Origin of the sequence: Corynebacterium sp. HMSC066C02, assembly GCF_001814945.1 — a bacterium.
In the GTDB taxonomy this organism is placed as follows: domain Bacteria; phylum Actinomycetota; class Actinomycetes; order Mycobacteriales; family Mycobacteriaceae; genus Corynebacterium; species Corynebacterium aurimucosum.
Map to the genome: position 1 here is coordinate 56143 of NZ_KV818445.1, position 56325 is coordinate 112467.

At 63.1% G+C, this 56325-nt stretch carries 52 protein-coding genes (2 of these 52 cut by a window edge); 22 read left to right on the forward strand and 30 right to left on the reverse strand.

The features are described 5' to 3' along the window. The 13 genes in view from HMPREF2996_RS03615 to dacB are tightly spaced (at most 48 nt apart) and all read right to left on the reverse strand, a layout consistent with a single transcriptional unit that may run on beyond the window. A protein-coding gene (locus HMPREF2996_RS03615; RefSeq protein WP_070730142.1) for a 2-dehydropantoate 2-reductase crosses the window boundary here: on the reverse strand, positions 1-315 show its start. The gene continues 633 nt to the left of window position 1, outside the view; only the first 315 of its 948 coding nucleotides appear in the window; the start codon lies at positions 313-315; the stop codon falls past the left edge of the window. Between the two features lie 39 nt (positions 316-354). Further along, the gene (locus HMPREF2996_RS03620) at positions 355-1086 is read right to left on the reverse strand and encodes a pantoate--beta-alanine ligase (RefSeq protein ID WP_070730186.1); all 732 of its coding nucleotides are present in this window, start codon (positions 1084-1086) and stop codon (positions 355-357) included. Between the two features lie 23 nt (positions 1087-1109). Then, positions 1110-1787, reverse strand: coding sequence for a Rossmann-fold NAD(P)-binding domain-containing protein (locus HMPREF2996_RS03625; RefSeq protein WP_083313776.1), 678 nt, complete (start codon positions 1785-1787; stop codon positions 1110-1112). Then, positions 1788-3002 carry a DUF6779 domain-containing protein gene (locus tag HMPREF2996_RS03630; protein ID WP_070730190.1) on the reverse strand — a complete coding sequence of 405 codons (1215 nt, stop codon included), beginning with the start codon at positions 3000-3002 and terminating at the stop codon, positions 1788-1790. Between the two features lie 5 nt (positions 3003-3007). After that, a complete protein-coding gene (locus tag HMPREF2996_RS03635; protein WP_070445901.1) occupies positions 3008-3481 on the reverse strand; it encodes a DUF3180 domain-containing protein in 474 nt (157 codons plus the stop codon). After that, on the reverse strand, positions 3481-3954 hold the full coding sequence (gene folK / locus HMPREF2996_RS03640; protein ID WP_070730144.1) for a 2-amino-4-hydroxy-6-hydroxymethyldihydropteridine diphosphokinase: 474 nt from the start codon (positions 3952-3954) through the stop codon (positions 3481-3483). The genes HMPREF2996_RS03635 and folK overlap by 1 nt, the downstream gene beginning before the upstream one ends. Then, on the reverse strand, positions 3954-4325 hold the full coding sequence (gene folB / locus HMPREF2996_RS03645; RefSeq protein ID WP_070445894.1) for a dihydroneopterin aldolase: 372 nt from the start codon (positions 4323-4325) through the stop codon (positions 3954-3956). Before folB ends, folK begins: the two co-directional genes overlap by 1 nt. Positions 4326-4328: 3 nt before the next feature. Continuing rightward, positions 4329-5258: a dihydropteroate synthase gene (folP, locus tag HMPREF2996_RS03650; RefSeq protein ID WP_070445890.1), complete on the reverse strand. Its 930-nt coding sequence runs from the start codon at positions 5256-5258 to the stop codon at positions 4329-4331. Positions 5259-5263: 5 nt separating this feature from the next. Then, positions 5264-5854 (reverse strand): GTP cyclohydrolase I FolE, encoded by a 591-nt coding sequence (folE, locus tag HMPREF2996_RS03655; RefSeq protein ID WP_070445888.1) that lies wholly within the window; start codon positions 5852-5854, stop codon positions 5264-5266. Further along, on the reverse strand, positions 5844-8291 hold the full coding sequence (gene ftsH, locus HMPREF2996_RS03660) for an ATP-dependent zinc metalloprotease FtsH (protein WP_070730146.1): 2448 nt from the start codon (positions 8289-8291) through the stop codon (positions 5844-5846). Before ftsH ends, folE begins: the two co-directional genes overlap by 11 nt. Before the next feature lie 48 nt (positions 8292-8339). Beyond that, positions 8340-8927, reverse strand: coding sequence for a hypoxanthine phosphoribosyltransferase (hpt, locus tag HMPREF2996_RS03665; protein ID WP_070645541.1), 588 nt, complete (start codon positions 8925-8927; stop codon positions 8340-8342). Further along, positions 8911-9870 carry a tRNA lysidine(34) synthetase TilS gene (tilS, locus tag HMPREF2996_RS03670; RefSeq protein ID WP_083313777.1) on the reverse strand — a complete coding sequence of 320 codons (960 nt, stop codon included), beginning with the start codon at positions 9868-9870 and terminating at the stop codon, positions 8911-8913. Before tilS ends, hpt begins: the two co-directional genes overlap by 17 nt. Then, a complete protein-coding gene (gene dacB / locus HMPREF2996_RS03675; protein WP_070730149.1) occupies positions 9860-11146 on the reverse strand; it encodes a D-alanyl-D-alanine carboxypeptidase/D-alanyl-D-alanine endopeptidase in 1287 nt (428 codons plus the stop codon). The genes tilS and dacB overlap by 11 nt, the downstream gene beginning before the upstream one ends. Before the next feature lie 69 nt (positions 11147-11215). On the opposite strand from dacB, the gene HMPREF2996_RS03680 reads away from it, so the two are divergent. Then, entirely contained in the window at positions 11216-11689 is a 474-nt protein-coding gene (locus HMPREF2996_RS03680; protein WP_070445872.1) for an inorganic diphosphatase, read from the forward strand. A 404-nt stretch (positions 11690-12093) separates the two neighbouring features. Next, entirely contained in the window at positions 12094-12651 is a 558-nt protein-coding gene (locus tag HMPREF2996_RS03685) for an endonuclease domain-containing protein (protein ID WP_246822983.1), read from the forward strand. Between the two features lie 78 nt (positions 12652-12729). Here HMPREF2996_RS03685 and HMPREF2996_RS03690 read toward each other — a convergent pair whose 3' ends face one another. From HMPREF2996_RS03690 to HMPREF2996_RS03700, 3 genes are read right to left on the reverse strand one after another with little or no spacing between them, the layout of a single operon-like run. Next, on the reverse strand, positions 12730-13659 hold the full coding sequence (locus HMPREF2996_RS03690; RefSeq protein ID WP_070730151.1) for a S41 family peptidase: 930 nt from the start codon (positions 13657-13659) through the stop codon (positions 12730-12732). After that, a complete protein-coding gene (locus HMPREF2996_RS03695; protein WP_070445866.1) occupies positions 13656-15056 on the reverse strand; it encodes an FtsX-like permease family protein in 1401 nt (466 codons plus the stop codon). Before HMPREF2996_RS03695 ends, HMPREF2996_RS03690 begins: the two co-directional genes overlap by 4 nt. Next, positions 15053-15739, reverse strand: coding sequence for an ABC transporter ATP-binding protein (locus tag HMPREF2996_RS03700; protein ID WP_070730153.1), 687 nt, complete (start codon positions 15737-15739; stop codon positions 15053-15055). The genes HMPREF2996_RS03695 and HMPREF2996_RS03700 overlap by 4 nt, the downstream gene beginning before the upstream one ends. 98 nt (positions 15740-15837) lie before the next feature. Between HMPREF2996_RS03700 and HMPREF2996_RS03705 the strand changes: the two genes are divergently transcribed. Together HMPREF2996_RS03705 and HMPREF2996_RS03710 are read left to right on the forward strand one after the other, a co-directional pair. Then, positions 15838-16542: a sensor histidine kinase gene (locus tag HMPREF2996_RS03705; protein WP_070730155.1), complete on the forward strand. Its 705-nt coding sequence runs from the start codon at positions 15838-15840 to the stop codon at positions 16540-16542. Positions 16543-16545: 3 nt separating this feature from the next. Then, complete coding sequence (locus tag HMPREF2996_RS03710; RefSeq protein WP_070645531.1) at positions 16546-17202, forward strand: LuxR C-terminal-related transcriptional regulator; 657 nt, start codon at positions 16546-16548, stop codon at positions 17200-17202. Between the two features lie 163 nt (positions 17203-17365). Here the strand turns inward: HMPREF2996_RS03710 and HMPREF2996_RS03715 are convergent, their stop codons facing one another. Next, positions 17366-18178, reverse strand: coding sequence for an endonuclease domain-containing protein (locus HMPREF2996_RS03715; protein WP_070730156.1), 813 nt, complete (start codon positions 18176-18178; stop codon positions 17366-17368). A 91-nt stretch (positions 18179-18269) separates the two neighbouring features. On the opposite strand from HMPREF2996_RS03715, the gene HMPREF2996_RS03720 reads away from it, so the two are divergent. From HMPREF2996_RS03720 to HMPREF2996_RS03730, 3 genes are all read left to right on the forward strand, one after another. Further along, a complete protein-coding gene (locus tag HMPREF2996_RS03720; protein WP_070711733.1) occupies positions 18270-18569 on the forward strand; it encodes a rhodanese-like domain-containing protein in 300 nt (99 codons plus the stop codon). A gap of 54 nt (positions 18570-18623) precedes the next feature. Next, a complete protein-coding gene (locus HMPREF2996_RS03725; protein WP_070546251.1) occupies positions 18624-19100 on the forward strand; it encodes a MarR family winged helix-turn-helix transcriptional regulator in 477 nt (158 codons plus the stop codon). Between the two features lie 75 nt (positions 19101-19175). After that, positions 19176-23087 carry a Pls/PosA family non-ribosomal peptide synthetase gene (locus HMPREF2996_RS03730; protein WP_210398895.1) on the forward strand — a complete coding sequence of 1304 codons (3912 nt, stop codon included), beginning with the start codon at positions 19176-19178 and terminating at the stop codon, positions 23085-23087. Between the two features lie 83 nt (positions 23088-23170). Here HMPREF2996_RS03730 and ppk2 read toward each other — a convergent pair whose 3' ends face one another. From ppk2 to HMPREF2996_RS03750, 4 genes are all read right to left on the reverse strand, one after another. Continuing rightward, a complete protein-coding gene (ppk2, locus tag HMPREF2996_RS03735) occupies positions 23171-24070 on the reverse strand; it encodes a polyphosphate kinase 2 (protein WP_010188788.1) in 900 nt (299 codons plus the stop codon). Between the two features lie 559 nt (positions 24071-24629). Further along, positions 24630-24812 (reverse strand): PorH family porin, encoded by a 183-nt coding sequence (locus tag HMPREF2996_RS03740; protein WP_070564148.1) that lies wholly within the window; start codon positions 24810-24812, stop codon positions 24630-24632. Positions 24813-25307: 495 nt separating this feature from the next. After that, a complete protein-coding gene (gene groL, locus HMPREF2996_RS03745; protein WP_070445838.1) occupies positions 25308-26954 on the reverse strand; it encodes a chaperonin GroEL in 1647 nt (548 codons plus the stop codon). A 277-nt stretch (positions 26955-27231) separates the two neighbouring features. Further along, positions 27232-29205, reverse strand: coding sequence for an OPT family oligopeptide transporter (locus tag HMPREF2996_RS03750; protein WP_070730160.1), 1974 nt, complete (start codon positions 29203-29205; stop codon positions 27232-27234). 96 nt (positions 29206-29301) lie between these two features. On the opposite strand from HMPREF2996_RS03750, the gene HMPREF2996_RS03755 reads away from it, so the two are divergent. From HMPREF2996_RS03755 to HMPREF2996_RS03790, 8 genes are all read left to right on the forward strand, one after another. Continuing rightward, positions 29302-30669 carry a dipeptidase gene (locus HMPREF2996_RS03755; protein ID WP_070645523.1) on the forward strand — a complete coding sequence of 456 codons (1368 nt, stop codon included), beginning with the start codon at positions 29302-29304 and terminating at the stop codon, positions 30667-30669. 229 nt (positions 30670-30898) lie between these two features. Beyond that, positions 30899-33814, forward strand: coding sequence for a Na+/H+ antiporter subunit A (locus HMPREF2996_RS03760; protein WP_070445826.1), 2916 nt, complete (start codon positions 30899-30901; stop codon positions 33812-33814). After that, positions 33814-34314: a Na(+)/H(+) antiporter subunit C gene (locus HMPREF2996_RS03765; protein WP_070445823.1), complete on the forward strand. Its 501-nt coding sequence runs from the start codon at positions 33814-33816 to the stop codon at positions 34312-34314. The genes HMPREF2996_RS03760 and HMPREF2996_RS03765 overlap by 1 nt, the downstream gene beginning before the upstream one ends. Then, positions 34307-36103, forward strand: coding sequence for a Na+/H+ antiporter subunit D (locus HMPREF2996_RS03770; RefSeq protein WP_070730162.1), 1797 nt, complete (start codon positions 34307-34309; stop codon positions 36101-36103). The genes HMPREF2996_RS03765 and HMPREF2996_RS03770 overlap by 8 nt, the downstream gene beginning before the upstream one ends. Beyond that, entirely contained in the window at positions 36100-36618 is a 519-nt protein-coding gene (locus tag HMPREF2996_RS03775; RefSeq protein WP_070730165.1) for a Na+/H+ antiporter subunit E, read from the forward strand. The genes HMPREF2996_RS03770 and HMPREF2996_RS03775 overlap by 4 nt, the downstream gene beginning before the upstream one ends. After that, positions 36618-36890: a monovalent cation/H+ antiporter complex subunit F gene (locus HMPREF2996_RS03780; RefSeq protein ID WP_010188770.1), complete on the forward strand. Its 273-nt coding sequence runs from the start codon at positions 36618-36620 to the stop codon at positions 36888-36890. Before HMPREF2996_RS03775 ends, HMPREF2996_RS03780 begins: the two co-directional genes overlap by 1 nt. Beyond that, positions 36887-37267 carry a monovalent cation/H(+) antiporter subunit G gene (locus tag HMPREF2996_RS03785; protein WP_070730167.1) on the forward strand — a complete coding sequence of 127 codons (381 nt, stop codon included), beginning with the start codon at positions 36887-36889 and terminating at the stop codon, positions 37265-37267. The genes HMPREF2996_RS03780 and HMPREF2996_RS03785 overlap by 4 nt, the downstream gene beginning before the upstream one ends. An 88-nt stretch (positions 37268-37355) precedes the next feature. Beyond that, positions 37356-38579, forward strand: coding sequence for a glycosyltransferase 87 family protein (locus tag HMPREF2996_RS03790; RefSeq protein WP_070730169.1), 1224 nt, complete (start codon positions 37356-37358; stop codon positions 38577-38579). A gap of 106 nt (positions 38580-38685) precedes the next feature. Here the strand turns inward: HMPREF2996_RS03790 and HMPREF2996_RS03795 are convergent, their stop codons facing one another. The 3 genes from HMPREF2996_RS03795 to HMPREF2996_RS03805 are packed head-to-tail and all read right to left on the reverse strand — an operon-like array spanning position 38686 to position 40925. After that, on the reverse strand, positions 38686-39831 hold the full coding sequence (locus tag HMPREF2996_RS03795; RefSeq protein WP_070730171.1) for a glutamate--cysteine ligase: 1146 nt from the start codon (positions 39829-39831) through the stop codon (positions 38686-38688). A gap of 48 nt (positions 39832-39879) precedes the next feature. Then, a complete protein-coding gene (locus HMPREF2996_RS03800; RefSeq protein ID WP_083311451.1) occupies positions 39880-40644 on the reverse strand; it encodes a LytR C-terminal domain-containing protein in 765 nt (254 codons plus the stop codon). Positions 40645-40670: 26 nt separating this feature from the next. After that, on the reverse strand, positions 40671-40925 hold the full coding sequence (locus HMPREF2996_RS03805; protein WP_070445801.1) for a DUF3263 domain-containing protein: 255 nt from the start codon (positions 40923-40925) through the stop codon (positions 40671-40673). A 16-nt stretch (positions 40926-40941) separates the two neighbouring features. On the opposite strand from HMPREF2996_RS03805, the gene HMPREF2996_RS03810 reads away from it, so the two are divergent. The 4 genes from HMPREF2996_RS03810 to cls are packed head-to-tail and all read left to right on the forward strand — an operon-like array spanning position 40942 to position 44839. Beyond that, a complete protein-coding gene (locus HMPREF2996_RS03810; RefSeq protein WP_070730173.1) occupies positions 40942-41556 on the forward strand; it encodes a peptide deformylase in 615 nt (204 codons plus the stop codon). Continuing rightward, positions 41556-42554 carry an N-acetylglutamate synthase, CG3035 family gene (locus HMPREF2996_RS03815; RefSeq protein WP_070645512.1) on the forward strand — a complete coding sequence of 333 codons (999 nt, stop codon included), beginning with the start codon at positions 41556-41558 and terminating at the stop codon, positions 42552-42554. The genes HMPREF2996_RS03810 and HMPREF2996_RS03815 overlap by 1 nt, the downstream gene beginning before the upstream one ends. A 5-nt stretch (positions 42555-42559) precedes the next feature. Continuing rightward, complete coding sequence (locus HMPREF2996_RS03820) at positions 42560-43369, forward strand: exodeoxyribonuclease III (RefSeq protein WP_070645510.1); 810 nt, start codon at positions 42560-42562, stop codon at positions 43367-43369. Between the two features lie 6 nt (positions 43370-43375). Next, the gene (gene cls, locus HMPREF2996_RS03825; RefSeq protein ID WP_070645508.1) at positions 43376-44839 is read left to right on the forward strand and encodes a cardiolipin synthase; all 1464 of its coding nucleotides are present in this window, start codon (positions 43376-43378) and stop codon (positions 44837-44839) included. Between the two features lie 356 nt (positions 44840-45195). Here cls and HMPREF2996_RS03830 read toward each other — a convergent pair whose 3' ends face one another. Genes HMPREF2996_RS03830 through HMPREF2996_RS03845 form a run of 4 tightly spaced genes read right to left on the reverse strand, consistent with a single transcriptional unit; the run spans position 45196 to position 48598 of the window. Then, a complete protein-coding gene (locus HMPREF2996_RS03830; protein WP_070730175.1) occupies positions 45196-46371 on the reverse strand; it encodes a multidrug effflux MFS transporter in 1176 nt (391 codons plus the stop codon). Further along, the gene (locus HMPREF2996_RS03835) at positions 46368-47132 is read right to left on the reverse strand and encodes an ABC transporter permease (protein WP_070730177.1); all 765 of its coding nucleotides are present in this window, start codon (positions 47130-47132) and stop codon (positions 46368-46370) included. The genes HMPREF2996_RS03830 and HMPREF2996_RS03835 overlap by 4 nt, the downstream gene beginning before the upstream one ends. Next, positions 47132-48070, reverse strand: coding sequence for an ABC transporter ATP-binding protein (locus HMPREF2996_RS03840; RefSeq protein ID WP_070445782.1), 939 nt, complete (start codon positions 48068-48070; stop codon positions 47132-47134). The genes HMPREF2996_RS03835 and HMPREF2996_RS03840 overlap by 1 nt, the downstream gene beginning before the upstream one ends. Positions 48071-48109: 39 nt before the next feature. Further along, positions 48110-48598: an NUDIX domain-containing protein gene (locus tag HMPREF2996_RS03845; protein WP_070645503.1), complete on the reverse strand. Its 489-nt coding sequence runs from the start codon at positions 48596-48598 to the stop codon at positions 48110-48112. A gap of 84 nt (positions 48599-48682) precedes the next feature. Here HMPREF2996_RS03845 and HMPREF2996_RS03850 point away from each other — a divergent pair, with 84 nt between their 5' ends. From HMPREF2996_RS03850 to HMPREF2996_RS03860, 3 genes are read left to right on the forward strand one after another with little or no spacing between them, the layout of a single operon-like run. Further along, on the forward strand, positions 48683-50119 hold the full coding sequence (locus tag HMPREF2996_RS03850) for a hypothetical protein (protein ID WP_070730179.1): 1437 nt from the start codon (positions 48683-48685) through the stop codon (positions 50117-50119). Next, a complete protein-coding gene (locus tag HMPREF2996_RS03855) occupies positions 50119-51210 on the forward strand; it encodes a glutamate ABC transporter substrate-binding protein (protein ID WP_070730181.1) in 1092 nt (363 codons plus the stop codon). The genes HMPREF2996_RS03850 and HMPREF2996_RS03855 overlap by 1 nt, the downstream gene beginning before the upstream one ends. Beyond that, positions 51210-53798 carry a tetratricopeptide repeat protein gene (locus HMPREF2996_RS03860; protein WP_070730183.1) on the forward strand — a complete coding sequence of 863 codons (2589 nt, stop codon included), beginning with the start codon at positions 51210-51212 and terminating at the stop codon, positions 53796-53798. The genes HMPREF2996_RS03855 and HMPREF2996_RS03860 overlap by 1 nt, the downstream gene beginning before the upstream one ends. Here HMPREF2996_RS03860 and HMPREF2996_RS03865 read toward each other — a convergent pair. Then, positions 53795-55015 carry an acetate kinase gene (locus HMPREF2996_RS03865; protein WP_010188744.1) on the reverse strand — a complete coding sequence of 407 codons (1221 nt, stop codon included), beginning with the start codon at positions 55013-55015 and terminating at the stop codon, positions 53795-53797. The genes HMPREF2996_RS03860 and HMPREF2996_RS03865 overlap by 4 nt on opposite strands. Next, positions 55016-56325, reverse strand: partial view of a phosphate acetyltransferase gene (gene pta / locus HMPREF2996_RS03870; protein ID WP_070645493.1) — the 3' portion only. It continues 55 nt past the right edge of the window; the window shows 1310 of its 1365 coding nt (coding positions 56-1365); its start codon lies beyond the right edge, outside the window; it ends in the stop codon at positions 55016-55018.

The window sequence follows — 56325 nt, forward strand, 5'->3', positions numbered from 1 at the left end:
CGGGATACCCTGCAGGACCTCGCGGTCCTCCGCGCTGCCAAAGGTCTCATTGCCCGGCAGCGCCTTCGACGCGATAATCGCCACGTCCAGCCCACCCAAGACCTCCTTGACCTCAGTAAAGGATTGCGCAGCCGGGACCTTAATAACCTCGGTCGTGGTGGGTTCTGCGTGGGCGTCGATCAGCGTCACGCCCGTCTCCCCCAGCACCCGCAAGGTCTCGCCACGGGCGACGAAGGCGACGTCGTGGCCCGCTGCTTTCAGTTTTCCGCCAAAGTATCCGCCGATGGCGCCGGCTCCCAGAATTCCAATCTTCATGTCTCCAACCTAACCGGTGGAGACCTGCGCCACAGACTTTTATCCGCGCTGTTCTAAATTTCGGAAGCCAATTCCCAACGGCACGCCCGCGTTATCGATGAGCCGCACGCCGCCGATGGTGGCGGCGAGAAAGAGGCGGGCATCGCCCTCTGCGGGTGGCTCCCCAAGGTCGCGCCCGCGCAGCTCCACGTATTCCGGCTCGACGCCCGCGGCAGTGAGCACCTCACGTGCCACACGGACGACTTCCTCGGCCCCGGACTCCGCCGCGTACGCGCCGGCGGTAAGTGCCGCTGACAAGGCGCTGGCTTGCTCGCGTGCTTCAGGTGCCACGTCGGCATTGCGCAGGCTCATCACCACACCATCGGGCATGCGCACCGAGGGCACACCCTGCACACGCGCCCCGATGTGAAGGTCCGTAAAAGCTTGTTGGGTAGCCACGAGCAGCTCGTAGTCTTTCTCCCCCATGAACACATCACTGGGGCCAAGCGCACAGGTCAGCGCCACTATGCGGGTCAACTCCGCACAGACGTCTTCCATGCCGTGATCGGGTGCAAGGACCCGCGTGCGCTGGCTCTGCGTGCCATAGCGCCACACCACATCAACGCTGTCGAGGGCGGTGATGTCAGTGTCGTCGTCAACGGCGACGACAACCACGCTTCCGCGCACGCCCTGTGCTGCCTGCACTAAGGCAAGGTGCCCGGCGTGAATATCGCGGCCCAGCGGTACGAGCACCACGCGCTTGCCCGTCTTGCGGTAGGCGCTGCCCACCATGCGGATGCGCTCGATGTCCTCCACTAGGAGTTGTTCGGCCACGGCGCTTCCTTTCTTACTGCCCACAGTTCCAATTCTTCAATCTTTTCCTGCTCACCCACCATGCGGGCGACGTCGCGGTAGTTGCGCGCCATTCCCAGCTCCACGGCGGCGGGGTAAGCATCGATGATGTCATCGGCGTCGAGGTCGAAGGAACTGCCCATAAAATCTTCGATAATCCCCGCCTTAAGCGCCGCCCACGCGCTGAGTTCACCGAGCATCTCCGCGTAGTACAACCGCGCGGCTCGCTCGGCACGTTGTGCCTCAGGCACCGTTTCTGCGGTCTGGTGAATCTCTGAGAGCAACAATCTAATGACGGTATCCGCCACCTCATCGAGAGCGCCCACCGCGTAGGAGTCGCCCAGGGGAGCTGCGGCAATCGTCAGACACCCGCGCGTTTCCAGCTCATCAAGGGCTTCCACCCCAGCCAGCAATGAGGTGTGGATGACGATTTGCTTGGGGCGCACGTGCTTTTCGACGTCCCCGACAGCCCCTTCCAGCTCCCTCGCCGTCGCGGCGAGAATCAGCGCATCGAAGCGGTCCAGCTGGGCGGGGTCCTCAAGCTTCTCAATGGTGTGGCCAGCCATCTCCAGACGGAGGGCGAAGTTAATGCCGGCTCGGGAATTACCCCAGACCGCCACCCGCATGCGTGGTGCCTGCATCTACTTCTTCACGTCCTTGTCCGGCTCCTGCTGTTGCTTACGGCGCGCCAAAAGCTCCGCGACGGACACCGCACCCTCACGGTGTTCATCGCTGCGGCGACGGCCACGGGTGCTGGGCTGTGCGCTGTCTGACTCCGGCTTGCGGTGGCGGTGGTGCGGCTGTGCGGGGCCAGCATCCTCCTTGACGTGCTGCGCGCCTGCGGCACCCTGGTTCCACTGCACGGCTTGGAAGCTATCGGTCTTGAACTCCGGCGCCTTCGGCTGCGACGGAGTCTGAGGCTTCTGCTGCTGCGGCTTCTGCTCGGTGCGCGCCTGCTGCTTCTCTGCCTTTACCTGCGGCTTTTCGGCCTTCGGCTGGGGCTGCGGCTGCGGCGCCTGCGGCTTCTGCTGTGGTTCACCCATGGGGCGAAACGCCGGGGCACGGTTCTGCGACGGCTGTGGTGCACCGAAGGGAGATGGTGCTGGGCGGGTGCCCTGCTGATCTGCGGGCTGCTCGGCGGGTTTCGCAGCAGGCTGCTGGGCGTTGCCACGAGCATTATCCGCCAGCAGATTATCCAGCGGATTGCTCACCGGGTGGGTTGGCTGCGAACCGAGGCGGCCTGCCACGGCGTCGGCAGACGGCGCGCCACCGGACTTCTGGGTGAAGTTCACGTTGGGTGCATCGCCGCGCTCATCCACTCCTGCGCCGCCGGCCTTGCGCTCCAGCTCCTGGATGCGGCGAGCCTCCGCATACAGGGCGGCGGGCTCGTAGACCCACTCGCGCCCGGAGATCTCCTCGATTTGGGCGCGGATGGCTTCTAGCTCAGAGCGGATCTCCGCCAGGACCTGACTGTTGTCCGTAGTGGAAGCGCCGGAAGCGGTCAAAGTGGATGCAGCATGGGCGCGCTCTACTGCCAGAAGCTCCTTGGCCTCATGGGCCTGGCGGCGGTAGCGCACAACCAGGAAGAAGCCCAGCACCGCAGCCCACAGGGAGGCGAGCAAGGCGATCTTCAGCGCATTCGCCGAACCCGAAATCAGCATGACCAGGCTGGCAATCACCGCGAGGATGACCAAGACGATAAGCCCGATGGAACCCGCATCCGTCTTCGAACCGGTCTCAGAAGACTCCGCCGGCGTTGGTGGCTGAGAGTCCGGCTGCGCAGAAAATTGGGCCGTCGGATAATCGTCCGGGGCCGACTCGTGCTGGGGCTCAGGGGCGTGATGCGGGCTCGTCATGCCCACTAACTTACCGCTTGTGCCCCATCAGTTGGAGGTGGCACCTCGCAGTGTCGCTCCAGCACCACTCCGGCGACACACATCGCAGCACCACCCAGCGCAGAGGTCACCACCCCAGCCAGGTCACCAGCCGCCGCGACGAGCTCACCCGCACGAGGCACCACGTAAACTGCCATGCCTGCATAGGCCCCGCCCACGATGGCACCCGTCCACGCCGAGGCTTTGCCGACCAGCAAGAATTGCGCGATGGTCATGGGATTGAGCTGCGAGTTGTCCAGGCCGATGCCGTGCTCGTCCTCCTTGGCGCCGCGGACCTTAAGGGTCAACAGCACGCACACCAGCGCCATGGCCCACAGGGAAATCGACACCGTTGCCGGGATGGCCAGCATGGAGCCATAAAAGCGGGTGGTGAGGATGGCGGCCGCCGCGGCCACGAAAAGGGCCGTGCCGATGAGCGCGCCGATCGACGTCCTCGTCATTACTCCCCCAGTTCCTTCACCGCCGCGACCTCGTCCTCATCGAGGTCGGCGATGAGTTCGCGCACCGGGGTGCCGTTAAGCTGCGCGTGCTCATCCGCGGCCAGCCACGGTACGAGCACAAAGGCGCGCTCGTGGGCATAAGGGTGCGGCAGAGTAAGTTCCGGATCTTCGGAGGTCACGCCGTCTATCTGTACGATGTCCACGTCCAAGGTGCGCGGGCCCCAGTGCCGCACGCGCACACGCTCAGCGGCCTCCTCCAACTTCTGGCCGCGGCGCAGCAGCTCCAGCGGGGTGCAGTCCACGTCCACGATGAGCACCGCGTTGAGAAACTCATCCTGGTCAGTCACGCCCCACGGCGGGGTGGCATAGACCGGAGAGGCGGCGATGGTCTCATCGGCAAACTCATCAAAGACGGTCTGCAGCAGCGCGCGGCGATCCTCCATGTTGGAGCCGATGGACAGCACGGCGCGCATTAGCCTGCCATCCTCTTCCGGGAGCGGCGTGCTACGACGGCCACGTCCGCGAAGGTGCGCGGGATGGGTGCCTTCGGCTTGTGGATGGTCACCTCGATGGCGTGGAGAATCTCGAAGCGCCGCATGGCGGTCTCGGCGACTTCTTCAGCCACCGTCTCGATGAGGTCCCGGGAGGGGCCTTCGACGATGTCTGCGGTGACGTCAGCAAGCTCGGCGTAATTCACCGTGCGGGACAGGTCATCCTCGATGCCCGCGGTGTCCAACCAGCAGGTGACATCCACGATGAAGGGCTGTCCTGTCTTCTTCTCTTCCTCGAAGACTCCGTGGTAGCCAAAGCACTCCAGGCCGGTGAGCTCGATGCGATCCGCCATGTTTTATGCCTTTCCCAAAGAAGTGGACACCACTGTTCCGCCGTCCGCGCCGTTGGCGTAGCTGCCGGAGGCATGCGCGCCACCGGTGTAGGATGCGCCCGCGTTCCACGCCGCGGCAACGTCCACGGCATCGCGCGAGACATCCACCTCGTGCACGCGCACGCCCCAGGCGCCCATCTGCGCGGAGATGGCGGTCACGGCCGCGGTGGCCGGGTCCGCGAGCAGCGGGCTGGACTCGGCACCGCGATCCTCCCGGATGGCGGCGAGGAAGCGCTTGCGGGAGGCTCCCACCAACAGCGGGAATTCGCCCTGGAGGAACTCCGGCAAGGCCTTGAGCAAAGCCCAGTTATCTTGTGGGGACTTGGCAAAGCCCAGGCCCGGATCCACGACGATATTGTCGTGGCTGACACCTGCTTGCAGGGCGCTATCGGCCAGCTTCGCCAAGGATTCGTGGACATCGCGCACAACATCCCCGCCGTGGTCGGCCACTCCGGCCGCGCTGCCGAATTGGACGGTGCGCCAGTGCATGAGGCACACCGGCAGGCCGGTCTCGGCCATGGTGCGGTACATGTCTGGGTCGGCGGCACCACCGGAGACATCATTGATCATGTCGACGCCGGCCTCCGCAGCGGCTTTGGCAACCGAGGCCCGCATCGTATCCACGGAGGTCTTAATCCCCTCCTCGTGCAGCGCCTTGATGACGGGCACGACGCGGCTCTCTTCCTCCTCGGCAGCCACGCGCACTGCCCCCGGGCGGGTGGACTCGCCGCCGACATCGATCATGTCCGCGCCGGATTCCACGAGGTGGCGGGCGTGGTTGAGCGCATCGTCGATGTTGATCCAGCGCCCGCCGTCGGAGAAGGAATCCTCCGTGACGTTAACAATGCCCATGACCAGCGTGCGGCCGGGAACAGTGAGATCGCTGACTGCCATTGCTGCTAGCTCCTAATCAGGCTCATGACCTCCGCGCGGGAGGCCGCATTCTTCTTGAAACCACCGCGCACCGCGGAGGTTGTCGTGGTCGCTCCCGGCTTGCGGATGCCGCGCATGGCCATGCACAGGTGCTCGCACTCGATGACGACGATGACGGACTGCGCGTGGAGGACCTCCACCAGTGCATCGGCGATCTGGCTCGTGAGGCGCTCCTGCACCTGCGGGCGCTTGGCGTACATGTCCGCCAGGCGAGCCAGCTTGGACAGTCCAGTGACGTGGCCGTCGGGACCGGGGATGTAGCCGATGTGCGCCGTGCCATAGAAGGGCACGAGGTGATGCTCGCACGTGGAGTAGATGGGAATATCACGCACCAGGACAAGCTCTTGGTGCTCCTCGGCAAAGGTCTTGTGCAGGACCTCAGTCGGATCCTGGTGGAGTCCTGCGAAGACCTCGGCATAGGCGCGGGCCACGCGGGCCGGGGTCTCGCGCAGGCCCTCGCGGTCGGGGTCCTCGCCCACTGCGATGAGAAGCTCGCGGATGGCTGCTTCGGCGCGCTCGTGATCGAAGTCGTGTTGCGCCGGGATGTTATCGCTCATTGGTGTCGCCATCCTTGTATGGGTTGTTGCGGTATTCGTTCTCTCCCCAGCCGGGTGCTCCCCAGGAGTGATCCTCCGGCTTGGCATGGCGGCCGCGGCGTTCCGGTTCGCGCGGTTGCGGCTGGGCTTCCGGCTGCGGTGCAGCGGCATTCGGCACACGCAGAATCTCTTGGGTGTCCTCGTGGCTAGGGCCGGCCTGTTCTGGGGCCACGGTCTCCTCTTGCGCCCCATCGCTGGCGGCCTCGTCTGCGCTGAGCTGGCGGCCGGTGGGCTCGGTGATATCGGACTCGCCGAAGAAGGTATTGCCCTTCTCCGGATCCACAAAGTCGCCTGCGTGCTGGCCAAAGCTGAAGCCGATCTCCTCGACCGGCGCCGCCGATGTCGCGGCGGCGCCATCGGCCTCCCCGCCGTTTTCCTTCGCGCGCTCGAGCTCCGCGTGGCGGCGCGCGCGGGCGGCACGGGAGGCGTCGAGAAGCGTCATGCGCTTCGGCAGCTCCTCACCGCGCTCCTGGGCAAGCTCCACCGGGGTCTTTACCGGCTCGCGGCCGGCCTGGCGCGGGAAGCGGGCGTCCTCGTTCGGGAAGACGTCGAAAGCCTCGCGCGGCTCAATGCCTTCGAAGATGCCCTCGAGGTCCGGGCGGCGCAGGGTTTCCTTCTCCAAGAGCATCTCGGCGAGCTTATCCAGGTAGTCGCGGTGCTCGGACAGGATGTCATAGGCCTGCTGGTGCGCGCGGTCCAGCAGGTAGGCCATCTGCTCATCAATCTTGGCGGCCACGGCATCCGAATAGTCGATGGAGCCACCGCCGCCGGCGGCATAGGCGAAGGGATCGCCCTGTTCCTTGCCGTACTTGACGGTTCCCAAATCCGGGCTGAAGCCATACTCGGTAATCATGGAGCGCGCGATCTTGGTGGCGTGCTCAATATCCGAAGAAGCGCCGGTGGTGGGTGCTCCGAACACGAGCTCTTCCGCGGCGCGCCCGCCCATGGCAAAGACGAGGCGTGAGAACAACTCATCGCGGGTGTACATGCCCTTATCGTCTTCCTGCGCGGTCATGGCATGGCCGCCGGTGCGGCCGCGGGCCAAGATGGTCACCTTGTAGACGCGCTCGATATCCTTCAGCGCCCACGCGGACAGGGTGTGGCCACCCTCGTGGTAGGCGGTGACCTTCTTCTCATGTTCGGAGATGATCTTGCCCTGGCGGCGCGGGCCGCCGACGACGCGATCGGTGGCCTCCTCCAGCGCGTCATAGGTAATGACGTTGCCGCCGATGCGGGCGGTGAGCAGGGCGGCCTCGTTGAGCACGTTGGCTAGGTCCGCGCCGGACATACCGGCGGTGCGCTTGGCCAGCTGCGCCACATCCACTTCCTTAGCCAGCGGCTTGTCCTTGGCGTGCACGCGCAGGATTTGCTCGCGGCCGGCCAGGTCCGGGTTGGTCACCGGGATCTGGCGGTCGAAGCGTCCCGGGCGCAGAAGCGCCGGGTCCAGAATGTCGGGGCGGTTGGTCGCGGCGATGAGGATGACGCCTTCGCGGTCACCGAAACCATCCATCTCCACGAGCAGCTGGTTCAGCGTCTGCTCGCGCTCATCATGGCCACCGCCGGTGCCGGAACCACGCTGGCGACCCACAGCGTCAATCTCATCGACGAAGATGATGCACGGGCTGTTCTGCTTGGCCTGCTTGAACAGGTCACGCACGCGGGAGGCACCCACGCCGACGAACATCTCCACGAAGTCGGAACCAGAAATGGAATAGAAAGGCACGCCGGCCTCGCCCGCGACCGCGCGGGCCAGAAGGGTCTTACCGGTACCCGGCGGGCCATAAAGCAGCACGCCGCGCGGGATCTTTGCGCCCAGCTCATGGTAGCGCTCCGGATCATCCAGGAAGTCCTTGATTTCCTGCAGCTCATCCACAGCTTCATCCGCGCCGGCCACATCCGCGAAGGTGTTGGTGGGCATGTCCTTGGTCAGCTCCTTCGCCTTAGAACCACCAATGCCGAACATGCCGCCCGCGCCCTGCTGCATGCGGGTCATCATCCAGAACAGCAGCGCGAAGAGGATCAGCATCGGCAGCAGGAAGCTGATCATGGAACCAATGAAGGAATCCTGCGTGACCTTGGTCTGGTACTTATCCGCACCAGAATCCTTCACCGCGTTGAAGACCTGCTCGGAGGCGCGGGCCGGGTACTTGGCAATGACCTCCTCGATGCCCTCCTGTTCTTCGACCGTTACTGGTTCCTTGAGCTTGAGGCGCAGCTGCTGCTCGCGGTCATCGATCTGCGCTTCCTCAACGTTCCGATCCGCCAGCTGTTGCATGGCCACCGAGGTGTCAACCTGCTTGAAGCTGCGGGCATCATTGCTAAAGAACGTAAAGGCGTACAGCAGAATGAGAACGAGGCCCGCGATCGAGCCATAGCGAATGATGTTCTTATTTTTCATTAATTACCTTGCGAATTCGAGGCCTCATGGTGAGAGGACAAGAAAAGACTAGTCGTTGCTGTAGACCGCGGGGTCCAGCGTGCCCACGAAAGGAAGATCGCGATAGCGCTCCGCGAAATCCAGGCCATAACCCACGACGAACTCGTTAGGGATGTCAAAGCCCACGTCAAAAAGATCCAGCTCCGCCTTGACTACTTCGGGCTTGCGCAGCAGCGTGACCACTTCCAGGGAACGCGGCTGCCGGCCCTGCAGGTTGCGGATGAGCCAGGACAAGGTCAGGCCGGAGTCGATGATGTCCTCCACGATGAGCACATCGCGGCCCTCGATATCGCGGTCCAGATCTTTTAGAATCCGCACCACTCCCGAGGAGGAAGCCGAGTTACCGTAGGACGAGACCGCCATGAACTCCAGCTGGGAGGGGATGCTGAGCTTGCGGGCGAAGTCCGTCAGGAAGAAGACCGCGCCTTTGAGCACGCAGACCAAGATGAGGTCCTCGTCGGTGTTGCGGTATTTCTCGGCAACGCGGTCCGCCATCTCCTGGATGCGCGCCTGAAGATCGTCTTCGGCGATGAGAACGTTTTTGATGTCCTCTCCGTAGGGGTGGGCGGGGACGGCTGATTCATGGGTGTCGTGCACGTGAGCGCTCCTTTGCTGACCGAGGCAATAGTGACAGTTTGCCACCAACGCGTGCTACTTCCAACCTTGTACCTTTCTTTTCTCCGCGGACGGCGACGGGGCCTTGTCCATGCCATTGCGCGCACAGGGCATCGATGCCGCGCACTGCCTCGCGAGTAACCTCCACTCCTTCCTCGCGCAGCCACGCGGCGATCGCCCGGCGGCGCTTCGGTTCTGGAAGAACGGCCAGCTCGGTGCAGTCGGTGGTGGGGTGGGTGCTGAGGAGGGCGTCGTCAAGCGCGGCGTCGTGGGCTGCCTGGGCTAGGGCCGGGACGGGGTCTCCACCCACGATCTCCTGCAGTCGCGGGAGGATCTCGCGGCGCAGTGCTACGCGGCGGAAGGCCAGGTCCTGGTTCTGGGGGTCCTGCCAGACCTCCAGCCCCAGCTCCGCGCAAGCGGCCTCGGTCTGGGCGCGGCGCACGCTCAGTAGGGGCCGCAGGATGCGTACACCTTCAACCGCGGAGCGCTCGCGCATGCCCGCCACCCTCCCGCGGAGGGCGCTGAGCAGCAGGGTTTCGGCCTGGTCATCGGCGGTATGCGCCACCGCCACCTCAGCCCAAGGCGCGAAGGCCCGGTACCGGGCGGCGCGGGCTTCGGCTTCCACGGAGCCTTGCTTGCCGACGTCCACCCGCAACACCTCCGCCCCCGCCCCCAAGGCGCGCGCCTGCTCAGCAGCCCGGCGCGCCTGCGCGGCCGAGCCTTCCTGCAAACCGTGGTCGACGCACAGCGCTGTCACATCGTGCCCCTCCGCGAGGAGTGCTGCGGTCAGCGCCAAGGAATCGGCGCCGCCGGACAGGCCCACGGCGATGGCGCGGGATTGCTCACCCACCACAGCGCGGGCGGCGACGCGGCAGGCCAAGAAGTTGGGGCTTTTACGTGGCCAAAAAGGTTTCTTAGAAGTCATGAAGTGCGGCGGCGAGGGCGTCTTGGGCCTGACGGGCGGAGGTGACTTCGCCGTCGTTGACCAGGAAGGCGAAGGCGTAGACGCGACCCGACTGACCCTGGGCGGTGCCAGTCAGCGCGGAGGTTCCCGTGAGGGTGCCGGTCTTGGCGCGAACAAATCCGCGCGCAGAAGAATCGTGATAGCGCTCGTAGAGGGTTCCTTCGCCACCGGCAAGAGGGAGGTAGCCCAAGAGCGGGCGAAGCTCGTCGGTGGCTACGGCTTGGTCCGCGATGTGGGCGAGGAGCCCAGCGGGAATGCGGTTATCGCGGGAGAGGCCGGAGCCGTCCTTGAGGGTGACGCCGTTGACGTCGATGCCGGCGCCGCGCAGCTCGTCGAGGATGGCCATCGTGGCGCCGTCGAAGCTTGCTTCCGTGCCCTGGCCGACGGCCAGCTCGCGGGCAATGGCCTCCGCCATGACGTTGTCTGAATCCTTTATTGCTTCCTGGGCGCGCAGGGCCAGTGGCTCGGACTCGCTGGTGCCGAGGACCTCGGAATCCCCGGGGGCTGAGCTTAAGTCGGCTTTGTCGGCGCCCAGGCGGGCGGCCAGCGCGCGGGCTACATCGAGGGCAGGCTCGTGGGAGCGCGGAACGTCGCCGGTCTTTTCCCCAATGCGCCCGCCATAGAGCATGGCAGGCTGGATGGGAGCGACATAGCCGCCATCGATATTGTCATCGTCCCAGCCTGGTGCCTGGTCGGGACCGGCCCAGATGGAGGTGTCGATGGAGACTCGCGTGACGGTATCCATCTTCTGCTGGATCTGTTCCGCCAGCTCATCGAGGCGCTCGTCCGTCAGCCAGACATCGCCGGCGGCCTTGATAACAACTTCGCCCTCGTGCTCACCTGCGACCACCTCGGTGGTGAGGCGCTCTTCCTCATCGAGAGCGAGTGTTGTTGCGGCGAGGGTGAGGACCTTGGTGGCGGAGGCCGGGGTCAGCGGCTTCGCGGGCTCGCGTTCCCACAGCACGTCGTGGGTGGTGGTGTCGATGACCTGGCCGCCGAAGGTAGCGAGGGCCTTGTCCTTGCCCAGCTCATCCAACCGTGCTTTAAGCGCGGCGGCGTCAATGTCGCCGGGCTCGACGGGCTGGACCAGTGCTGCGGGTTCCTCCTGCTTATAGGGCTGACCGTGGTCCAGGTGATCGTAGGTGCGTTGGACTTCTACGCCCACTGCGGCCGTCGCCGCCACGACGCCGGCCGTGACGAGGGCCGCAGTACTCCACCAGACATGCTTCGCTTTCATCGCCCTTTAGACTAGCGCGGTAGACTAAGCGGAGCACATGCCAACCTATTAGTTATGGAGGATTCAGCCGTGAGCGTTGAAGTAACCATCGAGATCCCAAAGGGCTCCCGCAACAAGTACGAGATCGACCACGAGACCGGCAAGGTCCACCTCGACCGCTACCTGTTCACCCCGATGGCCTACCCGGCTGACTACGGCTTCATCGACCACACCCTGGGTGAGGACGGCGACCCGCTCGACGCACTGGTCATTCTCCCGGAACCGGTTTTCCCGGGCGTTGTCGTGGAAGCTCGCATCCTCGGCGTGTTCAAGATGACCGACGAGGCCGGCGGCGATGACAAGCTGCTCGCCGTTATCGATGACCCGCGCTGGGAGCGCTACCAGGACATCAACGATGTGGAGCAGCACATCAAGGATGAGATCGAGCACTTCTTCACCCGCTACAAGGACCTGGAGCCGAACAAGGAAGTTACCGGCTCCGGCTGGGGCGACAAGGCTGAGGCAGAGAAGATCCTCGAGGAAGCCAAGGCTCGCTTCAAGTAAGCCGCTGCTTCCGCGTGCCAGCTAGAGCACTGTCAGGTACGTTTTGGTAAATAAGGGCTGAAAACCTACCAGTTTTTCGCCACTATTTGCGAAAACGTACCTTTTTCGTTCCGGGGGGAACATTGATTGAGATTTATCGGGGACGCGATGTCTCCCGCGGGGCTCGGCGCAAGGGAGCCATCAAGATTGCGAATGGCTTTTACCTCTCAAAGGAGCCAACACCGCTTCAGCTAGCACAAATCATGTCGCGTGAATGGCCTGACTTAGCGCTTGACGGCTATTCCGCCGCTCGCCGGTACTTAGAACAGCCCCTTCAATTCCCGCTCGAGTTTATTCGCGACTCCACTCTCCCATCGAGCACGTACTTTCGCAGTCGGCGGGCGCGCCCCAAGGCACTGGGCAGCATGAACGGAGTCAATGTATGTAGTCCCCTGCAATGCATTGAGACGATGGCGCAGGAGGATGCCGTAGCCTTCATCGAAGCCTTCTTCGCCGGGCCGCACGGACGCTCGCGCATTGAGACCGAACAGCTAGACTTTCGCCGCCTGCCCAAGCACACGCGTGAAATCCTAGAGAAAGCCATCGTTGGGGCGGATAGCAAGCCGGAGCGCGACCTCACCCGAGGCCTCGAGCCGCACGTCAAGGTCCGCAACAACGTGCGGATTGGCCCCTACCGCTGGGACTTGGTGCTAGAGGAGTACAAGGTGGCCATCGAGGTGGATGGCTATGCCTACCACAAAGGCGAGAACCGGCAGCGTTTCGAAATCGACCGCCAGAAGCTTAACGACGCCATTCAACGCGGCTACCGGCCCCTCCACTTCACCGCCGCCACGATTGAGCACCACCTCGACGTCGCTGTGTACCAGGTTCTCGCGGTCATACAAGGGCGGGGTGAGTTCGTGCCTCCGCCGTGGAAGTGGCACCACTACTGGCGGTGGGAAGGCGAGCGTTGGGCAGGCTAGCGTTGCAGCTGTTCAGCCGCAACGTGCCGACAACGAACTGGGCTGACTAACGCTGCGGCTTACTAACACTGCAGCTAACTAACTACAGTGGGACGCGAGCCAGCCGTCGAGCTCGGATTCCGGGGCATCGGGAGCGATGGGGTCCTCGGCGAATTCCTCGCCCGTGCGCGCCTTGTCCTTGGCCGTGGTGAGCATGAGCGAGCGGCCGTCCGGATAATCCAGGACCACGTTGGCAGAGGCGTAGCCGGCAGTCGGCTCACCGAAGGTCCGCACGTTGTCCAGCCCGCGGAAGGCTAAGAGGGTGGCTTCGGCGGAGGAGGCGGTCTCACCGTCGGTCAGCACGGCGACGGGAACGTCGAGCTTGCCGCCCGCTGTGGTGGTTGCAGTACCTCCGCCGGTCACGGAGTTTCCATCGATGACCACGTCAGTTGTGCCCATACGGCTGACGAAGGAGAGCGCGGTGCCATCCGGTAGCAGGGGGCTTAAGCCCGCATACATCGGCCCCATGTCGCCGCCGTCATTGCCCCGCAGATCCACCACGGCAGCGCAGGCCTCCGGGTGGGCGGTCAGACCCTGCGCAAGCGTGTCGGCATAGGCCTGGCCGTCATCGTGGCGGCCGATGGAGGGCACGGTCGCGCGCAGGACGCCGTCCTCGAAGTCGACCGAAGGCTCGGTGCTTTCGGCGGCCTTTTCCTTTTCGGTGCTAAAGACCTTGGAGTGCTTGCCGCCGGCGGCGTTGATGGCGGCATCGAGGAGCTCGGTGTTCGTGGGGTCCTCCTTGAAGGCCTCGCGTGCGCGCTGGAATTCCTCACTTTCGCCATAGATTCCGGAGAGCGCTGCGGTATCCACCATCGCGGTGTTGATGCGCTTCTCGCTGGCATTAAAAAGAAACACGGGTTTTCCGAAGAATGCCCCACCGTAAGAGGGGCCGAAGAAATACACGGCCGCAGCCACGGCGATGAGGGCAACGAGAAAAAGTCCGCCGAAGATTTTCAGTACAGTTTTCATTCTTTTCTCCCTCCGGTTCGCAGCACGTAGCCGCGCAGGGGCTCAACAAGGATAATGGCAAGCAGCGTGACCAGCCAGCCCACGGCTAGGAATCCGAAGGCCATGAGCAGACGGCCAAGAACGTCGACATTGCTTTGTTCGACGCTGGAGAAGAACATCAGCGAGGCGATCCCGCCGCCGAAAAGGAAGCCGAAGAAGCTCAATCCCACCACAGGCCCCATGATGGTCAGGACACCGGAGCGGAACTGGAAGCCGCGCGGCACGCCCATGAGATCCAGGGAGCGGATGAGTTCCTTGTCTTCGAAGATGCCGGAGACCTGCCCCAGAATGATGGACATGGTGGTCAGCGTGAAGCCGAAGATGAGGGTTAATAAGACACCGGTGGAGATGTCTTTGAATACCACGTTCATTCCGGGATCTTCCTTGAGCACGAGAGCCAAGGCGTCGGAGCCCAAGGGGGCGGCAACGAGAAAGCCCGCCAAATAGCCGAAGAACGCGATGGCCGCACTCCGCTTCCATGCCGGGCGCGCATTGCCCGCCACTCGCTGGCAGGCCACGAAGTGCGCGGTGCCAGGAAAGAGAGACATGATGTGTGCGCCGAGCTGCAAGATAAAAGGGGAAATGAGGTTGATGCTCATCACCATGCCAAACATGACCACGATGACCATGGCGGTCGGCGGGCCCGCCTTTCCGGAGAGCAACACACCACCGATACCCGCGATGATGAGGAAGACGATGACGCGCCACCAGCGATAGGCCGCGGGCATCTGGCGCTTGGCCACCCCCAGGGGGCTCACGCGCACGCGCTGCATACCGACGAGTGCCGCACCGATAGCCAACACAAAGAGCACACCGGCCACGGCCAGATAACCCCACCACGGGAGAAGAATCTCGGATACAGCAATAGAACGCATCTGGAAGTCCACCTGCGTAAAGACCGGCGCGATGAGCAGGCTGATCAGCCCACCGAGCACGATGCCGATGATGGCTTGCAGGCCCGTCTCCACGATGGCCATGCGCTCCACCTGGCGGGAGCTCAACCCCAGAAGACGCAGGGTGGCCAGGCGCTGCTCCCGGCCGGAGGCGCCGAGGACGGCGGCTTGGGCTGTGAGGTTAAACAGCGCCGGAAGAATGAAGGCGCAGGCCAGCAGGGCCAGGGCAAACCAAGGATAAAGAAAGGCCTCCATCTCGTTGCCGAAGGCCTCCTTGAGCGCGGGCGCGGCTTCCTCGACATGCTGGGCTCGTTGCCAAAACATCCACGTACCGCCCGCGACGAGGAAGGCAATGGCGGAACCAATGGTCAGGCTCACAATAGCCAACAAAGAAACGATTCCCGTTCCGGAGCGCGCGCGAATGGATTCGCGTTGCAGGTCAAAGACTAAAGTCGCGGTGTTCATCGGATCACCTCGAGGCGGCGGTCATCGTGGATGATGCCATCGCGAATCTCCACGCGGCGCTGCATCCAGTCGGCCACCTTCGGGTCGTGCGTGACCATGATCAGGCTCGCCCCGGACTGGCGCACGATGGTGGTCAGCATCTGCATGACCTCGTGACCCGTGGATTGGTCCAGCGCACCGGTGGGCTCGTCGGCGAAGACCACGCCCGGATTGGCCACCAGCGCACGCGCGATAGTCACGCGCTGCGCCTGGCCACCGGACACCTGCGCCGGGCGGCGATCCGCCAGGCCGCCCAGGCCCAGCTGGTCCAGCAGCTCCATCGCGCGCTTGCGGGCAGCACTCCGACCCATACCGTTAAGCATGGCTGGCAGCGCCACGTTATCCACGTTGCTCAGCTCCGGCAGCAATTGACCATCCTGGAAGACGAAGCCGAAGTTGCGCAGGCGGAGGCGGGAGCGGGGGCCGTCGCCAAGCGCGGAGAGCTCCTCATCTCCGTAGCGCACGCTGCCGTGCGTGGGGGTCAGCACGCCGGACATGCAATGCAGCAGCGTGGACTTGCCGGAACCAGACGGCCCCATGACGGCCACGAGCTCGCCCGGTTCAATGTCGAGGGAGATTCCGGCGAGCACCGGGCCGCCGCCAAAATCCTTGGTGATGTCTGTCAGGGAAAGTGTCTGTGCCATGTCTCTCATTCCACCGTGAAGGGCCCGCAGAAAGAACAGCCCTAGCGTTGCTCTTTACGGTAGTGCCAGCACTACCCCTGTAGTCGGTGGCGCCCGTTATGCTGAAAGCCGTGTTCCGAAGAAAGCCCCAGCCCGCCAACCATGAGCAACAGCAAGCACAGAAGATTGCGCAGCTCACGGCCTCGCGCCGCGCCATCGCGGATGCCTATGAGGTGGAGCGCGCACGCATCGAGCGCGACCTGCACGACGGCGCGCAGCAATACCTCGTGGCCGCGAGCATGAAGTTGGGAGAGGCACTTCTCGACGCCCCCGCAGACCTCGCCGAGCTGCTCACCGCCGCCAAGCAGGACGTGGACCGCGGCCTGCACTCCCTGCGTGCCACGGTGCACGGCATCCACCCGCAGGTCCTGCAGGATCATGGTTTGGTGGCCGCGCTTGCCGACGTCTCCTCTTCCCACGGCCCCCACGTCAGCGTCTTCGCCCCGCATCCTTTGCCAAAGCTCTCCGCTTCCGTGCTGGCCTGCGGCTACTTCTTCGGCACGGAAGCTCTGACGAATGCGGCCAAGCACGCGCCCGGCGCGCCGGTCTCCGTTTTAGTGACCGCAGATGCCTCTTTAAAAATCACCGTGGTGGATGAGGGGCCGGGCGGCGCGCAGGTTGTACAAGGCCACGGCTTGGCAGGGATGGCCGAGCGCCTCGCCGCTTTCGGTGGGGAGATGACTTTATCGTCTCCCCCGGGCGGTCCCACGAGGCTGGCGTGCTCGATTCCTCTTCTTCTCGATCGCGGACAGTCAGGAGTGTAAGAAATGAGTTTGAGAATCGTGGTGGCGGATGATTCCGCCATTCTGCGTGAGGGTCTCGCCGGCCTTCTGGAGCGCCGCGGGCATTCGATTGTGGGCCAGGCGGATTCTGCGCCGGCGCTCGAGGCGGTGGTGGACAAGCTGCGCGATGAGCTGCCGGATATCGTCATCACGGACGTGCGCATGCCACCGGCCATGGGCGATGACGGTTTGAAAGCCGCCGTGAACTTGAGAAATGCCTACCCGGGCTTACCCGTCATGGTGCTCTCCCAGTATGTAGCCCCCGCATACGCGGTGGAGCTCTTCGACTCCCCTGATGCTGGCACCGGCTACCTTTTGAAAGACCGCGTCTCCGAGGTGCGGGACTTCCTCTCCAGCCTGGACGTGGTGGCCCAGGGCGGTACCGTCATCGATCCCACCGTGGCGCAGGCTTTAATGAGCTCAGGGCGCAGCGGACTGGGCGAACTCACCCCGCGCGAGCGCGAGGTGCTCGAATTGATGTCGCGCGGAAAGTCCAACAAGGACATCGCCGCCGAGCTCGTCCTGTCTTCCGCCGCGGTGGCCAAGCACGTCTCCAATATCTTCACCAAGCTGCGTTTAGATCCCAGTGAAGACAACCGCCGCGTCAAAGCGATTTTGGAGTACCTCTCCGCGCACCGCTAAACCGGCCGCTGCCGTTTTGACCTCGTACTCCACACGGCTAGCAGCTGTATGTTTTCACTCCTCGAGCACGTTATCTTGACTACGTTCACGGTAAATAAGGCCCAAATTTTCGCGATTTTTCGGCCTTATTTACCGTGAACGACATCAAGCACCCCTCGCACACTCACACAAAGAACCGGTGCCACATCCACGGCGGGTCCAGATACCGTTTCGTCCCTTGTGCCACCCCGCGCACCTGCTCCACCACCTTGTCTAGATGATGCTCAATCGTGGTCGCGGTGAAGTGGAGGGGCGTATAGCCGCGATGCACCACATCATTCAACTTTTGGCGGTCAAGCTCGAACTGCCGGCGGTTTTCCCCGCGGTGATAAGCGTAGCCGTCGACCTCGATGGCAATCTTGTGCTCTTCTAAAAGGAGATCCCACCGATAGGGACCGATTTTCGCGTTGTTGAGCACTTTAAAGAAGGGCTCCAATGCACGAGTAAGAGCTCGCTCGGGCACACTATCCGCACCGATGACTGCTTTCTCTAACACTCGCCGAGTGTGTTGCGGGAACCGCCGAAAGTCCATGGAGAGCAACTTCAGCCGCTTTTCCGCGTCCCTACCAGACAAGAACGTTTCCAGGAGCTTCACCGCGTGCTTTTCTTCTATGGCCTCCACCGCCTGCAGTGGATTGCAGACGTTTATCCCGTCATAGGGAAATACCCCCTTTGGGCGGGCGCGGCGACCGACATAAAAGCGCGTATCCTCTAAGCCTTTTTCGCGAATGAGCTGCAGTGGAAAGCCAGGTTTCCGCTCAAGAAGCACCATCGCTGCGGAATATCCGTCCAACGCACTGTCTGGCCAATGCCGGCTGAGCACCTGCGCTAGCTCGTATGCCGTTGGTTCACGCGGCAGGTACAGCCCCCGCGTAATTTTGATCGCCTCACCTTTGGCCGCTGCCGCTGCGCCTGCGCGGCCGACAATCTCCTCCATTTAGCCCCCTCCGATTGATTACCCCACCCCGTACTCCTCACAGTAAAGTGCCCCAACCAGTCCCGCAAGAAAACCCCGTAAGCTGGTGCGCATGCAGAACGTACAACCCACTGAAGTACCTGAAAACGCCCAGCTCATCGACGTCCGCGAGGGCCACGAGTGGAACACTGAGCATGCCCAAGGCGCCACGCACATTCCGATGGGACACCTCGTAGAGCGCCTCGACGAGATTGACCCGGACCGCGATATCTACGTCATCTGCCATGCAGGCGGGCGCAGCATGCAGGTCTGCCAGTACCTCGAGCACGCGAAAGGCTGGGACGTCATCAACGTCGACGGCGGCACGGACGCATGGAAGGCCCAAGGCCGCCCCATGGTTTACCCAAACTAGTGGGCCATAACCCATGATTTAAGTTTGCTACGGTAGGCGCGTAGTATCGTCGGCATGCCTACCTTTAACTCCGTATCGATTCCCACCTCGCTCCTAGAGTCCCCCTCCTTCCAGCTGGAGCGCCTCCGCCGCCGCACCCGCGAAGGCGTCGAGGCCGCACTACAAACGCAGAAGACCACCCTGCGCGAGTACTGGGTTCTCACCTGCCTGGTTGCGGAAGCCGCGTCCTCCCAGTCCGCACTATCGGAAACCTTGGCCATTGACGCTTCCGACATGGTGCGCCTGCTGGATTCACTGGAGTCTCGCAATTGGGTTAAGCGTGAGCGTGACTCCAAGGACCGCCGCCGCCAAATCATTGCCTCCACCAAGAAAGGCGTGAAGGCGCACAAAGAGCTCACCGTTTTGGTAGCGAAGGCCGAGGACGAAGCCCTCGACGCGTCCACCAACAAGCAGCTCAAGCACCTGCGCAAACTGGCCACCGCCATCATCGCGGCGGACACACCTGCCGATACAGAAAGCAGTGATGCTTAAATGACGGAACCCGATAATCTTCCCAGTACAGGGGGCCGCCATGCCCTACACACAGACGAGCCCGAGATCCCGGTAATGCCCGAGGTCCCCGAGCACTACCTCCTTGGTGATGAGGCCGCACCGGCGCGCACCCTCTGGGATATCGTTCAAACCACCGCCGAGCACTACCCCGAGGCCGCGGCCCTCGACGACGGTGAAATCCTCACCTACGCCGAGCTGCTTGCCGACGTCTCCGCATGGGCCACCGAACTCTACGCCAGCGGTGTGCGTCGCGGCGACCGCATCGGCATCCGCATGACCTCGGGCAAGCGCGAGCTCTACCTGGCTATCCTGGCCACGCTCGCCGCCGGCGCGGCCTACGTGCCCGTCGATGCCGACGACCCCGATGAGCGCGCCGAGATGGTCTTCGGCGAAGCCGATATCGATGGTGTGTTCACCGACGAAGGTTTCCGCATGTTGCGGGAGGGCGGGGCGCGGATGGCGCGCCCCGCGTTCGACGAAAAGGATGGCGGTGGAGATGGCGTCCCCTTCGAGGAACCGCGACCCGAAGACACCGCGTGGATCATCTTCACTTCCGGCTCAACGGGTAAGCCCAAGGGCGTGGCCGTAAGCCACCGCTCCGCGGCCGCCTTCGTTGATGCCGAGGCTGCCCTCTTTTTGGTGGATAGCCCGCACGGTCCGCTCGGTCCGGAGGACCGCGTCCTGGCTGGCCTCTCCGTAGCCTTCGATGCCTCCTGCGAGGAAATGTGGCTGGCCTGGGGCCACGGCGCCTGCTTGGTCCCGGCCCCGCGCTCCCTGGTGCGCTCCGGCATGGACTTAGGTCCCTGGCTGATTCGCCGTGACATCACGGTGGTCTCCACTGTGCCGACCTTGGCCGGCCTCTGGCCCGCCGAGGCCCTGGACAACATCCGCCTCCTCATCGTCGGCGGCGAAGCCTGCTCCCAGGAGCTCACGGACCGCCTGGCCACCGAGGACCGCGAGATGTGGAATACCTACGGCCCCACCGAAGCCACGGTCGTGGCCTGCGCGCAGCGCATGCTGCCGGGCAAGCCCGTGTCGATTGGGCTGCCGCTGAAGGGCTGGGACCTGGTGGTCGTCGACAAGCACGGCGTCCCCGTAAACATCGGTGAGGTAGGCGAACTCGTCATCGGTGGTGTGGGCCTGGCTGCTTACCTGGACCCAGTGAAGGATGCGGAGAAGTACGCGCCGCTGGAGTCCCTGGGCTGGGAGCGCGCCTACCGCACCGGTGACCACGTGCGCCTGGAAGAGGACGGCCTGTATTTTGTGGGCCGCGTCGATGACCAGGTCAAGATTGGTGGCCGCCGCATCGAGCTCGGTGAGGTGGAAGCTAACGTCGCCGCGTTGCCGAACGTGTACAACTCCGCCGTGGCTGTGCAGAAGACACCGGGCGGCGAGTCCGTGCTCGTCGGCTATGTCTCCCTGGATGACCCGGATGCCGGCTTCGACCACGAGGCCGCGCACGCCCGCCTGGCGGAGTCCATGCCGGCAGCGCTCGTCCCGCGCATCTGCGTCATGGAGGAGCTACCAATTCGCACCTCCGGCAAGGTGGATAAGAAGGCACTGCCGTGGCCGCTGCCGGGAGTGGGCGTCGAGGCAGACGGCCTCAACCCCACCGAGCAGTGGCTGGCGGAGCTGTGGGTGGACACCCTGGGTGTTTCCGTCGAGGGCGTCAACGCTGACTTCTTCTCCCTCGGCGGCACCTCGCTGGCCGCGGCGACTTTGGTCGGCCGCATCCGCGAGCGCTTCCCCACCGTGGCCGTGCGCGATCTCTACGACCACCCGCGCCTGGGTTCCCTGGCGGAGCAGCTTGCCGGTGCCGAGTCCGTCGAGGACGCCGGGCCCGCGCGCGAGGTAAAACCCGTCGGCGCCGGCACGCGCATCGCGCAAACACTCATTCAGCTGCCCATCATGACGCTGGCCGCCACGACGTGGCTGGCCTGGCTGCTCTTGGGCTCCAACCTAGCGAACCTGCTGGGTGTGGAGTGGGCCATGACCACGCCATGGTGGCTGGTCATCCTCCTTATCGTCATCTTTGTCACCCCCATCGGCCGCATCCCCATCGGTGGTTTCGGCGCGCGGCTGATCACCGCCGGCATTAAGCCCGGCGAATACCCGCGCGGCGGCTCCACGCACCTGCGCATTTGGGCAGCGGAGCGCTGGGCCGATGCTTCTGGCTCGCGCTCGATCGCGGGCGCGACGTGGGTCAACAACTATGCCCGCGCGCTGGGAGTGAAGATGGGCCGCGGAGTGGACCTACACTCGCTGCCGCCTGTAACGGGCCTGCTGACCCTGGGCAAGCACGCCGCGATTGAGCCCGAGGTCGATCTCTCCGGCTACTGGCTCGACGGCGATATCCTGCACGTTGGCGCCATTGAGGTCAAGGAAGGTGCTCGCGTGGGCGCGCGCTCGACGCTGCTTCCAGGCACCGTCGTGGGCAAGGATGCCCACGTCGAGGCCGGCTCCACCGTCACTGGGCGCAAGAAGATCAAGGACGGCCAGCGCTGGTCCGGCTCGCCCGCCAAGAAGGTGGGCCGCTCCAAGCATCGCTTCCCGTCGCATGCCCCGAAGCGCCGCCCGTGGTGGGTAGCCATCTACGGCGCTACTTCTATCCTGCTGGCCCTCCAGCCCATCGTGGCGCTGGCCGTGGGTGCTGCCGTGGTCGTTGCCCTCATCGCGGTGACCGAGGGCTCTGCCTTCGTCGGCTCCATCTTCTTCGCCCCGCTGGGCGCGCTTGCGGCATTCGCCACCTTCATGCTGCAAACCTGGCTAGGCGTGCGCATCCTCTCACTGGGCATCAAGCCCGGTGTGGCACCGGTGCGCTCCGCCAAGGGCTGGCGCCTGTGGGCCATCGAACGCCTCATGGACGAGGCCCGCACGCAGCTCTTTCCCATCTATGCCTCGCAGCTCACCCCAGCGTGGCTGCGTTCCTTGGGCGCGACGATTGGCAAGGACGTGGAGATTTCCACGGCCGTCATGGTTCCCAAGCTCACCGAGGTCAAGGACGGTGCGTTCCTGGCGGATGACACCATGATCGGCGGCTATGAGCTCGGTGGCGGGTGGATGCTCACGGGTGAGACCAAGGTGGGCAAGCGTTCCTTCGTGGGCAACTCCGGCATCACCGGACCCGGACGCAAACTATCGAAGAACTCGCTGGTTGCCGTGCTCTCCTCGACGCCGAAGAAGACCAAGTCCGGTGCCAACTGGTGGGGTTCCCCGCCGGAGCGCATGCGCCGCGTGGAGGCCCACGTGGACGGTGTGGAGGGCGAATCCCTCACCTATAACCCGGGCTTTGGGGTCAAGGCCGCGCGTGGTGCGATTGAAACCATGCGCCTGCTGGCTCCGATGACCTCGGCCATGTTGCTGGCGGGCACGTTGGCATCGCTCTACGCTCTTGCCGACGCCCTCGGCATCGCCACCGCCTGGGCCCTCGGCGGCCTCATCCTCATGGTGGCGGGCGCCATCGCGATGGCGATCACCGTGGCGGTCAAGTGGATCTGCGTGGACACGCAGACCGCTGGCGATCACCCTCTGTGGTCCGCCTTCGTGTGGCTCAACGAGCTACAGGACACCTTCGTGGAGGCGGTGGCCGCCCCGTGGTTCTTTACTCACACCTATGGCATGGGCGAGATCAACCAGGGCCTGCGCGCGCTGGGCGTGACGATTGGCCGCGGCGCCTGGATCGATTCCTACTGGTTCCCAGAGACGGACCTGTGCTTTGTGGGCGAAGGCGCTTCCGTCGGCCCGGGCACCGTGGTGCAAACACACCTCTTCCAGGACCGCGTGATGAGCCTGGACACCGTGACCATCAAGGCTGGTGCCACCTTGGGCTCGCATTCGGTGGCGCTGCCAGCCTCGGTCATCGGCAGCGTGGCAACGGTTGGCCCCGGCTCCTTGGTGATGCGTGGCGACCAAGTCCCGGGCAACTCCGAGTGGCAGGGAAACCCTATCGAGCCCTGGAAGAAATAGATAAAAAAATAAAGGAGGCGGCAGGTTTACCTGCCGCCTCCTTTTTATGCCTGACTCGCTAATGAGCGGTCGGGGTGCCGTGATTAGTCACCGATCTGGTCGCGACCGCGCTTGACAATCTTGTCATCCACCTGGTCAACGAGCTCGTGGTCCTTGTTGGTGTACTCAAACTTGGAGAGCACGTAGCGCATCGCGTTGATGCGGGCACGCTTCTTGTCGTTGGATTTAATGGTGATCCACGGAGACTCTTCCGTATCGGTGTAGCGGAACTGCTCCTCCTTGGCGCGGGTGTAATCATCCCACTTATCCAAGGACGCTAGGTCCATGGGCGAAAGCTTCCACTGACGGACGGGGTCAATCTGGCGAATAGCGAAGCGAGTGCGCTGTTCCTTGCGAGTCACGGAGAACCATAGCTTAGTCAGGGAGATACCCGAGCCTAGGAGCATGTTCTCCAGCATCGGTACCTCGCGCAGGAACTCTGCGTGCTGGGACTCTGTGCAGAAGCCCATGACGCGCTCCACACCGGAGCGGTTGTACCAGGAGCGGTCGAAGAAAACGATTTCACCACCGGACGGGAAGTGCTGAATATAGCGCTGGAAGTACCACGACGTGGACTCGCGCGGGGAAGGCTTCTCCAGCGCCACGGTGCGCGCACCACGCGGGTTGAGGTGCTCGTTGAAACGCTTAATGGTGCCGCCCTTACCCGCGGCATCGCGGCCCTCGAAGAGGATAATGTGGCGCTGGCCGGTTTCCTTCGTCCAGTTCTGCCATTTCAGCAGCTCAATCTGCAGGGCGCGCTTGATGGATTCGTACTCATCGCGCGTCATGCGCTCCTCGTACGGGTAGTTCTCGCGCCAAGTCTCGACAGGCGAGCCATCCGGCATGATCAGCGAGGGATCATCTTCATCAGAGTCATCGACGACGTAGCCGTCGGTCTGCGCAAGGTCGATCTCGGGGAGTTCGTCGTCTTTAATGTCAGCCATACCTTTAATTCTATCTAGGAAGCAGACATCTGGCGCGATAAAAGAAGTTGTAGCCGCGTGATTTACCCCCGTATGCCCGATGGGCGGCAGCATCCGCCCAGAATGTACGTTTCTAACAATTAGTGCCCCCAAAAGTCGGGCGAGATCTGGGGGCTTAAATGATCGTTCCGTACCCGCCGCGCGTACACGTTGGTACGTTTTCGCACGCAAGCTCATGAAACCGCCTGGTTTCGGGGGCTTATTTGCGAAAACGTACCACGCCACCGCGCTGGCCGAACTCAGTCCGGCGGCCCAGTCCTAGGCATCCGTCCGACGGCGAATTTCGGAAATGGGAAACCCCGCTGCCCAAATGGGTCAGCGGGGTTAGCGCTTAGTACTGCGTGAGCAGCGTGCTTTTTAGAGCAGGCCGATCAGCTTGGAAGCGCCGGAAGCCATGTCGCCCAGGTTGTAGAAAATGTTGAGCAGGAGGCCGATGATGCCGGAGGAAGAAAGGGTACCCATTTGAAATCTCCTTGGGATTGAAAGTGTGTGTTTAGTGCTGCCCTAAAGGGAAGCTAGTTTACTTCTTGGAGGACAGAGCCTCGAGAGCGGAGGTGTTCGGCTTAACAACGAAGGAGTCACCCTGCTGAGCAGCGCCGGAGATAGCGTCGAAGACGCCAGCGAAGCCGGTGAAGAGCTTCTTGATGCCGTCAGCGAAGGTAGCGAAGTTACCGAGCTGGTCACCGATGAAAGAAAGATCCATTGTGGTCTCCTCTTGTGAAGTCCGGGTAAAGAGATTGCCCGGAGGGGGTTTGCGGTTTTGCAGACACCCTCAGCGGGCGTCACAAGGAACTATTTTGGCACACCACTGACACATTGCAAGTGAATTCGTGGGTGATTTTTCGCGCAAAGCGCTCCGAAAATCAGAATCACTTTTCAGGTTATTAATTCATCTTCTATTAACCTAGCCTGCAACAACGCGCCTATCTGCAGAAATAGGGAGCGCTCGAAATGAAAGCTTAAGAAATCTTCCTCAGAACGTAACGTTAGCTCCCTGAACCACGATTCATAGGCTTGCTTTACAGAGTAAACTCGCGAAATATTTTTCGCAGAAGCGCCCCGAATTACCCCTATTCGGGGTGCTATAAGGACACAAAAGTGTCTCAAGAGGAAGAAAGCTCCCCACGGTCAACCGTGGGGAGCTCGTAATTTGCTAAGGCCTGAAGCCGCAATGCACTTCAGGCCGGGAAGCTAAGGACTAGAAGCCCATACCGCCCATTGCGTCAGCGTCCGGCATGCCAGCGCCTGCACCGGCCGGCTCCGGCTTATCAGCCACAACCGCCTCGGTGGTCAGGAACAGGGCTGCGATGGACGCAGCGTTCTGCAGCGCGGAGCGGGTGACCTTCACCGGGTCGTTGATGCCCGCAGCCATCAGGTCCACGTACTCGCCAGAAGCGGCGTTGAGTCCCTGGCCAGCCGGCAGGGAGGCAACCTTGTCAGCGACAACACCCGGCTCCAGACCAGCGTTCTGAGCAATCTGCTTCAGCGGAGCAGAGAGTGCCTCGCGCACGATCTTGACGCCAGTAGCCTCGTCACCGGTGAGGTCCGAGAGGGAATCCAGAACCTCGGCTGCCTGCAGCAGAGCCACGCCACCACCGGCGACGATGCCCTCCTCTACGGCAGCCTTAGCGTTGCGCACGGCATCCTCGATGCGGTGCTTGCGCTCCTTGAGCTCAACCTCGGTAGCGGCACCAACCTTGAGGACTGCCACGCCGCCGGCCAGCTTGGCCAGGCGCTCCTGCAGCTTCTCGCGGTCGTAGTCAGAGTCGGAGTTCTCGATCTCGGCACGGATCTGCTTGATACGGCCGTCGATCTGCTCCTGGGAGCCAGCGCCCTGAACGATGGTGGTCTCATCCTTGGTCACGACAACCTTGCGGGCCTGGCCGAGGTACTCGATCTCAGCGGTCTCCAGGGAGAGGCCAACCTCTTCGGAGATGACCTGGCCGCCGGTGAGGATAGCCATGTCCTGCAGGGTGGCCTTGCGGCGGTCGCCGAAGCCCGGAGCCTTCACAGCAACGGACTTGAAGGTGCCGCGGATCTTGTTGACCACGAGGGTGGACAGGGCCTCGCCCTCGACATCCTCAGCGATAATCAGCAGCGGCTTGCCGGTCTGCATGACCTTCTCCAGCAGCGGGACGAGGTCCTTGATGTTGGAAATCTTGGAGGAAACCAGCAGGATGTACGGATCCTCGAGGACTGCCTCCTGGCGCTCCATATCGGTAGCGAAGTAGCCAGAGATGTAGCCCTTGTCGAAGCGCATACCTTCGGTGACTTCCAAGTCAACGCCGAAGGTGTTGGACTCCTCAACCGTGATAACGGAATCCTTGTTCACGGAGCCGTTGCCCACGGTGTACATAGCCTCGGCGATCTTCTCGCCGATTGCCGGGTCAGCGGCAGAGATACCTGCGGTAGTGGCGATCTCTTCCTGGGTCTCTACTTCCTTTGCGGAGGAAAGCAGGGAGTCAACAACCTTCTTGGTAGCGGCCTCGATGCCGCGCTTGATGCCCATTGGGTTGGAACCAGCAGCTACGTTGCGCAGGCCCTCACGCACGAGAGCTTGTGCCAGAACGGTAGCGGTGGTGGTGCCGTCACCGGCGACGTCATCGGTCTTCTTGGCTACTTCCTTGACCAGCTCAGCGCCGATCTTCTCGTACGGGTCCTCGAGCTCGATCTCGCGCGCGATGGAGACACCGTCGTTAGTAATGGTCGGAGCGCCCCAGGACTTCTCCAGGACGACGTTGCGACCCTTGGGGCCGAGGGTGACCTTGACGGCGTCAGCAAGCGTGTTGAGACCACGCTCGAGGCCGCGACGTGCCTCTTCATCGAAGGCAATAATCTTTGCCATGTGTTTGTGCTCCTTAAGCTTTGTTGAGGACGACACTCACGTCTGATCTATGACGGACGCCCGCGACGGCACGGCTGGCGAGTGTTCTCCAGCCCCAACCACATAGATGATTCTGTTTATTTCTGGCACTTGCCATGTGGAAGTGCTAGCGACCATTCTGGCACTCAGCCCCCGCGACTGCAAGGTTCAACACGAACGGGCGGTGCATAAGCACCGCCCACTAGATCGCATCGCCCGTTAAACCGAACCACTCATCAACACGAAACCTTTATCGCGTTTAAGACGCAGCCTTCTTCGCCGTCCACTTGTAGGCCGCCGCGATACCGCCGACAAAGAGAATGACGCCAACGAACTTGGCTGCCGTCCCGCCCTCGAAGATCTCCAGCGGGGACTCGCCGGCCGAGGCCGCGATGATACCCGCGTTGACCACGCCAAAGAGGGACTCACCCACGATGAGGCCAGTAGCCAGCAGCGTGCCCATGCGCTTGACAAAATCCGGCTTGGACTGGCGGGCTGCCCAACGGTTGTAGAAGTAACCCAGGAAAGCACCGATCGGCACCACAACGGTGATGGCTGCCGGCAGGTACATGCCCATGCCCACCGCCAGCGGGGACAGGGAGTACTTGTCGGTGAAGTGGCGCAGGCACTCATCCACGATGATGATGACGGCACCAATCGCCGCGCCCAGACCAATCAGGTCCCACGGCAGCGAGTTATCAAAAATGCCAGATGCCACCGAGGACATCAGTGCGGCCTGCGGGGCAGCCAGCGCATCCTCACCGGCACCCTCCATGCCCTGGAAACCAAAGCCGGTGAGCATGACCTGCAGAATCGGCGGAATCACCAAGGAGCCGAAGAGAACACCAATGATGAGCGCTACCTGCTGCTTCCATGGCGTCGCGCCAACCAGCTGACCGGTCTTGAGGTCCTGCAGATTGTCATTAGAAATAGTCGCAATGCCGAAGACGATGGCCGCGGTAAACAGCGTGTAGGCCACCAGCGAGAGCGGCTCTGCATCCGTGCCGCGGGTGACGGCGGCAATCAGGAGCGCAGCGGCAATGACCGCGATGATGCCGATGGAGGAAATCGGCGAATTAGACGCACCGATGAGGCCAGCCATGTAGCCGCACACCGATGCGATAACGAGGCCCACCAGCAAGGTGAAGAGCACGGAGACCGTAATCAGCACGCCCATGTGCTCATGAATATCGGTGCCGCGAACGAAGTTCCACAGCAGCAGTCCAATCGGAATCATCAGGACCAGGATGGTGCCAATGACATAGGGCGCTGGAATATCGCGCTCCTCCACTGCCACTTGCTGGCCGTCCTTGCGGTTGCGGGAGGAAGCAAAAGACTCTGCCATGCCCTTGGCAATCGGACCCGTAATCTTAATCAGCGTCCATACGGCGGCAATCGCCATGGTGCCCACGCCGATGAAGCGGATCCTATCGGAGAAGACCGAATCGACGGTCTCCATGATGGCGGCCGGATCACCCAGGCCCTCACCACCGGTGAGGATGGGCAGCAGGATGAGGTAGGAAATGACCACGCCGACGAGCATGGCGATACCGACGGCCAGTCCGACAAGGTGGCCCACGCCGACCAGCGCCAGCGAGAGGGAGGTGCCTAGCGTCGTCGCACCTGAGCCGAATTTGAAGTAGGTGGCCACCTCAGAGGCAGCCGCCTTCATTGCTGCCAGCAAAGCCATAAACGCGGAGAGGATGCCGCCAAAGACGATGACGCGCAGGCCCTTCGCGTTTTCCTCGTGGGCGGCTTCGCCGTCCTCACCGGAGCTATCGCCCACCTTGAGGACCTCGGCCGCGGCCACACCCTCCGGGTAGGGCAGGTCCGAGCCCGTCACCAGCGCGCGGCGGAGCGGGATGGAGTACATCACGCCGAGCACACCACCGATGGCGCACACCGCGGCGGTATCGATGAAGGAAAAGCCCTGCCAGTAGCCCACCATCACCAGGCCTGGGAGCACGAAGATGATGGCGGACAAGGTCCCGGCTGCCGATGCGATGGTCTGCACAATGTTGTTCTCTTTGACGTTGTGCCCGGCAAAGCGGCGCAGCACCGCCATGGAAATCACGGCGGCAGGAATGGACGTGGCAAATGTCAGGCCTACTTTAAGGCCGAGATACACGTTGGCGGCAGTAAAGATCAGAGTGATGAGTCCACCGATAATAATGCCGCGCAGCGTGAGCTCGCGGAGCGTGGACTGGGAACCTTCGGCGGTCGTCGTCGCCATGTCAGGTCCTTTCTAAGGAATAGTTACTAGAACCCGGGATATATTACTCCCTACTTGTCGATAGACCGATTCGGGGATACGAGTAGGTTGGAGGGCATGACCAAGATTTCTGAGTTTGTCAGCAACGACCGCGATACCATTTTCCAGCAGCTCAAGGAGCTCGTCTCCTTCAATTCCGTCCACAACGAGCCGGGTCTAGAGGAGCAGACCGCGAAGGCAGCGGAGTGGGTTCACGCCGCGCTTGTCGACGTCGGCTTCACCCCCGAAGCCATCACCACCGCTGATGGTTCCACGGCGATCGTCGCCAAGCGCCCCGGCAAGGAAGGCGCGAAGACGGTGCTGCTCTACTCGCACTATGATGTCGTGCCCGCCGGCAACCCGGAGGCCTGGGGCTCCGATCCCTTCACGCTGACCGAGCGCGATGGCCGCTGGTACGGCCGCGGCGCCGCGGACTGCAAGGGCAACGTCGCTATGCACCTAGCGGCCCTGCGCGCACTCGACGCTCACGGTGGAACCGACCTCAACCTCACCGTGCTTATTGAGGGTTCTGAGGAACGCGGCGGCGAGGGCCTGTCCGCACTCATCGAAGAGCGCCCGGAGCTCTTTGCTGCCGACGCCATCCTCATCGCCGACGCCGGCAACGCCAAGGTGGGTGTGCCGACGCTGACGACCTCCCTGCGCGGTGGCTCGCAGATCAACGTCAAGGTCTCCACCCTCCACTCGGCTGTGCACTCCGGCCAGTTCGGCGGCGCGGCTCCCGACGCTGTCAAGGCGCTCATGCGCGCGCTGGATTCCCTGACGGATGAGTATGGCCGCACGACTATCGACGGCGTCGATTGCGAGGGTACCTGGCCGCTGGCCGAGGGCCAGGACACCGCTTACAGCGAGGAGAACTTCCGCGCCGACGCGCAGATGCTTGAGGGCACCGAGGTCATGGGCGCGAAGGACCCGGCCGGTGCCACCGCCATCGCGGATATGATTTGGGCCCGCCCGGCGATTACCGTCACCGGCTTTACCTCCACCCCGGTGGCCGAGGCCGTCAACGCCGTGCCCGCTACCGCTGAGGCCAATATCAACCTGCGCACCCCCGCCACCATGGATCCCCGCGCCACCGCGGAGGCCGTGGCCGAGCACCTGAAGAAGCACGTCCCGTGGGGCGCACACATCGAGGTCACCATCCTGGAGGCCAACCTGGGATTCGAAACCGATCCGGCAAAGCCCGCCGTGGCTCTGCTCGGCGAGTGCCTCGGCGAGGCTTTCGGGGCCGAGACCATCACCCAGGGCATGGGCGGATCCATCCCGCTGACCGTGGAGCTGCAGGAGAAGCACCCGAATGCCGAGATCGCGCTCTTTGGCGTCGAGGAGCCGCAGTGCACCATCCACTCCGCCAATGAGTCGGTCGACCCGAGCGAAATTGAAAAGATCGCCATCGCTGAAGCGCTCTTCCTCCAGCGCTTCGCCTAGGCACCAGTCCAACGCCCAGCCACAGGATCCGCCGGGCGTTGGTCTCCCTTCTCCTGAGCTAGGCAGTTGGCGAGGTGGCGGAACGCCAACAGGAGACGCATATATAACTGTATGAAACGAAAATGTGAAAACTGGGATTTCAGACTGTATCGTGAGCATTAGTGAACGCCCGCCAGCGCGGTGGGTTTAACCCAGTCCCCCGACAAGGAAAGGACGCCACCGCAACCTCGTGCTCACTCTCTTTTGCGCCTTGGTCGTAGCATCCATCGCCGCTCCATTCCTCATTTTCTACCTTGGCCGCCGCGCCTTCGGGCTCTTGGCAATCGCCCCTGCGGTCGGCTTCTTCTGGGTACTCCAGCAGCTCACTACTGGCACGCTACGCAACGGCAACCAGCTGGCTTATGACCTCAACTGGATGCCAGCCGCGCACCTCAATATCAGCTTCCGCATGGACGCGCTTTCCGCGTTATTCAGCCTCATCATCTTGGGAGTAGGCGCGCTGGTCTTGCTTTATTGCTGGGGCTATTTCGACCATCCTCGGCGCCGCCTTGCCCTCTTCGGTGGCCAGATGGTGGGCTTTGCCACGGCCATGTATGGCCTGGTCATTTCCGATAATTTCCTGCTGCTCTACGTCTTCTGGGAAATCACCTCCCTGCTGTCTTTTCTCTTGGTGAGCTATTACGGCGAGCGCGCCTCGTCGCGTCGATCAGCGCAGCAGGCGCTCATGGTGACCGTTCTAGGCGGCCTCGCCATGCTGGTCGGTATCACCCTCCTCGGCCGCCAGACCGGCGCGTGGTCTTTCAGCGGTATCGCCGCCACCGAAGACCTCGCCAACACCCCCTACCTCACCGTGGCGATCGTGCTGATTCTCTGCGGTGCGCTCTCCAAGTCCGCCATCGCCCCGGCCCACTTCTGGCTGCCCGGCGCCATGGCCGCGCCGACCCCAGTCTCGGCTTACCTGCACTCCGCAGCGATGGTGAAGGCCGGTATCTACCTCGTCGCGCGCCTTGCTCCCTCGGTGCATGACATTCCTACCTGGCACCTCGTGGTCATCCCCCTGGGCGCCTTCACCATGCTGCTCGGCGGCTGGATGGCGCTCAAGCAGCGTGACCTGAAGCTGGTTTTGGCTTATGGCACCGTCTCACAGCTGGGTTTTATCACCGCCATCATCGCCATCGGATCCCGCGAGGCCATGCAGGCAGGACTGGCGCTAACGTTCGCGCATTCCCTCTTCAAGGCTGCGCTCTTCATGATCGTCGGTGCTATCGACCATTCGACGGGAACGAGGGACATCGACAAGCTTGCGGGCCTGGGCAGGAAGAGCCCCGCGCTGTATGTCCTAGCTATCCTCCCCGCGATGTCCATGGCGGGCATTCCACCGCTGCTGGGCTTCGTGTCCAAGGAAGCCACGCTGGAAGCCATCATGGGCGAGGAGCTGCTCGTCGGCATGCCGCGCAACATGCTACTCGTTGCCGTCGTCGTCGGCTCCGCGCTGACGATGGCCTATGCCCTGCGCTTCTTGTGGGGCGCGTTCTCCTCCAAGGGGCAGGAAGAGCCTTCGGAGGCAGTGGCACACATGCACCACATCGGCCCCTTCCTGTGGATCCCGCCGACGGTGCTGACCTTGCTCACCATCTTCTTTGGCCTGCGGCCGCTGCCGCTATCCCACGGCATCACGCAGCACCTGGACAACACTTTTGGGACGGAGCAGGCTTCCGAACTAGCCCTATGGCATGGCTTCACCATCGCGCTGCTGCTTTCCGTGGTCATTGTCGCCGCCGGTTTCCTCCTGCACTGGCAGCGCCAGGCGCTCACGAAGGCCCAGTTCACCTACCCGGCCCTGGGCTCGGCAGATGATTCCTACGACGCCGTGATCAACGCCCTACGCCAGCTTTCCCTGCGCATCACCGCCTCCACCCAGCGCGGTTCGCTGCAGTTCAACCTCACGGTCATTTTCGCTACGCTCATGGTGCTGCCCATCGTCATGCTCATCAACGGTGATATCACCAACGTGCACATGATCGTGGCTGAGAACCCTTGGCAGGCCATCGCTGCGGTGATCATCATCATCGCTGCTGTCGCAGCCACCGTGCTGGATAACCGCCTCTCGGGCGTCATCCTCGTCGGCGTGACCGGCTACGCCTTGTCTTTCATCTTCGCGCTACAGGGCGCACCGGACCTGGCGCTAACGCAGCTCCTTGTGGAGACCATCATCATGGTGCTCTTCATGCTGGTACTGCGCCGTATGCCGGCCAATACCGAGTGGAAGCAGGAGCCCAAAACCGGTCGCTTGCGCGCCTGGCTGGCAGTCGGCGTGGGCCTGGCCGTCACCGTGATCGGTATGTTCGCTATCAACGCCCGGCGCGAGGAACCCATCTCGCAGTACATGCCGGAGTTGGCCAAGGAGATTGGCCACGGCGCCAACACGGTCAACGTCCTGCTCGTGGACCTGCGTGCGTGGGATACCTTTGGCGAGATCACGGTGCTCGTCATTGCCGCAACGGGTATTGCCTCGTTGATTTTCCGCACGCAAAGCTTTACCCGTGCCTCCCGCCGCCCGACCTTGCAGGTCACTGGGCGCCGCTGGCTGGCTGCAGGCGTGGAATCGGAGAAGGCGCTCAACCGTTCGCTCATGGTGGACGTGAGCACCCGTATTCTCTTCCCCTCGATGATGGTGCTGTCCCTGTACTTCTTCTTCGGCGGCCACAACGCCCCTGGCGGCGGTTTTGCTGGCGGCCTCGTGGCAGCCTTGGCGCTGATTCTGCGCTACCTGGCGGGCGGCCGCGAGGAGCTCGAGGAGGCGCTGCCACTCGACGGCGGCCGCACCATGGCGGTAGGCCTGCTGTTCTCCCTCAGCGCCGTCATCACCCCGATGCTCCTGGGCTATCCACCACTGACCTCTGGGTACACGAAGATCGGCGTACCGCTCATCGGTGATGTTTCCTTGCCGTCGGCGCTCATTTTCGACGCCGGTGTCTACCTCATCGTCGTCGGTCTCACGCTCTATGTCTTGTCTTCCTTGGGTGCCAAGCTCGATGAGGAAGAAGAGATGCGTAAGCAGCGCGCCCGCGACCGCGCCCGTTCCCTGTCACGCCGGGCGAAAGAGAAAGAAACCACTGCCACCGCAGAGAAAGGACACGCCTAATGGATGCCAACCTCATGCTCCTGCTCGCTGCGGGCGTGCTCTGCGGCGCCGGGGTGTACTTATTGCTAGACCGCGCCATGACCAAGATGCTGCTCGGCATCTTGCTGCTGGGCAATGGCGCGAACCTCTTCATGCTCATGGCTGGCGGCAAGGCGGGCTCACCGCCAATCGACGGCCGGACCTCCTTGCCCTATGGCGAGGACATCGCCGATCCACTGGCCCAGGCGATGATCCTCACGGCCATCGTCATTTCGATGGCGCTGACCGGCTTCATCCTCACCTTGGCCTACCGCCAATATCGCTACCGCACCGCGGACGTGATTGAGGATGACACCGAGGACGCCGCCATCGCCGCGATTGCCTCACGTCCGGGCAACGCCTCGGCTGCCCCCGACCATGACGCCTCCAATGACCCGACCACCGGCCGCAACACCAAGGAAGGCGATAAATTTGGCCCCGAATTCTTCGAGGCTCCCGTGAAGGAGGCCACCGATGAGTGAGACCATCTCACCCCTGGTGGATCTGCTGCTGCCCTATATCAGCTACCTGATCCCCCTGCCGATCATCATCCCGGCCTTGGCTGCCGCGCTAGCGATGCTTTGTGCACGCAATGCCAATGCGCAGCGCCGCATCGCTTTCTTCTCCCTGCTCACGCTCGCCACCGTGAATGCCGCTCTGATTTTCATCGCGGATACCACCGGCATTCAAACCCTGCAGGTGGGCGGCTGGGACGCCCCAGTGGGCATCACGCTGGTGGCGGACCGTTTGTCCACGGTCATGCTCTTTACCTCCTCCGTCGTCCTGTTCTCCGTCATGTGGTACGCCATTTCACAGGGCGTGCGCGACGGCACTAAGGACGAGCCGGTGGCGACCTTCCTGCCCACCTACATGTTGCTAACCATGGGCGTGAACGTGTCCTTCCTGGCCGGTGACTTGTTCAACCTCTACGTGGGCTTCGAAATCTTCCTCGTGGCCTCCTATGTGCTGCTGACCCTCGGCGCCTCGCCCGCGCGCGTGCGGGCCGGCGTGGGCTACGTCATGGTCTCCATGGCCTCCTCGCTCATCTTCGTACTGGCCTTGGCTTATATCTACGCCACGGTGGGCACGATGAACATGGCCCAGATTGGCATCCGGATGGAGGATATCCCGGCGGGCACCCGCTCCGCAGTGTTCGCCGTGCTGCTCATTGCCTTTGGCATTAAGGCGGCCGTCTTCCCGTTGGATGCCTGGCTGCCGGACTCCTACCCCACCGCACCGTCCCTCGTCACCGCGGTCTTCGCGGGCCTGCTCACCAAGGTTGGTGTCTACGCCATCATTCGCGCGCGTACCTCAATCTTCACCGATGGAGGGCTGGACGGCCTGCTCATGTGGGTCGCGCTGGCCACGATGCTCGTGGGCATTTTGGGTGCTATCGCCCAATCGGATATCAAGCGATTGCTGTCCTTCACGCTGGTCAGCCATATCGGCTATATGATCTTCGGCGTTGCCCTCGGAACCGCGCAAGGTTTGTCGGGCGCCATTTTCTACGCCGTGCACCACATTCTGGTCCAGACCGCGCTCTTCTTGGTGGTAGGCCTCATCGAACGCCAGGCCGGCACTTCTTCGCTGCGGCGCTTGGGCTCGCTGATTTATACCGCGCCCCTCATCGCTATTTTGTACTTCATCCCGGCCATGAACCTGGGTGGCATCCCTCCCTTCTCCGGCTTCCTGGGCAAAATCATGCTGCTCCAAGCCGGCGCGAACGAGGGCTCGTGGATGTCCTGGGTCCTCATCGGTGGCGCGGTGGTCACCTCCCTGCTCACCTTGTATGTCATGGTGCTCGTCTGGGCCAAGGGCTTCCTGCGTGACCGCGGCGACGCCCCCGAGGGCAACCTCGCCATGGTGCGTCCTTCCCCGCTGGGCGAGGTCACTGAGTACGTCGAGCTGGAAGAGCGCGACGACGTCGGCCGCGTGCCCTTCGGCATGCTGGCCTCCACGTCCCTACTCGTCATCGCTTCGGTGTCGATGTCCTTCCTGGCGGGCCCCATCTCCGGTGTCACCACCCGCGCGGCCACCTCGGCGCAGGATGATTCCATCTACCGTTATGCCGTGCTGGGTGATTCCGCCGAGGCCCCGACGCGCCACCTAGACCCCGCCGAGCGCTACGAGGAGGGCGCGGATTCCCGCAAGAACCGGAGCGAGCCCATCCCGGATCCGGAGCCGGTGGCGCCGACAACGAGGACGTCGCCAAGCGCCACGCCCGCTCTGCCCACCACCGTGCGCAAGGATGAAAAGGAGGTATCGCGATGAGATTTGCCGGGATTAAGCACCGCTTCCGGCCCTGGTTCATGGTGTGGATCATCGTCATGTGGTGCATGCTCATGGGCGAAGTCACCGTGGCGAACCTGGCAGGCGGGCTGCTTGCCAGCCTGTTCATCGTCTTCGCGCTACCGCTGCCGGCCATGCCCGTGGCAGGAATTTCGGTGAGCTGGGGCAAGCTTTTCATCTTCATGGCGCAGTGGTTTGTGGAGCTAATGGAAGCTTCCCTCAAGGTTGGCTGGCTGGCGGTGCGCCCGCAGGAAGTGCCGAAGACCGCAATTGTGAAGTTGCCGATGCGCGTGGAGAACGAGTTCGTTCTCGCGCTGGCGGTGAGCTTGTATAACCTGCAGCCGGGCGGCACGGTGTCCGATATCGATATTGCCAACCGCATGCTCACCATCCATCTCCTCAACGCTGACTCTGAGAAACACTTGGAGCGGGAGATCGCGGCGGTGTGCAAGCTGGAAGCCGATATGATTGCCATCTTCGAAAGGAGCCACCCCTGATGGATACTGACGTGTATAACATCCTGCTCACCGTGGCCGCGGGCTTCCTTGTGGTGGCCTTCCTCATCACCACGTGGCGCATCGTCATCGGCCCCAACTCGCTCGACCGGCTCATCGCCATGGACGGGCTCGTGGCCATGTTCCAATGCGCCCTGGCCACCTATATCTGTTGGACCTTGGACACCACAGTCTCCAACGCGATGCTGGTCGTGGCGCTCCTCGGATTCATTTCGACGGTCTCCGTTACTCGCTTCAGGAAGAGGGATTCATGAGTTACGCACTGATTGCCGATGTCCTCTCCATCATCCTCATCCTCGTCGGCTCGATACTCATTTTGGCGGCCGCGATTGGAGTGGCACGGTTTGGGGACACGATGGCGCGTGTGCATGCCATCGCTAAACCACAGACCACGGGGCTCATCTTCACCATTCTGGGCGCCATCATCAAGGTGACGGGTTCGGAGAGCTTCAGCGTGGCTGAGCGCGGCGACTTGGGCATCCTGGTGCTGCTTGTCCTTTTCGCCATGATCACCAGCCCGGTGACCGCACAAAGAACCACGCGTATCGCTCGCCGCGAGGGCCTGTACGGCACGCCGGATTCGATGCTGCACAACGAGGCCCCCGCCGCGCGTTCCCTGCGCCGAAAGTAAGGACACGGGCCCCTTCTCCCAGGAAATGAGGGAGCATTAATATAGGCTGCAAAAGGCAATAATAGGTGCTCATTCGAGGAGAGTCGACGTGAAAAAGCTGCAAGGCGTACCAACGATATGCGCTGTCCTCGCACTGGGCATCGCTATGATGGTGTACAAGTTCAGCCAATACGATGGACCCCACTCCTTCACCTACATCCTCCCCTTCGACCTCTCCATCTACCGCATGGCGGGCGAGGACCTCAACACGGGCGGCCTGCTTTACGACGCCCCCTATATCTTCCAATTCCCCTTCACCTACCCGCCGTTCGCGGGCCTGCTGTTCAAGGTTTTGCCCTTCTTCAGCAAGGGTGCGCTGACCATTATCTGGCCCTCACTCATGTTCCTAGCGGTGCTGGCGATCGTCGTCATGATCTTCCGCGAGCGGGGCGTGAAGATGACCCCGGCCGCGGTACTCGTCGCCGTGCTGCTCACCGCGCTCACCCCGGCGAATGAGGCGATGCACGGGTCGCTGTACTACGGGCAGGTCAACGTCTTCTTGATGCTGCTCGTGGCCTTGGATTTCCTGCCGCTTAAGCGCCGCCTACCGGGCGTAGGAATTGGACTGGCCGCGGGCATCAAGCTGACCCCGGCCTATATGGGGTTGGCTTTGCTCTTTGAGAAGCGCTGGTGGGCCGCCGCGGGGGCGGTCATCACCTTCTTGGTCACGGTGGTCCTTGGCTTCCTCTTCGTGCCGGACGCGATGGATTTCTGGACCGATGCCATGTTCAATTCTTCCCGCGTGGGCGAGCATGCCAACCCCGGAGCGAAGTCGCTGCGCTCGCTTATGTTCCGCGAGCTCGGCATCGATGGCGGCATCTGGTGGCTGCTGGCGGTCATCGTGGTCTTCGCGCTTACCTGCCTGGCGCTGCGCACCGCATACCTGCGCGGCAACCGTACCGCGGCCTTCGCGCTAACGGGCCTGAGCACCTGCTTGGTCTCCCCCTTCTCCTGGTACCACCACTTCGTGTGGACCATCCCCTTCGTGGTCATGGTCTTCGTATCAGTCAACCAGGCGCTAACTGCTCGGCTATCCGGGAAGTTCGGCGAGCAGCTCGCCGGTCTTGCCTCCGTGGCGGCCCTGTTCGTGGTGTCACTGCCCTTCATGTCGGTCCCGGTGTGGTTCACCATGTCCACGGCCAACCTCGATGCGATCGAATCCTTCCAGCCGTGGGCCACCTCCCTGTGGACGCTGTCTTGCATCGTCTTTATCGCCGTCTACGCCGTGTGGGGCTTCGTCGCGCCGCGCAAGCGTGCCGTGGAGAAGAGCTAGGGGCGGTTCGCCAGGTCTTGACAAGGTACGTTTTCGTAAATAGTGGCTCGAAAACTCGTGTTCTACAAGGCTTATTTACCAATCTGTACCTTCGCCCCGCTAGGGCTTAGCCCTCAGCGAGCGGCAAGAGCTGCTCCATCTCATCCGCGGTGGCCTTGACCACCTTCTGCCAGCTGCCGGTCTCCTCATACAAGCGGCGTTGGCGCTCATAGCCCGCACCAGAATCGATGATCTCCTGCACCAGCTGCAGCTCCCGGGCACAGCCTAGTTCTTCTGAGAGCGGGGCCAGCTCCACCAACAGATCCGCCAGCTCATCTTTGATCCAGCGCTCATCGGTCTCGCGCGAGGTGATGACCAGCGCGTCCATGCCATAGCGCGCACCGCGCCACTTGTTCTCCGCCACGTGCCACGGCTGGAGGGTTGGCAGCTTTTCGCCCGCATCGATCATGCGGTCATAGTGCACCACCAGGCAGTGCGTGAGCGCCACGATGGCGGAGAGCTCGCGGAGGTTGGAGGCGGCATCGGAAATGCGCACCTCCACCGTTCCCCACTTCGAGGCCGGGCGGACGTCGAAGTGCATCGAGCCGGTGTGGTTGATGACCCCCGAAATGGCCTGGTCCCGCATGTAGGACTTCCACTGCTCCCAGTTTTCAAATTGGTAGGGCATGCCCGCGGTAGGCAGCTGTTGGTAGAGCATCGTGCGGTTGGAGGCGTAACCGGTATCGAGCCCCTCCCACCCCGGCGAGCAGGCGGAAATGGCCAGCAGGTGGGGGTACTTCGTCATCAGCGCATTGATGATGGGCCACACGCGTTCCTCATGGCTGATGCCGACGTGCACGTGCGTGCCCCACAGCAGCATCTGCTGGCCCCAGTACTGGGTGCGGTTAATGATTTCGGAGTAGCTCTCCTTGGAGGAAACCGGGTTCTTGCGGAAGTCCGTAAAAGGGTGTCCGCCCGAGGCCCAGAGGCGCACGTCCATAGAATTAGCCGCTTCACGCACTGCGCTTAGCGACGTCTGCAGGTCCCCCATCGCCTCCGGCACCGTCCGGCATACCCCGGTCACCAGCTCCACCGTGTTCTGGAGGAATTCCTTTTCCAGGTGCACGGAGGGGTGGGAGGCGCGGACAACGTCGATAAGCTCCGCACCACGCGGCACGAGATCCCAGGTCACTGGGTCAACGAGGGCGACTTCCCACTCCACGCCCAGCGTGGGCTCAGGCGAGCGGGCGAAGTTCTCTTCCGGAATGTTCACCCGTTCATCCTATCCACCAACAGGGTGAATTTAATAAGTTTTTATTCCCTAGGCCTGGGGAACGGCGAGGACCACGACGACGGCATCGCCCTTGGTGTAATCCCCGGTCAGCTCAGCCGGGTAAGGCGCAATGGCTTCCGCCGGAACGTTGCCGCCGTAGTACTGGGCGGCGACTTCCTTGGCCAGGTTCTCGGCGGCGGCATCACCCTGCGGGAAGAAGATGGTGGTCTGCGGTGCGACGAGGACGTCACCGCTGATGTTGCCTACCTCAGCCACCTTGAATTTTTCGGTCTTGAGGCGCTCTGCCTCGTCAGCGGCGTAGTTGGCGCGGCCGGAGTTGTTGAAAACGTTGACGGGGATCTCCGCCTGCGGGCGGTCAGAGTTGCCTACGGCGGCGCCCGCCTCAGCGTTCTCTTCGCGGTTCTCCTTGCGCTCCGCGCCGGCCTGGTCAGCGTTCTCCGAGTCGGCGTCGGCATCAGCCGGGCGCTCGTGCTCGGCGGCGTCCTTGTTCTTGTCGGCTTCGCCCTCCGCACCGCCGGTAGCAGCATCGCCTTCAACGCCACCGGTGGCGGGACCGGAGACGGCGGCGTCGTTGGCGGGCGCATCCTGCGCGGTGTCCTCGGAACCATCCGAGGTCATGGCGTAGAGAGCCCACATGCCGAGCATGACGGCCACGGCGATGAGCACCATGGCAACACCACGCAGCGGGAGCTTGCTAGCGGAGGCCGGGGCGGCGGCAGCCGAATCGGAATCGGCGGCGTGGCGCGCGCGGTCAGCGGACGAGGCAGAGTTTTCCGGATTCACATTAGTCACACTGGCAACTCTAGTATCTATCGGCCTCAGTCCGGTGCATTGTCGTGCGCGGCGCGCCGGACGTCCTCGCGGGCGTCGCGAAGCCGGCGCAAACGCGTCACCAACAACGGGTAGGAAGCATGCGCGGCGGGGTTATCAAGGAGCACGTTAAGGCGTTGGTGGTAGCGCACCGGAGTAATATCCAGCTGCGCACGGATGGCCTCCTCCTTGGCGCCGATATCGCGCGGGGCGTGGGACTCGAACTCCAAAATCGCGGCGTCTAGGTCTGACAGGGAGTGCATGCTTAGACTGTATGCCATGACTATTCGTCCCATCGTTATCCACGGCGACCCGGTCCTCCACAATCCCACCGAGCCGGTCACTGAAGCCATCGACTCCCCCGAGCTACAGGAGCTCATCGCGGACATGCACGAAACCATGGATGCCGCGCACGGAGTAGGCCTGGCTGCAAACCAGGTCGGCGTGAACAAGCGCCTCTTTGTCTACCACTGCCCCGACACCGACGGGCCAGATGGCACCGAGCTTCCCGAAGGCGGCATGCGGCGCGGCTGCGTGATCAACCCGGTGCTGGAAACCTCCGAGATTCCGGAGACCATGCCGGCTGACGACGGCTCCGAGGACGAAGGCTGCCTCTCCGTTCCGGGCGAGGGCTACCCCACCGGCCGCGCTGACTGGGCGCGTGTGACCGGCAAGAATGAAAAGGGCGAGGACATCTCCATCGAGGGCTATGGTTTCTTCGCGCGCATGCTGCAGCACGAAACCGGCCACCTCGACGGCTTCGTCTACACCGACGTGCTCACCGGCCGCTACAAGCGCCAGGCCAAGAAGGCTATTAAGCGCAACGGCTGGACCGAGGCCGGGCTTACCTGGCTGCCAGGCGAGGACGAAGATCCCTTCGGGCACGACGACTAATGTCCCGCATCTTCCGCTCCGATTCCGTCCAGGTGGGCGAGCGCGTGGTGGCCCGGCGCGATTTCGGCGGCGTGCACAGTGATGTCATCGGCCACGTGCTCAGCCTGGAGCCGCTGGTCATCCGCCCCCAGGAAGTCGGCGGCTACCCCTCTTCGCTCGACGCAGTGGAGATTCCGCCGGAGCAGCTCAAGATCATTAAGCGCCTCTCCCCGCGTACCGTCCGCAACTCCGATATCCGCGCCGCCGAGGTGGCCACCGCGGCTGCCTTCCCAGGCAAGGAACACACGTGGACCTCGGATGGCCAGTGGCTCCTGCGCGCGGGTGATGGCGTGACAGGCCGCTCAAACTCCGCGATTCCGCTGGGCCCTTCCGCGGGATTTCTGCCGGTACCGATGGAGGAGATCGACGCGTTTTATGCGCGCCACGATCTTCCTGTGCGCTTGGCCATCCCGGAGCGCATCGGCGCCTCCGCAGAAAAGCTCGTGGCGGCCGAACCCGAAGCCTGGGAGCTCGAACCGGAAATCTTGGTGATGGTCCGAGACCTGGAGGAGCTGCCGGCGCTTTCCGACGTCCACTTCGTCGTCGACAAGCAGCCCGATGCCGAGTGGCTCGACCTTTACCACTTCCGCGGCCAGGCGCTCCCGCCGCTGGCGCTGGAGTACCTGCGCAGCCACATTGAGGGCACGATGGGCTTCGGACGCCTCCTTTCCCCTGCTGGTGAGACCATCGCGATCACGCGCGGCACGCTCACCGAATCCAGGGACGGCACCGTGTGGCTGGGTTACTCCGCCGTGGAGGTGGCCGAAGGCTGGCGCCGCAAGGGCCTGGGCACCGCCTTAGGCGCGCACATGCTGGCCTGGGGCAAGGCCCAGGGTGCGGAGAAGGCCTACCTGCAGGTCGTGGCAGGAAACACGGCTGGGATCCGGCTCTATGAGAAGCTCGGCTTCCTCGAGCAGCACCGTCACCGTTACGCCCGCCGTCTACCTCAAGTACCCTAAACCACATGCGCATCGCTACCTGGAACATCAACTCCGTTCGCACCCGCGCTCAGCGCGCGGTGGATCTGCTGGCCAAGCACGACATCGACGTGCTCTGTCTGCAAGAAACCAAGGTGGCGGATGCGAAGTTCCCCCGCGAGCCTTTTGAGGAGGCCGGCTACCACGTCACCTGCCACGGGCTTAACCAGTGGAATGGCGTGGCCATCCTGTCGAAGGAGGAGCCGGAAGAGGTCCAGACCTTCTTCCCCGGTCAGCCTGGGTTCCACAAGGACCCCACTAAGGAGCAGGCGCGCGAGGCCCGGGCGCTATCGGCCCGCATCCGCGGGGTTGAGATTTGGTCCCTCTACGTTCCCAACGGGCGCGAAATCACGGACCGGCACTTCGACTATAAGCTGGACTTCCTCTATTCGTTGGCGCGCTATGCGGAGCCCCGCGCGCAGTCGAAGCTCTTGCTCACGGGCGACTTCAACATTGCCCCGCGCGATGAGGACGTCTGGGATATGTCCCTTTTCCGCGGCAAGACGCACGTCACCGAGCCGGAGCGCGCGGCCTTCCAGATGTTGGAGGAAGCCGGGCTTGAGGAGGTCACGCGCCGCTTCACCGAGGCGGAGCGCTGGACCTATTTTGATTACAAGTCCCTGCGTTTCCAGAAGAACGAGGGCATGCGCATCGATTTCCAGCTGGCCAGCGAACCCCTCGCACGCCTCGTCCAAGGAGCACAGGTGGACATGGTTGAACGCGCCGGCGACAAGACCTCCGACCACGTGCCACTAATCGCGGATTTCGATGTCCCCGATTTCGCATCGGTGTGCTAGCCCGCCATGAACCTCAACATCGATCTCTCCGTCTGGCAGTTTGTACTGCTGCTTATTGATTACGGCATCAAAATCATCGCCATCGGCGTCGTTCCCGAAGGCCGCCGCCCCTCCAGCTCCACTGCCTGGCTGTTGGCCATTCTTGTGCTGCCCATCGTGGGGCTGCCGTTGTTCTTGCTCATGGGCTCGCCCTATATCAACCGCCGGCGCCACCGCATCCAGCAGGAAGCCAACGCCCTGCTTAACGACGTCACCGCCTCCACCCCCAACCACCCCTCGGGCCGCCTCTCCCCGGAGGTGGAATCCCTCATCCAGCTCAATCGCAACCTCACCGGCCACCCAGCTCTCATTGGCCACAACAAAGGCCTGCACGCCTCCTATGAGGAAGCCATCCTGGCCATGGCTCAGGCCGTCGACCGCGCTGAGAAATACGTGCTCATTGAGATCTACATCCAGTCCTGGGATGAGGTGACCGATGTCTTCTTCCAGTCCCTCGCGCGCGCCCGAAAGCGCGGCGTGGAGGTCAAGCTGCTGCTAGACCAGATCGGCAGTTTGAAGTACAAGGGCTATTTCACCCTGGGCAAGCGCCTCACCGAGATTGACGTCGACTGGCGGCTCATGCTTCCGCTGCAGCTGCACAAAGGCCGCTTCCGCCGCCCGGATTTGCGCAACCACCGCAAGATCGTGGTCATTGACGGCCACACGGGCTTCTTGGGCTCGATGAACATGATCAAGCGTGAATACAAGACCAAGGACCGCGCATGGATCGACTACATGGTCGAGATGACCGGCCCTGTGGTGACGTCCTTGGCCTCGGTGTTCGCGGTGGATTGGTACCTGGAATCCGAAGAGCAGCTGTCCTTGGATATGCAGCCCTATGACGACGCCATGACGGCCGACTCCAACCACCTCCAGTTGGTCCCCTCCGGCCCCGGTTACACCACGGAACCCAACCTGCGCATGTTCAATTCGGTGGTACACCACGCCAAGGAAAAGCTCATCCTTTGCTCGCCCTACTTCATCCCGGACGAGTCCCTCTTGGAGGCGGTCACCACCGCGTGCTACCGCGACGTTGAGGTGGAGTTGTTGGTGTCCGCGAAGGCGGACCAGTTCATGGTCAACCACGCGCAGTCCTCCTACTACCAAGCACTGTTGGAGGCTGGCGTGCGGATCTTCCAATTCCCCGAGCCCTTCGTGCTGCACTCCAAGTTCATTCTTGCGGACCCGAACCTGCCGGAGCGCGACTCCTTGTGCATGTTTGGTTCCTCCAACATGGATATGCGGTCCTTCGGCCTCAACTATGAATCGACCATGTTGGTGGCCAAGGGCGACCTCATCGATGACTTCACCCAGTTGGCCAGCAACTACAAGAAGGTCTGCCACGAGCTCACCCTCGAGGAGTGGAACGAGCGCGGCCTGCTGCGCCGCTACGTGGACAACGTCATGCGTCTGACCTCCGCCCTGCAGTAGGGGATGCATGGGGACCCGCACGTGGTTCCCTTATTGCCAAGGGAGCCGAACAGCACGCAGAAGGCATCTCCCAGAAGGCATCTCCTAGAAGGCGTCTACCACAAGGCGCTTTTGGTCCTAAAAACGCCATCTAGCGCCTGCAAAAGGCGTTTTCAGAGGCAAAGACGCCCTTTGACTGATGCCTTCTGCAGTGCGCCGTTTGCAAGATGCCTTTTGTGAGATGCCGTTTGCAAGGCTCCAACTGCGTAGCACGCGGTGCTCGGTGTCTTGTGACGGTACCCGTTTGCTCAGCGGCTTGTACTCGGGACCTTGTGCAACGTCCTGGTGCGCAGCGCCGCGTTGGGCGGCGCTGCGCACTACGAGGCGCCGCGGGCCAGCCGCGTGGATACCACAAGGCCGCACAGCGAGATGAAGCTGCAGCACACCATTCCGATGGCCATGGTCAGCGCTGCGTTCGAGCCCCAGCCCATGAGCGGGCTGATGGCGCTGGCCAACATAGACTGGCCGAAGCCCATGATCGCGGAGACGCTACCCGCTCGCGGGCGCATGAGGCCCGTGGCCAACGCCGTGGCGTTGCCCATGATGAAGCCGGTCGGCGCCACGCAGGCAAAAAGCACAGTGAGGCAGACCCAGACCGGAGCGCCAAACAGCACCGACAGCAACAAGAGCACCCCGCACACGAAAACGCCGGTCACGCCGATGCGCAACATGACCGCCGGGGAGACCGAATCCATCGCCCGCGAATTCACCAGCGTGGCCATAAAGAGGCCCACGGAGTTGATGCCGAAGATCAGCGAATAGCCCAAGGGCGAGAATCCCCACTGGTCCTGCACCACGAAGGCCGAGGCGGAGATGTAGCAAAACATCGAGCAGAAGCCGAAGGCCATGGTTACCAAGTAGCCCCACACCCGGGCATTGATCAGCACCGCCCAGTAGTTGCCCGCGACCGTGCGAAACAGCCCGGCGCGGGAGCGCCCGCCCGCGGTTTCCGGGACGATGGCGACCGCCAGCACCAATTGCACCGCATGCAGCCCGGCCAGCACCCAAAAGATGCCACGCCAGCCCAACGGCTCCGCCAGGACGCCACCGAGCACCGGGGCCACCGCCGGTGCGATGCCTTGCAACGCCATGAGCAGCGAATAAGCCTTCGCAGCCGCCGATCCGTGCACAAGGTCAGGAACTACCGCGCGGGCCAGCACCGTGCACGCACCGCCACCGAGGCCCTGCAGCACACGGGCAGCCACGAGAACGGTGGCGGTAGGAGCCATCGCTGCCAGGACAGAGGCCGCCAGCGCGAGGGCGGCACCGGCAATAAGGAGGCGTTTGCGCCCGATGGCGTCGGACAGCGGGCCCATCACGAGCTGACCCACCCCCATGCCAATGAAAAAGCCTGAGATGGTCAGCTGCACCATGGACCGGGTGGTGCCCAGTTCGGCGACGATCTCCGGCATCACCGGCAAATACATATCTGTGGCAAAAGGCGCTGTTGCGGACAACAGCGCCAACGTAGCCAAGAGTGGATAGGGAATCACGCGTCGCGCTTCTCCAGCACGATGACGCCCACGATCCACAGAACTGCGGCCCAGCCGAAGAAGACGAGAGCCTCAAAGCCTACCGATGACCACGGCGCGTTCTCATCCACATAGTTCACCGCCCAGTTCTGGAAGGCGGTAAAGGGCATGAAGTGAATGACTTTATCGCCCACCAGCGGCAGCACGCGCACGATATTTTCCAAGCCCAAGTACAAGATGAGGCAGATAGCCACCGTGCCGGCGGTTTGCCGCAGCAGCATGCCTAAGCCTTGAACAAAGGCAACCAGGCCAAAAGCGGCGAGCGGGAAGGCCCACAACATGTACTTGCCATCCTCGCTGGCAAAGGGCTGGAAGGCCTCCGCCGCAGATTCGTTGGCCGTCACATCCGCCAACACGAAGATGTACACCAAGCCCAAGAAAGCAATAATCGCGGCAATGACTCCGTAGAGCAGCAGCTTGGCGCAGGCCACGGTCCAGCGCTGCGGGTTTGCCATGAAGGTCTGGGACTGCGTTTTATAGCGGTACTCCGTGGTCACTACCATCGAGGCCTGGATCATGATGATCGGCATGCCCATGAGCAAGATGATGGAGCCCAAGCTGCGCTCCTGCAGCGGGCTAATGCCCAGCACGGCTTCGCCCGCGTTGAGCGAATTCAGCAGCGTCCAGCCGGTAGTGATAAGAAAAATGAGGGCCGTGGTCCACCAGAAGGACTTCGTCGTGCGCAGCTTCGTCCACTCCGAGTGAACAGTATTGAGAAACATTAGCGGTGTACCCCTTCCTGCGGTGCCTCCGCCTGGTACTGCACCGCGCGATCCGTCATAGCCACATAAGCCTCTTCCAGCGAGGCGCGGTGGAGTGTCAATTCCGTCAGTGGCACACCCGTGGAATAAGCCAGCTGTCCCACGTAGTCCGTGGTCTGGTGAGGAATCACTAGCGTTGGTCGCTGTTCCTCATCAGCCGACTCGTGGTAAAAAATCCCGGCTTCCTTGAGCGCCGAGCCGAACTCGCGCAGGTGCTCCGAGCGCACGATGACCGAAGAGCTGGAATTCTCCTTCACAAAGTCATAGGTACGCTGATTAGCCAAGAGCCTGCCGCGGCCAATGACCACCAAGTGGTCGGCCGTCTGCGCCATCTCCGCCAGCAGGTGGGAGGAGATGAGCACCGTGCGGCCTTCTGCTGCCAGCGCGCGCACGAGCGAGCGCACCCAGCGAATGCCCTCCGGGTCCAGGCCGTTGACCGGCTCATCCAAAATCAGCACGCCCGGGTCCCCCAGCAATGCAGCCGCCAAGCCCAGGCGCTGCCCCATACCAAGGGAGAAGCCGCCGGCCTTCTTACCCGCAACATCAGCCAAGCCCACAAGCCCGAGCACCTCATCAACGCGGGAGGTGGGGATCCCGTTGGCTTGCGCCATCCACGTCAGGTGGTTGGCGGCGGTGCGGTTGGCGTGGACCGCTTTGGCGTCGAGAAGCGCGCCCACCTCACGCAGCGGGTTCTTCAGCTCGCGGTAGGGCTTGCCGTGCACCAAGGCGGTACCAGCGGTGGGCTTGTCCAAGCCCAGGATCATGCGCATCGTCGTTGATTTTCCAGCGCCGTTTGGTCCCAGAAAGCCGGTCACTTGTCCCGGCTCCACCTGGAAGGTGAGGTCATCGACGGCGCGGACAGACTTGTACTGTTTGGTCAGTCCGGCTACTTCAATCATGTCCTACAGCGTGCCACAGGTTCCCGCCGCGCGCCTGTATCAGCTGCCGTTTTCTTCCCAATACTTCAGCAACCGCGGCAGTGCTTCCCGGAAGGGAGCCAAAAGCTCCAGCTCTTCTATCTGGTTAAAGGGCACCCAGCGCAGCTCTGCGGATTCTTCGTTGGCGGTCGTGGCTAAGCGCTGCCCCGAAAGAGTCCGCGCTAACACCGTGGTATAAGTCCAGCCTTCCTCGAAGGGCCCGGCGGTAACGAGCGAGCCTAGAACCTCGACGTCCGCCGGCGAGATTCCGGTTTCTTCCTCCGTCTCCCGCAGCGCGGCCTGCTCCGGCGACTCCGGCTTATCCCGCGCCCCGCCCGGGATTCCCCAGGTCCCACCGTTATTCGTCCACGTAGCGCGATGCTGCAGCAGCACTTGGTCCCCCGCCACGAGGAAGAGGCCAGCTGCTCCAAACTTGCCCCATACCGGCACCCCGCCCGGACCTTTAGACCAGCCATCACCGGAAAGCTCTGGGTTAACGCGTGTACACATGTCTTATACGATACGCGAGAATAAGCCCACGCCACCCTGCCCCAAATCATCGCGCGATGGGGTGCGGGGCGCTATCCTAAGGGAATGACCGGCCCGGCCACCGAACTGCGCGAGCACTCCCCCGAATCATGGGGCGATCATTGGCTCGATGAGGTCACCGAGCCTGCTGCCCCGGCTTTTAGCCGCCCCACGCAGCTGGCCATGAGTTCCTTCTCCGGCCCAGCGCGCGTCCTCCGGCGCTTTTATAGCTTTGCTTCCACCACGCCCGGCAAGCTGTTTACGGTCACCGTCATCCTGACCGCCGCGCTCGCGGCAGCCGGGTTTTCTATGTCTTCTTCCTCGGCCGCGCGCCACGATGACCTGGATACTCTGCTGACCTCCACGGAGCCGATGTCGAATGCGGCGCATCACCTCTACACCAACCTGTCTCTGGCCGATACCGTGGCCACCACCGGCTTCGTGCAGGCGGGCGTCGAACCGGAGCATAACCGCAACCGCTATAACGAGGCCATCGATGCCGCGTCGGTCGCCGCCACGCAGGCCATCGTGGGCACCTCCGCCGAGGATGAGCGCGTGCGCGAGCTCGTCACCTTTATCCAGCGCGAGCTGCCGGTGTACACCGCCCTCGTGGAAAAGGCGCGTGTCAATCACCGCGCGGGCCACGCCGTGGCGAATTCCTATATGTCCAACGCCTCGGCGCTCATGCGGACCCAGATTCTCCCCGCCGCCGCGGAGCTGTTCACCCTGACCTCGGAGAAGGTGAGCCAACAGCAGCAGCGTCTGACCCGCCCGCAGTGGGTTCCGCTGTCCGGGCTGGTTGCCGCACTCATTTTCCTCGGCTTGGCGCAGTGGTGGCTGTGGCGGCTGACCCGCCGCCGCTTCAACCGTGGCTTTGTGGCGGCCACGGGGTTGCTGTTCCTCGCGCTGGTGTGGGCCTCCGCCTCCAACTTCGCCACGTGGGCCTCGGGCCACCAGGGTTTCGAGACGGTGTCGCGCCCCTGGGATTCACTGACTGCCTCGCGCATTGAGGCCCAGCAGATGCGCACCTCGGAGACTCTCGCGCTAGTCTTGCGCTCCTCCGAGCAGGACATGTCCGTGCACTTTAGCTCCACGGTGTACTCCGTGGACCAGGCCCTGCGGGATTATGAGCAGGCGCTTAACGACGACGACTTCCCCTCCTCCGATCCCTCCCTGATTCCCCGCGCCAAGCAGGCAGTGGAGGACTGGACATCCACGCACGAGAAGTTCACCGAGGACCTTGCCATGGGCGACTACGATGCTGCCCTCTACCAGGCCACCGCCATCGATCCGGATGGTGACCCGACCGCCGCCAGTGCTTTCAACGCCGTGGATAGCTCCTTGGCAGCACTCATCGATCAAGCCCGCGATGCCATGCGCACCTATCTGGTCCAGGGGCTCAATGCCATGACGATGGTCTCGACCGGCGTGCTCCTGGCCACCTTTGGTGCGATTATTGCCGTATGGCTAGGTATTCGTCCCCGTCTGCAGGAGTACCTGTGATGCGCCGCCGAAACCCTCAACGCTTAGCGTGGACCACAGCCTTGCTCATGCTCAGCAGCGCCGTGGCGCTCAGCGGCTGTGAGCCGGAGCCGCCCAGCACGCAGGACCCCATCCTGCCCTCCACCGCGAACCTCGATTCCACGCCGGGACCACCACTGCCGGAGGATGCCATCATCGAGCCCGCTGGCGCCGGCGAGGCGTCCAAGCAAAGCACCGAAGAGGCCTATGGCTCCTACCGCCCGGACGATAAGAAGCCGGAGGAGCGCGTGCCCGATATCCTGGCGCGCGGCCGGCTTATCGTGGGTGTGGATCGCTCCAATAACCTGCTCAGCTACCGCGATACCGCCAGCGGCGAGGTCCGCGGCTTCGAGGTCGATATTGCTCGCGAAATCGCCCGCGATATCTTCGGGGATCCCAACAAGGTGGACTTCCGCTTCGTGGAGGCTTCCGAACGCGCGCGTGCGCTCAATGATCGCACGGTGGATATCGTCATCCGCACCATGACGATTAGCCCCAGCCGCCAGCGCGAAGTCTCCTTCTCCATTCCCTATATGCAAACCGACGCGCGTTTGCTGGTGCTGAAGAACTCCGGCGTTGAGTCCATCGCGGATACCGCTGGGATGACCTTGTGTGCGACAAAGGGTTCCACCATGGTGGACGCGATACGCACGCACGCGCTTGCTTCCGACATCCTAGAAACCCGCGCCTGGGGCGATTGCCTCATGGCCCTGCAACTGGGGCAAGCGGATGGCATCGTGGTGGATGATGCGCTGCTCTCCGGCATGCTGGCCCAGGATCGCTACACCGAGATTGTCGGTGGTCCCCTCGAAAGCCAAAGCTATGGCGTGGCCGTGCGCAAACCCGATGGCACCTATGACTCGCGCCCGCTTATCCGTCAGGTGAACTCCACGCTGGAGCGCATTCGCAAGGACGGGACCTGGCAGAGGCTCTTCAGCACGTGGTTGGGAGATTATATGGAACAGCCGGTGCTCCCGGCGCCGAAGTACCTCGATGAGACCCCATCCGCGACGGAATCCCAGCCGAGTTCCCCAACCAGCAACCCGACCGGCGAGAAGAAGGAGGGACACTAATGTCGCACCGCTTCAGCGAGGATGAGCTCGATCACCTCACGCCCGAAGAGCACGAGACCGCGGAGCCCGAAGCTCCTGCCGACGCCACGCAAGCCGTCCGCTTCGATCCCTTCGCGGATGACGATGACGATTATTCGGAGGATCACCTTCTCAGCACCTCGCCTGCGGAACCAGGCGATCCGGGAACAGCGGCCGACAGCGCCGACAATACGGAAGCCTCCGACCACACCGCGGCGGTACCTTTTGATCCTTTCGCCGATGACTTCGATGAGGATGACCCCGCCGCCACTGGCGCCGTCCTCTCCCCCGCCGGTCAGCCCGGCACGCACGGCACCGCAACGAACAAGCCTGGCGATGGCGAATACGTCGATTCGGATAACATCGCGGCACTGATCGAGGAGCTGGGGCAGCTGCGAGATCGTCGCAAAGCAGAGGACCCTTCGCAGGCCTCCCGCCGCCGCGCGCTCGATACCTTCCGCCAGCGCCGCAGCACCAAGCGCACCGACCGCGAAGTGGCCGATGGCATGGCCACCTTGCCCTTCGTCGTCCCGGATGATCCCACTCAAGCACTCATCGATCCGCAGGATGCGCCCCGCGCCGCCCCGCCGCAGCTTAAGCCGGGTGACATGGTGGCGGGCCAATACGAAATCCTCGGCGTGCTGGCGCATGGCGGGCTGGGCTGGATCTACCTGGCCAATGACCATTTCGTCTCCGGGCGCATCGTGGTGCTCAAGGGCATGCAATCCACCAACTCCGCCGAGGAAACGGCGACTGCGGAGGCGGAGCGCGAGTTCCTCGCGGATATCACGCACCCGAATATCGTGAAGATTTTCAACTTCATCGATGATCCCCGCGTGCCCGGCGGCTTCATCGTCATGGAATACGTCGGCGGCCCCTCGCTGAAGCAGCGCCGCAACGACCAGGCCAATGACCGCTTCCCGGTCGATACGGCCATTGCCTATATCTTGGAAATCCTGCCCGCCCTGGATTACCTGCACGCCCGCGGCGTGGTCTACAACGACTTAAAGCCCTCCAACATCATCGTCACCGAGGACCAGGTCAAACTCATCGATCTGGGCGCGGTCTCCGGCATCGGTGCCTTCGGGCATATCTACGGAACACAGGGTTTTCAGGCGCCGGAGATCTCCACCCAGGGCCCCTCGGTGGCCAGCGATATTTATACCATCGGCCGCACCCTGGCCTGCCTGACGTTGAAACTGCCGGTGGAGGATGGCGTCTACAAGCCCGGCCTGCCCTCCCCCACGGAGGAGCCGCTGCTGCGCCGCTACCTCTCCTTCTACCGCCTGCTCTTGCGCGCGACTGACCCTGACCCGGAGCAGCGCTTCGCATCGGTCTCCGAGCTGCGCGACCAGCTCTTCGGCGTCCTGCGCGAGGTCATCGCGCTCCGTGATGGCATCCAGCACCCGGCCCAGCACTCCGTCTTCTCCCCGCAGCGTACGACCTTCGGCACGAAGCACCTGGTCTTCCGCACCGACCAGCTCATCGATGGCATCGACCGCACCGTCCGCATCACCGCCCCCGAGGTGGTCTCCGCGCTGCCCATCCCGCTGGTTGTCCGCTCTGACATCGGAGCCCCGCTGCTGCAGGGCTCCTCCTATACCGAGCCGCAGGAAGCGCTAGAAACCCTGCGCCAGGCCATGCAGGCCCCGGAGTACGAAGAATCCGCCGAGATTCCCCTCGGCGTGGTGCGCGCCATGATTGACCTGGGCTATATCGGCCAGGCCCGCGAGTGGTTGACCTCCATCGAGGAGCGCTTGGGCAAGGACTGGCGCTTCCACTGGTACTCGGGCGTGACCGAACTGCTCTTGGACAAATACCGTGAGGCCCAGGCCCACTTCGCGCACGTCCTCGACGTCCTGCCCGGTGAGGCCGCACCGAAGCTGGCCATCGGCGCGGTCAACGAGCTCATCCTGCAGCAGCTGGGTTTTTCGGAAGCCGCGCTTATCGACGCCTCCGTTGCCCGCGCCTGCGCCAACCTCACCACCTCGCTGGCGGATTTGCCCAATGATGCTTTTGAGGACCAGCCGGGCATCTGGGACCACATCACCGATGATCCGGCCCACCTGCGTTTCAATTCGCTGCGTCTCTACGGCATCGTGTGGGCGACGAACCCGACGACGGTCTCCTCCGCCTTCGGCTTGGCCCGCCAGCTGCGCGCCGAGCACCAGGTGGAGCTCGCCGTGGCCACCTTGGATAAGGTCCCCAATGCCTCGCGTCACCACCGCATGGCCCGCTTGACCACGGTTTTGCAGCTCATCGTGCACGACCTTTCCGAGTCCCGCATCCGGCGCGCCGCCCGCCGCCTGGAGGAGATTCCGCAGAACGAGCCGCGCTTTTTGCAGATCAAGATTGCGGTCATCTCCGCCGGGCTGACCTTCCTGCGTGAATCAGACCTCAAGGCCGCGGCCTCCCCCAACGATCTCTTCGAGTTCCCCTTTACCCAGCGCGGCCTGCGCTATGGCCTGGCGGATACCCTGCGGGCACTGGCCCGCCAGGCGCCGTTCGCTCGCCACCGCTACGCGCTGGTGGACCTGGCCAACAAGGTCCGCCCAGTCACAATGTTCTAGTACAGGCCCGCCTCCCGGGCCATGGCCGCAATACCCGCGGACTTCTGCGCGATGGCCAGCTCCTCGTTCGTCGGCACCACGAAGACCTTGACCTGGGAATCCGCGGTCGAAATCATACGCGGCTCCTTGGAGCGCACCAGGTTGGCTTCCTTATCGAAGTCAATGCCGTACATATCCAGGTTGTACAACGAATCCTGGCGGACCTCGGTATCGTTCTCACCCACGCCAGCGGTAAACGTAATCGCGTCCACGCGGCCCAACGCAATCATGTACGCACCAATGAAGCGGCGCAGCTGGTGGATGTAGATGTTATAGGCCAGCCAGGCATCCTGGTCCTCGTTGTTGATGCGCTCGCGCAGCACCCGGAAATCGTTGACACCCGCAATACCCTTCACACCGGAGCGCTTGTTCAGAAGGTTGTCGATCTCATCGATCGACATACCCGCCTCACGCGAGAGGTGGAAGATAATACCTGGGTCAATATCGCCCGAGCGCGTGCCCATGGCCAAACCTGCCAACGGGGTCAGGCCCATCGAGGTATCGATCGGGCGGCCGTTGCGAATCGCCGCGGCGGAGGCACCGTTGCCCAAGTGCAGCGTGATCTGGTGAACATGCCCAGGGTCGCGGTCAAGAAGCTTCGGCACCTGCTGCGAAACGAACTCGTGGGAGGTTCCGTGGAAGCCGTAGCGGCGGATGTCATACTGCGAGGCCACATCATTGTTGATGGCGTAGAGCGCTGCCGCCGGCGGCATGTGGTTAAAGAAGGCCGTATCGAAGACCGCCACGTGCGGGATCTCCGGCAGCAGCTTGCGCGCCACGCGGATGCCATCCAGGTTCGCCGGGTTGTGCAGCGGTGCAAGCGGGATGAGGTCCTCGATCATGGACTCGATCTGGTCCACGATGAGCTGCGGCTCGCTGAACAGGCGCCCGCCGTGCACCACGCGGTGCCCCACGGCAATGACCTCGACATCCGTCGGACCCACGCCGTGCTCGTGCATGATGCTAAACGCGCGGTCCAAGCCGAAGGAGTGGGTGGGGATCTCCAGTTCTTCCTTGAATTCCTCACCGCCCGTCTTGACGGTCACCGCACCCTGCGGCTCGCCGACCTGCTCCACCAAACCCGAGACCAGCGGGGTATCCGTGGCCGAGCTCTCCGGGTCCACGAGCTGGAATTTAACCGAGGAGGAACCCGAGTTGAGAACGAGTACGTACGCCATCTACTTCACCCCTGCCTGAATAGCGGTGATAGCCACCGTGTTGATGATGTCCGGAACGGTCGCGCCACGCGAAAGGTCATTGACCGGCTTGTTCAGACCCTGCAGAATCGGGCCCACCGCCAATGCACCACCGGTGCGCTGCGCCGTCTTATAACCAATGTTGCCGGCCTCCAGGTCCGGGAAGACGAAGACCGTGGCCTTACCTGCAACGTCGGATTCCGGCGCCTTCTTGGCTGCCACGCCTGGGTCGCAGGCAGCGTCGAACTGCAGCGGACCATCCACCGCCACGGAGGAGTCAATGCCGCGAGCCACCTCGACGGCCTTGACCACCTTCTCCACGTCCGGGCCCGCGCCCGAGGTTCCCGTGGAGTAGGACAGCAGCGCCACGCGCGGGTCCAGGCCGAACTGTGCTGCGGTCTGGGCGGACACGATGGCGATCTCGCCGAGCTGCTCCGGAGTCGGGTTCGGGTTCACCGCGCAGTCACCGAAGGCCCACAAGCGCCCCGGCATCACCATGAGGAAGATGGAGGAGACCACGGAGGCTTCCGGCTTGGTCTTAATGATCTGGAAGGAAGGCTTGATGGTGTGCGCCGTGGTGTGCGCCGCGCCGGAGACCATGCCATCGGCCAAGCCCTTGTGCACCATCATCGTGGCGAAGTAGGACACGTCTTTCATGGTCTCGCGCGCTTGCTCCAGCGTCACGCCCTTCTTCTTGCGCAGCTCCGCGAAGTCCGCCGCGAACTCCTCTGCCAGCGGGGATTCGAGGTGGTTGATGATGTCCACGCCTGGCAAGTCAATCCCGAGTTCCTGGGCACGCTTCTCAACGTTCCCATCACCCAGAATCGTCAGCTTCGCCACCTTGCCCTTGATGAGCTCACCCGCGGCCTGAAGGATGCGGTCATCCTCGCCTTCCGGCAGCACGATGTGCGCCCCGATTTCGCGGGCTTGATCCAGAAGCTGCTTCTGGAAGAGCTCAGCGCTCATATAGGGTTCGATTTCTTCCAGGGAGGAAATCGCACTGGGGATGGAGGAGACGTCATCCACCGCGCCCACCACGGTGGCTCCCACCGAGCGCGCGTGGTTCAGCGCCAGCTCCGCAGCACGTGCAGGTGCGCTGGAAATCAGCACGAAGGGCAGGCCCAGGGCGGCCGCGGCCTTGGCATCGAAGTCCATAACGCCGGTGCCTTGGAGGACCAGGTTGCCCGCGGGGGCATTCTCCAGGACTTCGCTGAGTGTGGTTCCCAAGTCATCTACCTGGGCGAAGGTGGCCCCCAGTTCCTGAGCCACAGCAGCAACGTTCAAACCGTCAA

Excerpts from the sequence above, each read along its gene's own strand:
- HMPREF2996_RS03820 (WP_070645510.1), top strand. The coding sequence starts at position 42,560 with ATGCGCATCGCTACCTGGAACATCAACTCCGTTCGCACCCGCGCTCAG.
- tilS (WP_083313777.1), bottom strand. The coding sequence starts at position 9,870 with ATGACTTCTAAGAAACCTTTTTGGCCACGTAAAAGCCCCAACTTCTTG.
- HMPREF2996_RS03715 (WP_070730156.1), bottom strand. The coding sequence starts at position 18,178 with ATGGAGGAGATTGTCGGCCGCGCAGGCGCAGCGGCAGCGGCCAAAGGT.
- HMPREF2996_RS03775 (WP_070730165.1), top strand. The coding sequence starts at position 36,100 with ATGAGATTTGCCGGGATTAAGCACCGCTTCCGGCCCTGGTTCATGGTG.
- HMPREF2996_RS03625 (WP_083313776.1), bottom strand. The coding sequence starts at position 1,787 with ATGCAGGCACCACGCATGCGGGTGGCGGTCTGGGGTAATTCCCGAGCC.
- HMPREF2996_RS03725 (WP_070546251.1), top strand. The coding sequence starts at position 18,624 with ATGCCTACCTTTAACTCCGTATCGATTCCCACCTCGCTCCTAGAGTCC.
- HMPREF2996_RS03690 (WP_070730151.1), bottom strand. The coding sequence starts at position 13,659 with ATGAAAACTGTACTGAAAATCTTCGGCGGACTTTTTCTCGTTGCCCTC.
- HMPREF2996_RS03630 (WP_070730190.1), bottom strand. The coding sequence starts at position 3,002 with ATGACGAGCCCGCATCACGCCCCTGAGCCCCAGCACGAGTCGGCCCCG.
- HMPREF2996_RS03705 (WP_070730155.1), top strand. The coding sequence starts at position 15,838 with ATGCTGAAAGCCGTGTTCCGAAGAAAGCCCCAGCCCGCCAACCATGAG.
- HMPREF2996_RS03750 (WP_070730160.1), bottom strand. The coding sequence starts at position 29,205 with ATGGCGACGACGACCGCCGAAGGTTCCCAGTCCACGCTCCGCGAGCTC.
- groL (WP_070445838.1), bottom strand. The coding sequence starts at position 26,954 with ATGGCAAAGATTATTGCCTTCGATGAAGAGGCACGTCGCGGCCTCGAG.
- HMPREF2996_RS03635 (WP_070445901.1), bottom strand. The coding sequence starts at position 3,481 with ATGACGAGGACGTCGATCGGCGCGCTCATCGGCACGGCCCTTTTCGTG.
- HMPREF2996_RS03685 (WP_246822983.1), top strand. The coding sequence starts at position 12,094 with ATGAACGGAGTCAATGTATGTAGTCCCCTGCAATGCATTGAGACGATG.
- HMPREF2996_RS03780 (WP_010188770.1), top strand. The coding sequence starts at position 36,618 with ATGGATACTGACGTGTATAACATCCTGCTCACCGTGGCCGCGGGCTTC.
- HMPREF2996_RS03840 (WP_070445782.1), bottom strand. The coding sequence starts at position 48,070 with ATGATTGAAGTAGCCGGACTGACCAAACAGTACAAGTCTGTCCGCGCC.
- HMPREF2996_RS03755 (WP_070645523.1), top strand. The coding sequence starts at position 29,302 with ATGACCAAGATTTCTGAGTTTGTCAGCAACGACCGCGATACCATTTTC.
- folP (WP_070445890.1), bottom strand. The coding sequence starts at position 5,258 with ATGGCAGTCAGCGATCTCACTGTTCCCGGCCGCACGCTGGTCATGGGC.
- HMPREF2996_RS03740 (WP_070564148.1), bottom strand. The coding sequence starts at position 24,812 with ATGGATCTTTCTTTCATCGGTGACCAGCTCGGTAACTTCGCTACCTTC.
- HMPREF2996_RS03785 (WP_070730167.1), top strand. The coding sequence starts at position 36,887 with ATGAGTTACGCACTGATTGCCGATGTCCTCTCCATCATCCTCATCCTC.
- HMPREF2996_RS03810 (WP_070730173.1), top strand. The coding sequence starts at position 40,942 with ATGACTATTCGTCCCATCGTTATCCACGGCGACCCGGTCCTCCACAAT.
- HMPREF2996_RS03815 (WP_070645512.1), top strand. The coding sequence starts at position 41,556 with ATGTCCCGCATCTTCCGCTCCGATTCCGTCCAGGTGGGCGAGCGCGTG.
- ppk2 (WP_010188788.1), bottom strand. The coding sequence starts at position 24,070 with ATGGCTGACATTAAAGACGACGAACTCCCCGAGATCGACCTTGCGCAG.
- HMPREF2996_RS03845 (WP_070645503.1), bottom strand. The coding sequence starts at position 48,598 with ATGTGTACACGCGTTAACCCAGAGCTTTCCGGTGATGGCTGGTCTAAA.
- HMPREF2996_RS03855 (WP_070730181.1), top strand. The coding sequence starts at position 50,119 with ATGCGCCGCCGAAACCCTCAACGCTTAGCGTGGACCACAGCCTTGCTC.
- dacB (WP_070730149.1), bottom strand. The coding sequence starts at position 11,146 with ATGAAAGCGAAGCATGTCTGGTGGAGTACTGCGGCCCTCGTCACGGCC.
- HMPREF2996_RS03765 (WP_070445823.1), top strand. The coding sequence starts at position 33,814 with ATGGATGCCAACCTCATGCTCCTGCTCGCTGCGGGCGTGCTCTGCGGC.
- ftsH (WP_070730146.1), bottom strand. The coding sequence starts at position 8,291 with ATGAAAAATAAGAACATCATTCGCTATGGCTCGATCGCGGGCCTCGTT.
- folB (WP_070445894.1), bottom strand. The coding sequence starts at position 4,325 with ATGGCGGATCGCATCGAGCTCACCGGCCTGGAGTGCTTTGGCTACCAC.
- HMPREF2996_RS03770 (WP_070730162.1), top strand. The coding sequence starts at position 34,307 with ATGAGTGAGACCATCTCACCCCTGGTGGATCTGCTGCTGCCCTATATC.
- HMPREF2996_RS03805 (WP_070445801.1), bottom strand. The coding sequence starts at position 40,925 with ATGCACTCCCTGTCAGACCTAGACGCCGCGATTTTGGAGTTCGAGTCC.
- HMPREF2996_RS03730 (WP_210398895.1), top strand. The coding sequence starts at position 19,176 with ATGCCCGAGGTCCCCGAGCACTACCTCCTTGGTGATGAGGCCGCACCG.
- HMPREF2996_RS03620 (WP_070730186.1), bottom strand. The coding sequence starts at position 1,086 with ATGGTGGGCAGCGCCTACCGCAAGACGGGCAAGCGCGTGGTGCTCGTA.
- folE (WP_070445888.1), bottom strand. The coding sequence starts at position 5,854 with ATGAGCGATAACATCCCGGCGCAACACGACTTCGATCACGAGCGCGCC.
- folK (WP_070730144.1), bottom strand. The coding sequence starts at position 3,954 with ATGCGCGCCGTGCTGTCCATCGGCTCCAACATGGAGGATCGCCGCGCG.
- HMPREF2996_RS03710 (WP_070645531.1), top strand. The coding sequence starts at position 16,546 with ATGAGTTTGAGAATCGTGGTGGCGGATGATTCCGCCATTCTGCGTGAG.
- HMPREF2996_RS03700 (WP_070730153.1), bottom strand. The coding sequence starts at position 15,739 with ATGGCACAGACACTTTCCCTGACAGACATCACCAAGGATTTTGGCGGC.
- HMPREF2996_RS03695 (WP_070445866.1), bottom strand. The coding sequence starts at position 15,056 with ATGAACACCGCGACTTTAGTCTTTGACCTGCAACGCGAATCCATTCGC.
- HMPREF2996_RS03720 (WP_070711733.1), top strand. The coding sequence starts at position 18,270 with ATGCAGAACGTACAACCCACTGAAGTACCTGAAAACGCCCAGCTCATC.
- HMPREF2996_RS03860 (WP_070730183.1), top strand. The coding sequence starts at position 51,210 with ATGTCGCACCGCTTCAGCGAGGATGAGCTCGATCACCTCACGCCCGAA.
- HMPREF2996_RS03835 (WP_070730177.1), bottom strand. The coding sequence starts at position 47,132 with ATGTTTCTCAATACTGTTCACTCGGAGTGGACGAAGCTGCGCACGACG.
- HMPREF2996_RS03865 (WP_010188744.1), bottom strand. The coding sequence starts at position 55,015 with ATGGCGTACGTACTCGTTCTCAACTCGGGTTCCTCCTCGGTTAAATTC.
- HMPREF2996_RS03850 (WP_070730179.1), top strand. The coding sequence starts at position 48,683 with ATGACCGGCCCGGCCACCGAACTGCGCGAGCACTCCCCCGAATCATGG.
- cls (WP_070645508.1), top strand. The coding sequence starts at position 43,376 with ATGAACCTCAACATCGATCTCTCCGTCTGGCAGTTTGTACTGCTGCTT.